Source organism: Qipengyuania gelatinilytica (genome assembly GCF_019711315.1).
GTDB lineage: Bacteria > Pseudomonadota > Alphaproteobacteria > Sphingomonadales > Sphingomonadaceae > Qipengyuania > Qipengyuania gelatinilytica.
In genome coordinates this window covers 395762-452347 of the sequence record NZ_CP081294.1, presented here as the reverse complement: position 1 = coordinate 452347, position 56586 = coordinate 395762, and the positions used below count along the sequence as shown (strand labels likewise).

The 56586-nt window shown below is 62.3% G+C and carries 53 protein-coding genes and 1 tRNA gene (2 of these 54 only partly in view); 26 read left to right on the top strand and 28 right to left on the bottom strand.

The genetic code is table 11. The annotated features are described in order from the left end of the window. The 5 genes from K3136_RS02220 to alaS form a co-directional block, all read left to right on the top strand. Positions 1–683 carry the end of a DUF4139 domain-containing protein gene (locus K3136_RS02220; RefSeq protein ID WP_221431304.1) on the top strand. It extends 817 nt beyond the left edge of the window, so only the last 683 of its 1500 coding nucleotides appear in the window; its start codon lies beyond the left edge, outside the window; its stop codon occupies positions 681–683. A gap of 16 nt (positions 684–699) precedes the next feature. Beyond that, positions 700–2373, top strand: coding sequence for a DUF4139 domain-containing protein (locus K3136_RS02215; protein ID WP_221431303.1), 1674 nt, complete (start codon positions 700–702; stop codon positions 2371–2373). A 113-nt stretch (positions 2374–2486) separates the two neighbouring features. Next, the gene (gene recA / locus K3136_RS02210; RefSeq protein WP_221431302.1) at positions 2487–3548 is read left to right on the top strand and encodes a recombinase RecA; all 1062 of its coding nucleotides are present in this window, start codon (positions 2487–2489) and stop codon (positions 3546–3548) included. 221 nt (positions 3549–3769) lie between these two features. Continuing rightward, a complete protein-coding gene (locus K3136_RS02205) occupies positions 3770–4396 on the top strand; it encodes a glutathione S-transferase family protein (RefSeq protein WP_221431301.1) in 627 nt (208 codons plus the stop codon). Positions 4397–4468: 72 nt separating this feature from the next. Continuing rightward, entirely contained in the window at positions 4469–7132 is a 2664-nt protein-coding gene (alaS, locus tag K3136_RS02200; protein WP_221431300.1) for an alanine--tRNA ligase, read from the top strand. Between the two features lie 47 nt (positions 7133–7179). Here the strand turns inward: alaS and K3136_RS02195 are convergent, their stop codons facing one another. The 5 genes from K3136_RS02195 to K3136_RS02175 all read right to left on the bottom strand — a co-directional run bounded on the left by K3136_RS02195 (position 7180) and on the right by K3136_RS02175 (position 12756). Next, on the bottom strand, positions 7180–7359 hold the full coding sequence (locus tag K3136_RS02195) for a hypothetical protein (RefSeq protein WP_221431299.1): 180 nt from the start codon (positions 7357–7359) through the stop codon (positions 7180–7182). A gap of 45 nt (positions 7360–7404) precedes the next feature. After that, positions 7405–9165 carry a cation:proton antiporter domain-containing protein gene (locus K3136_RS02190; RefSeq protein WP_221431298.1) on the bottom strand — a complete coding sequence of 587 codons (1761 nt, stop codon included), beginning with the start codon at positions 9163–9165 and terminating at the stop codon, positions 7405–7407. A 50-nt stretch (positions 9166–9215) separates the two neighbouring features. Further along, positions 9216–10784, bottom strand: a complete 1569-nt coding sequence (locus tag K3136_RS02185) for a bifunctional GNAT family N-acetyltransferase/carbon-nitrogen hydrolase family protein (RefSeq protein WP_247711499.1) — start codon at positions 10782–10784, stop codon at positions 9216–9218. A gap of 89 nt (positions 10785–10873) precedes the next feature. Continuing rightward, positions 10874–11461: a hypothetical protein gene (locus tag K3136_RS02180; RefSeq protein WP_221431296.1), complete on the bottom strand. Its 588-nt coding sequence runs from the start codon at positions 11459–11461 to the stop codon at positions 10874–10876. Positions 11462–11535: 74 nt separating this feature from the next. After that, positions 11536–12756 carry an NADP-dependent isocitrate dehydrogenase gene (locus K3136_RS02175; RefSeq protein WP_221431295.1) on the bottom strand — a complete coding sequence of 407 codons (1221 nt, stop codon included), beginning with the start codon at positions 12754–12756 and terminating at the stop codon, positions 11536–11538. A 248-nt stretch (positions 12757–13004) separates the two neighbouring features. Here K3136_RS02175 and K3136_RS02170 point away from each other — a divergent pair, with 248 nt between their 5' ends. From K3136_RS02170 to K3136_RS02125, 10 genes are all read left to right on the top strand, one after another. Then, positions 13005–14372 carry an exopolysaccharide biosynthesis polyprenyl glycosylphosphotransferase gene (locus tag K3136_RS02170; RefSeq protein ID WP_247711402.1) on the top strand — a complete coding sequence of 456 codons (1368 nt, stop codon included), beginning with the start codon at positions 13005–13007 and terminating at the stop codon, positions 14370–14372. A 184-nt stretch (positions 14373–14556) separates the two neighbouring features. Beyond that, the gene (locus K3136_RS02165; RefSeq protein ID WP_221431294.1) at positions 14557–14838 is read left to right on the top strand and encodes a hypothetical protein; all 282 of its coding nucleotides are present in this window, start codon (positions 14557–14559) and stop codon (positions 14836–14838) included. Positions 14839–14974: 136 nt separating this feature from the next. After that, positions 14975–16267 (top strand): O-antigen ligase family protein, encoded by a 1293-nt coding sequence (locus K3136_RS02160; RefSeq protein ID WP_221431293.1) that lies wholly within the window; start codon positions 14975–14977, stop codon positions 16265–16267. Positions 16268–16272: 5 nt separating this feature from the next. After that, the gene (locus K3136_RS02155; protein ID WP_221431292.1) at positions 16273–16962 is read left to right on the top strand and encodes a polysaccharide biosynthesis/export family protein; all 690 of its coding nucleotides are present in this window, start codon (positions 16273–16275) and stop codon (positions 16960–16962) included. A gap of 3 nt (positions 16963–16965) precedes the next feature. Then, on the top strand, positions 16966–19209 hold the full coding sequence (locus tag K3136_RS02150; protein ID WP_221431291.1) for a GumC family protein: 2244 nt from the start codon (positions 16966–16968) through the stop codon (positions 19207–19209). Then, on the top strand, positions 19206–20363 hold the full coding sequence (locus K3136_RS02145) for a hypothetical protein (RefSeq protein WP_221431290.1): 1158 nt from the start codon (positions 19206–19208) through the stop codon (positions 20361–20363). Before K3136_RS02150 ends, K3136_RS02145 begins: the two co-directional genes overlap by 4 nt. Positions 20364–20472: 109 nt before the next feature. Continuing rightward, positions 20473–21750, top strand: a complete 1278-nt coding sequence (locus tag K3136_RS02140) for a hypothetical protein (protein ID WP_221431289.1) — start codon at positions 20473–20475, stop codon at positions 21748–21750. Positions 21751–21773: 23 nt separating this feature from the next. Then, positions 21774–22694, top strand: coding sequence for a sulfotransferase family protein (locus K3136_RS02135; protein WP_221431288.1), 921 nt, complete (start codon positions 21774–21776; stop codon positions 22692–22694). Beyond that, a complete protein-coding gene (locus K3136_RS02130) occupies positions 22694–24088 on the top strand; it encodes a lipopolysaccharide biosynthesis protein (RefSeq protein ID WP_221431287.1) in 1395 nt (464 codons plus the stop codon). Before K3136_RS02135 ends, K3136_RS02130 begins: the two co-directional genes overlap by 1 nt. Beyond that, entirely contained in the window at positions 24081–25019 is a 939-nt protein-coding gene (locus K3136_RS02125; RefSeq protein WP_221431286.1) for a sulfotransferase, read from the top strand. The genes K3136_RS02130 and K3136_RS02125 overlap by 8 nt, the downstream gene beginning before the upstream one ends. A 52-nt stretch (positions 25020–25071) precedes the next feature. On the opposite strand, the gene K3136_RS02120 is transcribed toward K3136_RS02125, so the two are convergent. Next, a tRNA-Val gene (locus tag K3136_RS02120) sits at positions 25072–25146 on the bottom strand. A gap of 87 nt (positions 25147–25233) precedes the next feature. After that, entirely contained in the window at positions 25234–25623 is a 390-nt protein-coding gene (gene cpdR, locus K3136_RS02115; RefSeq protein WP_221431285.1) for a cell cycle two-component system response regulator CpdR, read from the bottom strand. 151 nt (positions 25624–25774) lie between these two features. Here cpdR and K3136_RS02110 point away from each other — a divergent pair, with 151 nt between their 5' ends. Beyond that, entirely contained in the window at positions 25775–26671 is an 897-nt protein-coding gene (locus K3136_RS02110) for an N-formylglutamate amidohydrolase (protein WP_221431284.1), read from the top strand. Between the two features lie 262 nt (positions 26672–26933). Here the strand turns inward: K3136_RS02110 and K3136_RS02105 are convergent, their stop codons facing one another. Together K3136_RS02105 and K3136_RS02100 are read right to left on the bottom strand one after the other, a co-directional pair. Further along, entirely contained in the window at positions 26934–27716 is a 783-nt protein-coding gene (locus K3136_RS02105) for a SapC family protein (RefSeq protein WP_221431283.1), read from the bottom strand. An 83-nt stretch (positions 27717–27799) separates the two neighbouring features. After that, positions 27800–29248, bottom strand: coding sequence for an FAD-binding oxidoreductase (locus tag K3136_RS02100; RefSeq protein WP_221431282.1), 1449 nt, complete (start codon positions 29246–29248; stop codon positions 27800–27802). A gap of 210 nt (positions 29249–29458) precedes the next feature. Between K3136_RS02100 and K3136_RS02095 the strand changes: the two genes are divergently transcribed. The 4 genes from K3136_RS02095 to K3136_RS02080 all read left to right on the top strand — a co-directional run bounded on the left by K3136_RS02095 (position 29459) and on the right by K3136_RS02080 (position 32855). Then, complete coding sequence (locus K3136_RS02095; RefSeq protein WP_221431281.1) at positions 29459–29998, top strand: hypothetical protein; 540 nt, start codon at positions 29459–29461, stop codon at positions 29996–29998. A gap of 123 nt (positions 29999–30121) precedes the next feature. Further along, positions 30122–31480, top strand: coding sequence for a DEAD/DEAH box helicase (locus K3136_RS02090; RefSeq protein ID WP_221431280.1), 1359 nt, complete (start codon positions 30122–30124; stop codon positions 31478–31480). A gap of 41 nt (positions 31481–31521) precedes the next feature. Continuing rightward, positions 31522–32346 (top strand): sterol desaturase family protein, encoded by an 825-nt coding sequence (locus K3136_RS02085; protein ID WP_247711401.1) that lies wholly within the window; start codon positions 31522–31524, stop codon positions 32344–32346. A 2-nt stretch (positions 32347–32348) separates the two neighbouring features. After that, entirely contained in the window at positions 32349–32855 is a 507-nt protein-coding gene (locus K3136_RS02080; RefSeq protein ID WP_221431278.1) for a DUF4262 domain-containing protein, read from the top strand. 1 nt (position 32856) lies between these two features. On the opposite strand, the gene K3136_RS02075 is transcribed toward K3136_RS02080, so the two are convergent. Next, the gene (locus K3136_RS02075) at positions 32857–35169 is read right to left on the bottom strand and encodes an ATP-dependent helicase (protein WP_221431277.1); all 2313 of its coding nucleotides are present in this window, start codon (positions 35167–35169) and stop codon (positions 32857–32859) included. 117 nt (positions 35170–35286) lie between these two features. Here K3136_RS02075 and K3136_RS02070 point away from each other — a divergent pair, with 117 nt between their 5' ends. After that, entirely contained in the window at positions 35287–35901 is a 615-nt protein-coding gene (locus K3136_RS02070; RefSeq protein WP_221431276.1) for a hypothetical protein, read from the top strand. An 87-nt stretch (positions 35902–35988) separates the two neighbouring features. Here K3136_RS02070 and rsmD read toward each other — a convergent pair whose 3' ends face one another. Genes rsmD through K3136_RS02055 form a run of 3 tightly spaced genes read right to left on the bottom strand, consistent with a single transcriptional unit; the run spans position 35989 to position 38480 of the window. Beyond that, entirely contained in the window at positions 35989–36534 is a 546-nt protein-coding gene (gene rsmD / locus K3136_RS02065) for a 16S rRNA (guanine(966)-N(2))-methyltransferase RsmD (protein ID WP_221431275.1), read from the bottom strand. Then, on the bottom strand, positions 36531–37298 hold the full coding sequence (locus K3136_RS02060; protein WP_221431274.1) for a pseudouridine synthase: 768 nt from the start codon (positions 37296–37298) through the stop codon (positions 36531–36533). The genes rsmD and K3136_RS02060 overlap by 4 nt, the downstream gene beginning before the upstream one ends. Before the next feature lie 18 nt (positions 37299–37316). Beyond that, on the bottom strand, positions 37317–38480 hold the full coding sequence (locus K3136_RS02055) for an aromatic ring-hydroxylating oxygenase subunit alpha (RefSeq protein ID WP_221431273.1): 1164 nt from the start codon (positions 38478–38480) through the stop codon (positions 37317–37319). Between the two features lie 71 nt (positions 38481–38551). Between K3136_RS02055 and K3136_RS02050 the strand changes: the two genes are divergently transcribed. Continuing rightward, on the top strand, positions 38552–40282 hold the full coding sequence (locus K3136_RS02050) for an AmpG family muropeptide MFS transporter (RefSeq protein WP_221431272.1): 1731 nt from the start codon (positions 38552–38554) through the stop codon (positions 40280–40282). Here K3136_RS02050 and K3136_RS02045 read toward each other — a convergent pair whose 3' ends face one another. Genes K3136_RS02045 through trpB form a run of 5 tightly spaced genes read right to left on the bottom strand, consistent with a single transcriptional unit; the run spans position 40283 to position 44697 of the window. Then, positions 40283–41596: a bifunctional folylpolyglutamate synthase/dihydrofolate synthase gene (locus tag K3136_RS02045; RefSeq protein ID WP_221431271.1), complete on the bottom strand. Its 1314-nt coding sequence runs from the start codon at positions 41594–41596 to the stop codon at positions 40283–40285. Between the two features lie 8 nt (positions 41597–41604). Then, positions 41605–42453, bottom strand: a complete 849-nt coding sequence (gene accD, locus K3136_RS02040; protein ID WP_221431270.1) for an acetyl-CoA carboxylase, carboxyltransferase subunit beta — start codon at positions 42451–42453, stop codon at positions 41605–41607. Continuing rightward, positions 42450–43241: a tryptophan synthase subunit alpha gene (gene trpA / locus K3136_RS02035; RefSeq protein ID WP_221431269.1), complete on the bottom strand. Its 792-nt coding sequence runs from the start codon at positions 43239–43241 to the stop codon at positions 42450–42452. Before trpA ends, accD begins: the two co-directional genes overlap by 4 nt. Continuing rightward, positions 43238–43486: a hypothetical protein gene (locus tag K3136_RS02030; protein WP_221431268.1), complete on the bottom strand. Its 249-nt coding sequence runs from the start codon at positions 43484–43486 to the stop codon at positions 43238–43240. Before K3136_RS02030 ends, trpA begins: the two co-directional genes overlap by 4 nt. After that, entirely contained in the window at positions 43483–44697 is a 1215-nt protein-coding gene (gene trpB, locus K3136_RS02025) for a tryptophan synthase subunit beta (RefSeq protein ID WP_221431267.1), read from the bottom strand. Before trpB ends, K3136_RS02030 begins: the two co-directional genes overlap by 4 nt. Positions 44698–44788: 91 nt before the next feature. Between trpB and K3136_RS02020 the strand changes: the two genes are divergently transcribed. Beyond that, entirely contained in the window at positions 44789–45100 is a 312-nt protein-coding gene (locus tag K3136_RS02020; protein WP_221431266.1) for a chorismate mutase, read from the top strand. A gap of 16 nt (positions 45101–45116) precedes the next feature. Here the strand turns inward: K3136_RS02020 and K3136_RS02015 are convergent, their stop codons facing one another. The 6 genes from K3136_RS02015 to rpiB all read right to left on the bottom strand — a co-directional run bounded on the left by K3136_RS02015 (position 45117) and on the right by rpiB (position 48751). After that, positions 45117–45341, bottom strand: coding sequence for a hypothetical protein (locus K3136_RS02015; protein ID WP_247711400.1), 225 nt, complete (start codon positions 45339–45341; stop codon positions 45117–45119). 80 nt (positions 45342–45421) lie between these two features. Then, positions 45422–46153 (bottom strand): RNA methyltransferase, encoded by a 732-nt coding sequence (locus K3136_RS02010; protein WP_221431265.1) that lies wholly within the window; start codon positions 46151–46153, stop codon positions 45422–45424. Further along, on the bottom strand, positions 46140–46622 hold the full coding sequence (gene nrdR, locus K3136_RS02005) for a transcriptional regulator NrdR (RefSeq protein ID WP_221431264.1): 483 nt from the start codon (positions 46620–46622) through the stop codon (positions 46140–46142). The genes K3136_RS02010 and nrdR overlap by 14 nt, the downstream gene beginning before the upstream one ends. A 14-nt stretch (positions 46623–46636) precedes the next feature. Further along, on the bottom strand, positions 46637–46960 hold the full coding sequence (locus K3136_RS02000; RefSeq protein ID WP_221432349.1) for a hypothetical protein: 324 nt from the start codon (positions 46958–46960) through the stop codon (positions 46637–46639). A gap of 11 nt (positions 46961–46971) precedes the next feature. After that, the gene (glyA, locus tag K3136_RS01995) at positions 46972–48285 is read right to left on the bottom strand and encodes a serine hydroxymethyltransferase (protein ID WP_282099992.1); all 1314 of its coding nucleotides are present in this window, start codon (positions 48283–48285) and stop codon (positions 46972–46974) included. 4 nt (positions 48286–48289) lie between these two features. Further along, a complete protein-coding gene (gene rpiB / locus K3136_RS01990; protein WP_221431263.1) occupies positions 48290–48751 on the bottom strand; it encodes a ribose 5-phosphate isomerase B in 462 nt (153 codons plus the stop codon). 185 nt (positions 48752–48936) lie between these two features. Between rpiB and K3136_RS01985 the strand changes: the two genes are divergently transcribed. After that, the gene (locus K3136_RS01985; protein WP_221431262.1) at positions 48937–50109 is read left to right on the top strand and encodes a sensor domain-containing phosphodiesterase; all 1173 of its coding nucleotides are present in this window, start codon (positions 48937–48939) and stop codon (positions 50107–50109) included. Positions 50110–50183: 74 nt separating this feature from the next. Further along, positions 50184–50573: a hypothetical protein gene (locus K3136_RS01980; protein ID WP_221431261.1), complete on the top strand. Its 390-nt coding sequence runs from the start codon at positions 50184–50186 to the stop codon at positions 50571–50573. Between the two features lie 52 nt (positions 50574–50625). On the opposite strand, the gene rpoD is transcribed toward K3136_RS01980, so the two are convergent. From rpoD to K3136_RS01960, 4 genes are read right to left on the bottom strand one after another with little or no spacing between them, the layout of a single operon-like run. Continuing rightward, complete coding sequence (rpoD, locus tag K3136_RS01975) at positions 50626–52632, bottom strand: RNA polymerase sigma factor RpoD (RefSeq protein ID WP_221431260.1); 2007 nt, start codon at positions 52630–52632, stop codon at positions 50626–50628. Positions 52633–52641: 9 nt separating this feature from the next. Continuing rightward, positions 52642–54528 carry a DNA primase gene (dnaG, locus tag K3136_RS01970; RefSeq protein WP_221431259.1) on the bottom strand — a complete coding sequence of 629 codons (1887 nt, stop codon included), beginning with the start codon at positions 54526–54528 and terminating at the stop codon, positions 52642–52644. 32 nt (positions 54529–54560) lie between these two features. Then, the gene (locus K3136_RS01965; RefSeq protein ID WP_247711399.1) at positions 54561–55247 is read right to left on the bottom strand and encodes a hypothetical protein; all 687 of its coding nucleotides are present in this window, start codon (positions 55245–55247) and stop codon (positions 54561–54563) included. Then, positions 55244–55696, bottom strand: coding sequence for a GatB/YqeY domain-containing protein (locus tag K3136_RS01960; RefSeq protein ID WP_221431258.1), 453 nt, complete (start codon positions 55694–55696; stop codon positions 55244–55246). Before K3136_RS01960 ends, K3136_RS01965 begins: the two co-directional genes overlap by 4 nt. A gap of 163 nt (positions 55697–55859) precedes the next feature. Between K3136_RS01960 and carA the strand changes: the two genes are divergently transcribed. Beyond that, on the top strand, positions 55860–56586 hold the 5' portion of the coding sequence (carA, locus tag K3136_RS01955; protein WP_221431257.1) for a glutamine-hydrolyzing carbamoyl-phosphate synthase small subunit. 449 nt of this gene lie beyond the right edge of the window; the window shows 727 of its 1176 coding nt (coding positions 1–727); its start codon is at positions 55860–55862; its stop codon lies beyond the right edge, outside the window.

Sequence of the window (56586 nt, the reverse complement as noted above, 5' to 3'; positions counted from 1 at the left end):
ATCTCTACCCGATCGAGGAACGCACCACGGTCGCCAATGCGCAGACCAAGCAGGTCAGCTTCCTCGATGTGCAGGGCGTTCCGGCCCGCCGCCGCTACGAACGCCGTGTGGGTTGGCTGGTCCGCGACGAACAGCCCGTCGCGGCGAGCAGTGCGATCTCTTTCAACACCGCGCGCGACCAGGGGCTGGGCGATGCCCTGCCTGCAGGAACCGTGCGGTTCTACCAGCGCGACCGTCAGGGTACCCCGCAATTCATCGGCGAGGCCGGTATCGGCCACACGCCGATGGGCAGCGACCTGTTCCTGCGCACCGGCGATGCCTTCGACGTCTATGTCCAGGCCGAGGTCGAGAAGCGCGAGGAAATCGACAAGGACGAATGGGAAAAGACGAACCGGTATCGCGTTCTCGAGGACGGCGAGGTTGCCCGCGAAGTCGAGGTCGAGCGGAAGATCAAATATTACCGCACGACCATGCGGTACACCTTCTATAACGCGAAGAGCTCGCCGGTGAATGTCGAGTTCTACCAGGATGGTCTCTATCGCGGGTGGTGGTCGCGCGACTATCGCGTCGTCTCGGAGGACGTGACGGGCGAACAGCAGGGCCCCTCGACCCGCAAGTGGGACGTGCGCGTGCCTGCAGCGGACAAGCGCGTTGTCCGGGTGGTTTACGAAACGAAGTATTGATCGGGAGATCGCGGCAATGCGCATCCTCCCGGCCACTCTAGCCTTTCTCGCGGCGTTCCTTGCGGTGCCTGTGGCCGCGCAGGATGAGCGCGCCCGCGTGTTTGCCTCCGAGGCAAGTCACTATGCGGTGACCGTCTATCGCGACCCCAGCCGGTCCGTGGGCGCTGAGATGGACCAGGACAACCCGCGCGGATATGCGATGATCAGCGAAACGCGCACTGTCACGCTGCCGCGCGGTCGCTCGACCATCCTGTTCGAAGGCGTTTCGGAAGGCATGGTCGCGGTGAGCGCGATCGTCTCCGGCCTGCCGGGCGGGACGATCGAGAAGAACCGCAACGCCGACCTCCTCTCACCGGCCGCCCTCGTCGACCGGACGCTCGGCAACCGGGTCACCATTACGCGCTTCAATCCCGGTACGGGAAAATCGGAAAGCCGCGATGCGATCGTCAGGACCCGCGCCGACGGCGGGATCGTGCTGCAGACCGGCGACACCTTCGAGGCTGTGCGTTGCTCGGGCCTGCCCGAAAAACTCACCTTCGACGGCGTTCCGCCAGAGCTTTCGGCGCGTCCCATCTTCAACATCGACACCTATAGCGAGACCGGCGGAACCTACGAGATAGTGCTCACCTACCTCTCGTGGGGTTTCGACTGGGAAGCGAATTACGTCGCGCAACTGGGCAACGGGCGACGGGACGGGACATTCCCCATGGGGCTGACCAGCTGGCTCACCGTCCTCAACGACAACGGGCAGTCATTCCCCGATGCAGAGCTGATGGTGGTGGCCGGCAAGATCGCGATCCAGAGCGATTTCGAAGAACTGGCCAAAAGCCCTCGCGCGCGAGGGCTTAGGCTCAATTGCTATCCGATCGGCAGTACCGCGAGCGGCACTCCGGTCAGGAGCTACAACGCGCCGCCGCCTCCTCCACCCCCACCGGGCATGCCTCAGGGTTTCGACGATGAAGTGATCGTGGTCACCGGCTCGCGGATGCGGCGTGAATCCTTCGCCTCGATAAGTCCGCTCTCGGTCGTCTCTGAAGAATCGATGGCCCGCGAGGAGAATCTCGCCGATCTCAAGCTGTACCGCGTGCCGCGGCCGGTGACTGTGGCCTCGAAAGGCATGAAGCAGATCGCCTTCCTCTCGCGCGAGGCGATCCGGACCCGTTGGCTCTATTCCGCCTATTGCGATCCCTATGACCGGTTCTATCCCGGGGACGAAAAAGACGATCTGGAGGAAGCCGAAATTCGGCTCTTCACCGAGAACAAGGTCGACTTCGGGCTCGGTGCCTCGCTCCCGATGGGGAAGGTCAATGCGTTCGAGAGCACGACGCTCGGTCCGCAACTGGTCGCAGAGCTTGAACTGCGTGATTACCCGGTCGGGCAGGAGGTCGAGCTTCCACTCGGGCAGAGCGCGAAGGTCTTTTCCTACTGCGCCCATTTGGGCGACACATATCCGGACGATAACGGGAAGCGCTGGACCAGCATTCGCATGATAGTGTCGAACGCCAATGATGCGCCCGCACTTGTTCGTGTGAGCTTCGGCAACCCTGCCAGTTGGGAAGTCCGTCCGCAGGGGCAGGACGCTTACGTCAAGAACGGCGATCTCGTGGTAGACGTGGAAGTGCCGGCCAACAGCACTTATGACAAACGTTGGAGAGTCCGCCGCCCGAAGGCCTATTTCACAGACGAATAGGCCATCTGCAAAAAAATTTCGTTCCACTCTTGTTCTTGTGGAACAAACGCGGTACATGCCTTGGTAGTTGAAGAGTCGATAGCGGCTCTGGAAATGCAAAAGGGGAATGTGTCATGGCGGCTAGTCTGAAGCTTGTAGAAGGAAAGAAAGTGGACGCAGACCGTCAGAAGGCATTGGACGCCGCCCTCGCGCAGATCGATCGCGCATTCGGCAAGGGCTCGGCAATGAAGCTCGGCCAGAAGGAAGCGATGAATGTGGAGGCCATCTCCACCGGTTCGCTCGGCCTCGATATCGCACTCGGCATCGGCGGCCTTCCCAAGGGCCGCGTGATCGAAGTTTACGGCCCGGAAAGCTCAGGCAAGACCACGCTCGCGCTGCATGCCATTGCCGAAGCGCAAAAGGCTGGCGGCACCGCCGCATTCGTCGACGCTGAACATGCGCTCGATCCCGTCTATGCCAAGAAGCTGGGCGTGGACGTCGATGAGTTGATCGTCTCGCAGCCCGATACCGGCGAACAGGCGCTCGAAATTACCGACACGCTGGTGCGCTCCAACGCGATCGACATCCTCGTGGTCGACTCGGTTGCCGCCCTCGTGCCGCGCGCTGAAATCGAAGGCGAGATGGGCGACAGCCATGTCGGCCTCCAGGCGCGCCTCATGTCGCAGTCGCTGCGCAAGCTGACCGGCTCGATCAACCGTTCCAAGTGCATGGTGATCTTCATCAACCAGCTGCGCATGAAGATCGGCGTGATGTACGGTAACCCCGAAACCACCACCGGTGGTAACGCGCTCAAGTTCTACGCCTCGGTCCGCCTCGACATCCGTCGCACCGGCCAGATCAAGGATCGTGACGAGGTGATTGGCAACTCGACACGTGTGAAGGTGGTCAAGAACAAGGTCGCCCCTCCGTTCAAGCAGGTCGAATTCGATATCATGTATGGCGAAGGCATCTCCAAGATCGGCGAGATCCTCGATCTGGGCGTGAAGGCCGGCGTGGTCGAAAAGTCGGGCAGCTGGTTCAGCTACGACAGCGTCCGTATCGGCCAGGGCCGCGAGAATGCGAAGACCTTCCTCAAGGAAAACCCCGAAATGTGCGCCAAGTTGGAAGCTGCGATCCGCGGCAAAACCGACGAGGTCGCCGAAGAGATGATGACTGGTCCGGACGCGGAAGACTGATCACACCTCTTCAAGCGGGAGCGCGTACGGCACCATTCCCCCGCCGTTCGTCAAAGCCGGACTGTCCCCCGGCGCTCCCGGAAACACGGAAAGCCGGTGCGCGCGCACTCATCCAGAGCGCTGCACCGGCTTTTCGCGTGTTTGGGGCAGACGTGCAATAAAGCGGGTAGCGCGGCAGCGTTGCTGTCCCTAGGCAGGGCGCTCGAAATCAGGAGAGCACGATGACCATCACCGTCCACCATCTCAACAACAGCCGCTCGCAGCGCATACTCTGGCTGCTGGAGGAACTGGGCGCGGACTACGACATCGTCTCCTACCAGCGCGATGCAGAGACCAATCTCGCGCCGCCGGAACTCAAGAATGCCCATCCCCTCGGCAAGTCTCCGGTGATCGAGGACGACGGACGCCTCGTCGCCGAAAGCGGAGCGATCATCGAATATCTCTGCGCGCGCCACGGTGGGGAAGCCTGGCTTCCCGATCGGTCGAGTTCCGAATGGGTGGATCACCTCGAATGGATGCAGTTCGGGGAAAGCTCGTTCTTCGTACCCGTCATGCTTAAGATCATGGCGGGTCGCCTCGGCGATGCGGCAGCCCCGATGATGCCCCGCGTGGAAGAACAGTTTGCCGCGCATGTGGACTTCGCGGAACAGAATATCTCCGATGACCTGCACTTTGTCGGTTCGGACTGGAGCGCGGCGGATGTGATGATGAGTTTTCCCGCAGAAATTGCAGTCATGCAGGGCTATGCGGAGAAGGCGCCCAAGCTCGCCCGCTTCGTCGAAGCGATCCATGCCCGTCCGGCGTGGCAGCGTGCCCGTGAGCGCGGCGGACCCTACTTCATCTGGTAGGAGTGGATTTCGGCTCCATGTACGGGGCATTCGCGCTTGTCCCGCGCGCAGTGATTGCCTAACTGCGCTCCCATGACGTCGACCAACGAAATCCGCCGCTCCTTCCTCGATTTTTTCGCCGGAAAGGACCACGCCGAAGTCCCGAGTGCGCCGCTCGTGCCGTTCAGCGATCCCACGCTGATGTTCGTGAACGCTGGCATGGTCCCGTTCAAGAATGCCTTCACCGGCCTCGAGACCCCGCCCGCACCGCGCGCCACCAGTGCGCAAAAATGCGTGCGCGCAGGCGGCAAGCACAATGATCTCGACAATGTCGGCTATACCGCGCGGCATCACACATTCTTCGAGATGCTCGGCAATTTCAGCTTCGGCGATTATTTCAAGGAACAGGCGATCGACAATGCCTGGACCCTGCTGACCAAGGAATGGGGCCTCGATCCCGAGCGCCTGCTGGTTACCGTCTACCACACGGACGACGAAGCCTTCGACCTGTGGAAGAAGCGTACCGGCTTTGCCGATGACAAGATCATCCGCATCCCGACCAAGGACAATTTCTGGGCCATGGGCTCGGACGGTCCGTGCGGCCCGTGTTCGGAAATCTTTTACGATCATGGCGACCACATCTGGGGCGGCCCTCCGGGTTCGCCGGAAGAAGACGGCGACCGCTTCGTCGAGATCTGGAACCTCGTCTTCATGCAGTTCACGCAGGAAGCTGACGAGATCGTCGGCAACCTGCCCAAGCCCAGCATCGACACCGGCATGGGCATCGAGCGCGTCGCTGCAGTCATGCAGGGCGTCCACGACAATTACGATACCGACACCTTCAAGGCGCTGATCGGCGCCAGTGAATCGCTGACTGGCGTCAGGGCCGAAGGCGACCAGCAGGCCAGCCACCGCGTCATCGCCGACCATTTGCGCTCGACCAGCTTCCTGCTTGCCGACGGCGTTCTGCCCAGCAATGAAGGCCGCGGCTACGTCTTGCGCCGCATCATGCGCCGCGCCATGCGTCATGCGCACCTGCTCGGCGCGAGCGAGCCGCTGATGCATCGCCTCGTCCCCGAGCTTGTCAGCGAGATGGGCGCTGCCTACCCCGAACTCGTTCGCGGACAGGCGCTGATCCAGGAAGTGCTCGAGCGCGAGGAAACGCAGTTCCGCCGCACGCTCGACAAGGGCCTCAAGCTGCTCGACGAAGCCACCGGCGACATGGGCGAGGGCGGCACTCTGGACGGCGAGACCGCTTTCAAGCTCTACGACACCTATGGCTTCCCCTACGATCTCACCGAAGACGCGCTGCGCAACCGCGGCATTGGCGTCGACAAGGACGGCTTCGATGCGGCCATGGCGCAGCAGAAGGCCGCCGCACGCGCTGCGTGGAAGGGTTCGGGCGAAGCTGCCAGCGAGGAAGTCTGGTTCGATATAGCCGAGCGTGAAGGCTCCACCGAGTTCACCGGATACACCTCCGACACCGGCGAGGCAGAAGTCGTCGCGCTGGTGAAGGACGGCAAGGAAGTCGACAGCGCGTCGGAAGGCGACGATGTCATCGTCCTGACCAACCAGACGCCGTTCTATGGCGAAAGCGGCGGCCAGACCGGCGATGCCGGACGCATCTGGACCCCTGAAGGTCTCGAGATCGCAGTCTCGACCACGAACAAGCCGCTCGGCCGCCTGCACACGCATATCGCCAAGGTCGAGAAGGGCAGCATCAAGGTCGGCGATGCCGTGCATCTCGAAATCGACGCCGGACGTCGTGACCGCATCCGCGCCAACCATTCGGCGACGCATCTCGTCCACGCGGCACTGCGCAATCGGCTAGGCGAGCATGTGACCCAGAAGGGGTCGCTGGTGTCCGACGACCGCTTCCGCTTCGACTTCTCGCACCCCAAGCCGCTCGGCGATGACGACATCGCCGCCATCGAGGCTGAGGTGAACGAAGAAATCCGCGCCAACGAAAAGGTCGGCACGCGCCTGATGACGCCCGACGATGCGGTTGCCGCCGGCGCACTCGCGTTGTTCGGCGAGAAATACGGCGACGAGGTTCGCGTCCTGTCGATGGGCCGCAAGGGCGGCGAGGGCAAGAATTACTCAGTCGAACTTTGCGGCGGTACGCATGTCGAGGCGACCGGCGATATCGGCCTGTTCAAGATCGTCAGCGAAAGCGCGGTCAGTTCGGGCGTACGCCGCATCGAGGCGCTGACCGGTGAAGCGGCCCGCCGGTGGCTCCTCGCACGCGATGAAACCGTGCGCGCCATTGCCGGCGCTCTCAAGACTTCGCCAGACGAGGCTGCCGCACGCGTGTCGGCGCTGGTCGACGAGCGCAAGCGGCTCGAAAAGGAACTCGCCGAAGCCAAGCGCGCGCTTGCGCTGGGCGGCGGCGGATCAGGCGATGCTGGACCTGCCGATGAAGATATCGCCGGTGTGAAGTTCTCGGGCCAGGCAATCGACGGCCTTAGCCCCAAGGAACTGCGACCTCTGCTCGATGAAGCCAAGACCCGTATGGGTTCGGGCGTTGCAGCGATCTGCGCGGTGAACGATGGCAAGGCGGCGTTTGCCGTTGCCGTGACCGACGACCTGACCGGCCGCTTTAGCGCCGTCGAGCTGGTTCGCGCCGGTGTCGAAGCGCTGGGCGGCAAGGGCGGCGGTGGCCGCGCCGACATGGCGCAGGGCGGCGGGCCGGATGGCTCGAAAGCTGCCGAAGCACTCGATGCAGTGCGCGGCGCGCTGGCAAAAGAAAACGCCTGACCGGCGCTAACCGGTCAGGCGTCTTTCTCCTCTCCTGGAGAAATTTATCAGGCGCTGGGCGTCTTCTTGGTGACGGCGCTCGAGCCCTGCTCGATATCGTAGCCTTCGGTATCGCCGGGCTTGCCGCGCAGCTGGTCGGGTGCCTGGTCCTTCAGCGGATCGGCCACGTTCTGCGGCTTGAACTTTTCGTCGTTGGGGATGGGCTTCGTCGGGTCGATGTCGCTCATTTTATTCTCCTTTTGCCCTCTCAACGCATGGAGAGAGCGAAAGGTTCAACCGTCTGCCGTGCTTGAGCGTAGCTTCGGCTTGTAGTCGAGCGCGCCTTCCTTCTCGATCAGTTCGCGGAACTCGTCGCGCTTCTCGTGGATCGAAGCGATGACGGGTCCCATGGCAACACCGATATCGACAAGGACAGCCTCGCTCAGTTGCAGCGTGGCTTCGAGAGTTTCAGGGACTGCATGGCTGGCGCCGGCGCGGTACAATTCTGCCGCGTGGTTGATGTCGCGGGCGCGGGCAACGATCAGCAGGTCGGGATAGTCGGCGCGCAGCTTGGCGACGAGCCGCTGTGCGAGGATGGGTTCGTCCATCGTCAGAACGACTGCCAGCGCATCCTCGATGCCAAGACGATGCAGCGCATCGCCCCTGGCGGCGTCTCCGAAGACAGCGCGATAGCCCTTGCGCTTGGCGCCTTCGATGAGGTCGGCGTTGGAATCGAGAGCCACGTAGGGCTTTCCGTGCTCGTCAAGCATTTGCGCGATCAACCGCCCGACGCGCCCTGCGCCGATTATGATGACGCGGCGCTCGCCTTCGTCCTCCTCGGGCAATTCGGGTACCGGCTCCACGCGGCGCGCAACGACGCGGCCCAGACGCGCGAGGAGTGGCGTAATCGTCAGTCCGATAGCGGTCACGATCTGCCAGAATTGGGCCGTGCCAGGCTGGATCAGGAGGGCGGAGCTGGCGGCAGCAAGGACGATCAGGGTGGTTTCCGATGGGCTCGCCATCAGGATGCCTGTCTCTGCCGCAGTGCTGCGGCGCGCGCCCATCAGGCGGAGCAGCACGCCGGTCAGCAGCGCCTTGAACACCACCACGCCGACAACGGCGGTGGTGATCGAACCGATATGCTCCCAGATCGTGGCGAGATCGATGCTCATGCCGACGGTGATGAGGAAGATACCCAGCGCGAGGCCCTTGAACGGCTCCATGATGCTTTCGACTTCGCCGTGATATTCGGTCTCGGCGATCAGCAGGCCGGCGATCAGCGCGCCGACAATGGGCGAAAGGCCGACGGCTGCCGTGGCGAGGCTCGATCCGATCACCACCAGCAGCGAGGCGGCGAGGAAAAGTTCGGGGCTCTTGGTCCGCGCCGCCTGTGCGAAGAGGCGGGGAAGGGCGAAGCGTCCCGCGATCATCATCACGGCGATGACCAGCGCGCCCTGCCAGAGCGTGGTGAGCAGGCCTTCCCAGCCTTCCGACGCGGCATTGGGCGCCATGGCGCCCAGCACGAAGACGATGGGCACAATCATGATGTCTTCGAACAGGAGCATGGACAGCGCCGCTCGCCCGACCGGGCTCGTGCTGCCCGAAATTGGCAGGACGATGGCGGTCGAGGAGAAGGCGAGGGCGAAACCGAGCGCCAGCGCGCCGATCCAATACTGGCCCATCATCGACAGCACGACGGCAAGACAGAGCCCGCCGATCAGCAACTCTGCTGCGCCGAGCCCGAAAACCAGCCGCCGCAATTGCCACAGGCGTTTGAACGACAGCTCCAGCCCGATGGCGAACAGGAGGAGGATGATCCCGAACTCCGCAAACAGGTCGAGCGAGTCCGGGTCGGATATGGTTATATGTTCAAGCCATGGTCGCTCGAACACCATCTGGCCCAGGCCGTATGGCCCCACAAGGATACCGATCAGGATAAACCCGATGACCGGCGTGATGCGGAAACGCGTGAAGACCGGGATGACCAGTCCCGCTGCGCCAAGGATGACGAGCGCGTCGGAAAGTGCAGGTGATGCGAGTTCGCCCGATGCCATGGGTAAGCTCTAGCCAGCAGGTCCGGTTAAGTCACGAGACTTGACTGCGATTAGCCACCACCGGGACCGGTGGGGCCGAGCGGCTCGCGGCGCGGGCGGGGCTTGCCGGGGTGTTTGCCGTCCTCGTCCCATTCGATCCGGTAGAGATCGAAGCGCCGGTCGGCGAGGTTGCGCACCGTGCCTTCGGCGCGCGCCCACTGCAGGTCGGCAAGATTCACGTCGCTGATGGTGAGCGTTTCGACATTTTCGGTGGATTCGGCGGCGATCCCGTCGCGCGCGAAGGGGAAGTCGCAAGGCGTCAGGATGCAGCTTTGCGCATATTGGATGTCCATATTGCCGACATTGGGCAGGTTCCCGACATTGCCCGACAGGACGACGAAACACTGGTTCTCGATCGCGCGGGCTTGTCCACAATATCGCACGCGCAGATACCCTTGGCGGCTGTCGGTGCAGAAGGGTACAAAGATGATACGCGCGCCTTCGTCGGCGAGGCGGCGGCTGAGCTCGGGGAACTCGCTGTCGTAGCAGATCTGCACGCCGATCGGGCCGCAGTCGGTCTGGATCACCTCGACCTTGTCGCCGCCCTTGATATTCCACCAGTATCGCTCGTTCGGCGTGGGGTGGATCTTCTCCTGCGCATGGACCGACCCGTCGCGTAGGCAGACATAGGCGACGTTATGGATGTCGCCATCGTCCATCCGTGTCGGGTGGCTGCCAGCGATGATGTTGATGTTGTAGCGCATCGCCATCTCGGAGATGTCATCGCGCAGGCGAGGCGTATATTCGGACAGGCGCTCGATGGCCTCGACGGGCGAGAGTTCCTTCTCCTCGAAGCTCAGCAACATGAGTGTGAAGAGTTCGGGAAAGACTATGAAGTCCGATTCGTAATCGCTTGCAACATCTACGAAATATGTGACGTGGCGCATGAATTCGTCATAGTCGGCAACCTGCCGCGCCTGCAGCTGGCAGGTCGCCACGCGCACAGCCTCGACGCCGCGCGGGATGCGCTTCTTCACCGGTTGGTCGCGCTCCACATAGGGATTGCGCCAGACCATCATCACGGCGTTGGCCATGCTGGCCTTGTCCTCGGGCAGGTAGCCCTCGATGATCCGTTCGGGTTCGAAGCCATTCGCCAGCTGGAAGCGCAGCACAGGGTCGTGCAGCTTCCCCTCGACGACCTTTTCGAGATAGTCCTTCGGCCCTTCGACTTTGCGGCGCAGGCGGCGATAATTCGGCATGCGTCCGGCAAAGACGATACCGGTCAGGTCGTTCTCTTCGGCCAGCGCTCGGCGTTCTTCGTACAGCCGTCGCCCGATGCGCACGCCGCGCACCTTGGGGTCGACGCACATCTCGTAGCCATAGAGCCAGTCACCGGTCGGATCGTGGCGGCTGCCATAGCCGTTACCCGTGATCTCGTCCCAGTCGTGGTCCTGGAAGGCGAGCGCCTCGGCCAGCTGCATGGTAGCGCAATAGCCGACCACCTCGTCATCAAGCAGCGCGACGAAGCAGCCTTCCTTGAAATTGTTGATCTGCCCCCGGATCTCGCCGTGGGTATAGGCGGGCATGTCTCCATAAACCCGGCGCACGAGGTTCGCGATGCCGGGAATGTCCTTGATCATCGCATTGCGCACGTCGAGCCGCTTCTGGCCGTACTTCTCGCTACCCTTGCGGCGAGTAGTGCGCTTCTTTGGGTTCGTGCTGCTGGGCATCAATCTTCCGTGTTGAATAATTGGTCGACCGAACCGCCGTTCTGCGCGAGGATTTCAGCGACGCGGCGGCGGCCGTGAAAGTAAACCAATGCCGGGCTATCGGTTCCGCTACTTTTGAGAGCGGCTGCTTGTTCGTCCGATAGCGTGCTTTCGCCAGCAACATAGTCGCAATAGCCTTCGACCTTCCATTGCGGAAAGGCCATCGAACGCAGGATGCCGAACCTGCGGCGGATCAAACCGTGGGTGAACTCATGGGCAAGTACCGATCCCAAGGTGCGTTCTCCCCCGATAGAGGCGATTTTGCCGCTCTCGGGATCGGCCTTGTTGACCACAACCGCAGTGTTGAGCGGTCGCGTGATCGCAAGCGAACCGGAGGAACTGACCGCCAGCCAATGCCAGCGCCAGCCTCCATCGGTGATGAATATTGGCCGGGATTCGGAAGTAGAGGCAAGGGGTGTCGTCGACATACGGGCCTGCACCGATTGCACACTCTCTCGCACCATGGCTGCGTCGAGCGGTTTCTCCGAATGGATCGTGCCGATCTCCGTCTCAACCGAATGGGGGAAGGCCAGCAGCTGCGGCGCCATAACCGGCGATGCAAGAATAATGAGGGCGGCCCCGACCAGAGTCGAAGCCGCCCCTTTCATGGTCAGACGAGGTTTCAGCCCCAATTTGCCATTTCTGCTTCGAGGCCTTCGACGATGGCTTCGAAGAACTGTTCGGTGGTCATCCAGCTCTGGTCCGGACCGATCAGCAGCGCGAGGTCCTTGGTCATCTTGCCGCTTTCGACTGTCTTGATGCAGACCTGCTCGAGCGTCTCGGCGAACTTCACGACATCGGGCGTGCCGTCGAACTTGCCGCGATACATGAGGCCGCGCGTCCAGGCGAAGATGCTGGCGATCGGGTTGGTCGAGGTTGCCTTGCCCTGCTCGTGCTGGCGATAGTGGCGGGTGACGGTGCCGTGCGCTGCTTCCGCTTCGACGGTCTTGCCATCGGGCGTCATCAGGACCGAGGTCATCAGGCCAAGCGAGCCGAAGCCCTGCGCAACGATGTCCGACTGCACGTCGCCGTCGTAGTTCTTGCAGGCCCAGACGAACTTGCCGTTCCACTTGAGCGCTGCTGCGACCATGTCGTCGATCAGGCGGTGTTCGTAGGTGAGGCCGTGCTTCTCGAACTCGGCCTTGTATTCGGCGTCGAACACTTCCTGGAACAGGTCCTTGAAGCGGCCATCGTACTTCTTGAGGATGGTGTTCTTGGTCGACAGGTACACCGGCCACTTGCGGTCGAGGCCGTAAGCGAAGCTGGCGCGCGCGAAGTCGCGGATGCTGTCGTCGAGGTTGTACATCGCCATGGCGACGCCGGGGCTCTGGAATTCGAAGACGTCGAGATCGATGTTCTCGCCGTTCTCGCCTTCGAAAACGAGGCGCAGCTTGCCCGCGCCCGGGATCAGCGTGTCGGTGGCGCGGTACTGGTCACCGAAAGCGTGACGGCCAACCACGATGGGGTCGGTCCAGCCGGGCACGAGACGCGGCACGTTGTCGATCACGATCGGCTCGCGGAAGACCACGCCGCCAAGGATGTTGCGGATCGTGCCGTTGGGCGAGCGCCACATTTTCTTGAGGCTGAATTCCTCGACGCGCGCTTCGTCGGGCGTGATGGTGGCGCATTTCACGCCGACGCCGTGTTCCTTGATCGCGTTGGCCGCGTCGACCGTGATCTGGTCATCGGTCTCGTCGCGCTTCTCGATCGAGAGGTCATAATATTTGAGATCGACGTCGAGGTAAGGAAGGATCAGACGTTCGCGGATCCACTTCCAGATGATCTTCGTCATTTCGTCGCCGTCGAGTTCGACGACCGGGTTGGCTACCTTGATCTTGGCCATTTGTTTCCTGTCAGTTCGAATGGAGTTGGGGGCGCTTTAGCAGACAGGCGGATGAGAGCAAGGCGAGGGTTGCGACGGCCTGATCCGGCACCGAATCCCGAATAATTTCGGATGCGCGGACGCTCGGTCGATATTGCCAAGCGAGCACCGGCTCGACTATGCGGCCTCAGATGCCGTCGGATGAGCCGACGGTCGGACGTTTCTTCATAGATGGGTCGCAGCTCCTCTCCTTGAGAGCGCAATTGAGAATGTCGCTAGAACAATATCTCGAAAACAACCTGCGTCCTTCGATGGAGCACCAGCGCGTCCAGATGTACGCGCTGCTCTTCCTTTTGGACACGGGGATCCTGTTCGTCAGCTTCTGGGTCGCCGGTGCGATCTACGTCGGCGATATTCCGTCTGCCCGCGCAATCCAGGTCATGCAGTTCACCCTGCCGATCTTCCTGGTCATCGCGATCTACAACCGTGTCTATTCGATCCGCGCGCTGGAAGACTGGCGCTATGCGCTCGGCAGGCTGGCGATTTCGCTTGTCCTGTCGGCCATGCTGTTCCTCGTGATGACCTTCTACGTGCGCTCGGGCGGCGATTTCGCCCGAGTGACCTATTCGCTTGCGATCATCCTGTCCTTCGCTGTCATGGCAGGCTTGCGTGTCCTGTTGAGCTTCTACATCCGCAAGAACTATGGCGGGCGGGTCAGCAATGTGCTCGTCATCGAGGATGGCGGACCGGAAGTGGTTCTCAAGGGGACCGACCGGGTGACCGCCGATGCGGCCATGGTCGAAAAGGCACAGACCGATCCGGCCGCGCTCGACCTCCTGGGCCGAACCATGCGCAACATGGACCGCGTAATCGTGAGTTGCCCGGTCGAGCGCCGGGTATTCTGGGCAAAAATCATGCGGGCGGCCGGTGTCCACGGCGAAGTCCTCTCGGAAAGCCTGCAGGAGCTGGGTGCGATCGCGCTCGAACGCGAAGGCGGCTGGTCGTTCCTTGTGGTGTCGGCCGGTCCGCTCGGATTGAGAGCGCGGCTGACCAAGCGCGTTATCGATCTCGCCTTCACCATACCGGCGCTGGTCCTGCTCGGTCCGCTGATGCTCATCGTCGCGCTGCTGATCAAACTGGAAGATGGCGGGCCCGTATTCTTTGTCCAGCCGCGCATGGGGCAGGGCAATTGCATGTTCGACATGCTCAAGTTCCGCTCGATGAAGGTCGCCAAGCTGGATGCCGAAGGTGCGCGCTCCACGTCGCGCGAGGATGACCGCGTCACGCGCATCGGCAAGTTCATTCGCCGCACCAGCCTCGACGAACTGCCACAGCTGATCAATGTGCTGCGCTCGGAGATGAGCCTTGTCGGGCCCCGACCGCATGCCCTCGGCTCACTCGCCAATGAAAAGCTGTTCTGGGAAATCGACAGCGACTACTGGCAGCGGCATTCGCTTAAACCCGGTTTGACCGGCCTGGCCCAAATACGCGGCCATCGCGGGGCAACGGAAACCGAAAGTCATTTGACCGATCGACTTCAGGCCGATCTCGAATACATCAGGGACTGGTCCCCTTTAGGTGACTTGCGTATCATGTTGGCAACAGCCCGCGTTCTCGTGCATCCAAACGCATACTGAGGCGAAAATCCCACAATAATAATAATTTGCTTTTTTCTCGGAACCTTCACGAGAGGCGCATATTGGTGGATTGTGCGGGTGCGAAGTTTTGCACTTTACGGCGATTTAACCGGTTGCACTTAGTGGGATACGTTGCTAGCCCACAGATCGAATTCTCGTAAGAAGAACACTAGGAGACTACCTTATGAAGACCAGCCGCCTTCTCTCGGGCCTCGGTGCAGTCGCAATGGCGGTTGTTCCGGTTGCAGCTCAGGCCGGCACCCGTGCCGCCGACGCCGGAACCGTTTCGGTTCAGCCCGTCAAGATGTCGACCGTAAGCCGTTCGGCCCAGTCGGCTGACGAAGTTAGCGAAGCTGGTGGCGGCGCCACCATCATCGCTATCGTCGCAGCTATCGCAGTGATCATCGGTATCATCGCTGCAACTGGTGACGACGATGACGACCGTACCCCGGGTTCGGCTCTCTAAGTCCGCTCTTTAAGAGTTTTGACCCCGCCGGCCTTTTCGGGTCGGCGGGGTTTTTCATGTCTGCTACCCTGCGGGAACATCCATGCTCTCACGTAACCGATCACAAAAGCCGGTCTCGCCCATCGAATGGACGCGGATGATCGGATGGTCACTGATCGCCCTGATGGCGATCTCCCTGATGTTCGGTGGAGGAGGTGTCGGTCGCGGCCTTACCAACCTCCTCGTACAGCTCGTGGCGCTTGGCATCCTGTTGTTCACGCCCGGAGCGTTGCGGCATTTCGTAGCGACGGCGCCCAAGACCCTGCTGATACTTGTCGGGCTCACGCTGGCCTTGCCGCTCATCCAGTTGCTGCCGCTGCCTGCGGGCCTGTGGCAGTCGCTCCCTGGCCGCGACATGGCGGTGGAAAGCCGCGAACTCGTCGGTGCCGGGGATGACTGGTTCCCGATCACGCTCGATCGCGCCCGCACACTTACGGCAGTGCTGGCTCTGATTGGGCCGCTTGCCGTCCTTACCGCCGTCTTCGGCAGGAAGCTGGCGCAAGGTCGCCACATCCTGCTGCTACTGGTCGGCCTGGCCTTGGCGAACTTCCTGTTCGGCGCACTGCAGTTTGCGACCTCTTCCGATGCGCTCATCCTTTACGGCAGCCGCTCGGATGGCCGGTTCTACGGCTTCTTTGCCAACCACAACAGCAGCGGCCTCCTGATGGTCATCGGGCTTTGCGCGATGGTTGGTTTTTACGCCGACAAGCCGCGCAGGGCGACCCAGTCCGCCGCGATGGCCTTTGTCGCCATGCTCCTTGTCATCGGGGTCGTGCTGACCAACTCGCGGTCTTCCACGGCGCTTCTGCTCCTCCCGCTGGCCTGGATCGGCTGGCTCATCCTGAAGGAGCTGGCGAAGGTGGAAGCGCGCAAGCGCTGGACGATTATCGGTGCCGGCGTGCTTGGCATTGCCGCGGTCGGCGCCCTCGTCGCGACCAACGACCGTCTCGGCGCGACGTGGGAGCGTTATGGCGACCTTGAGGATTCGCGCCCCGATATCTGGGAAGACACTGCCAATGGCATCGATCGTTACTGGCCCGTCGGCAGCGGCATGGGCACCTTCGACGAGGTTTTCCAGGTCGAGGAATCGCTCGAGACGCTGGTGACCGGCCGCGCAGGCAGGGCGCATAACGAATATCTCGAAATCGTGCTCGAGGCGGGCATTGTCGGTGGCTTGCTGGTGATTGGCTGGGGGCTTTACCTCTTGTTCGCAACATGGCGCGGACTGCGTTCGGTTCATGCCCCGGTCACGCTGGCTGCGGCAATGGCGAGTGCCTGCATAGCGCTCCAGGCGCTACTCGATTTGCCGTTGCGGAATATGGCGCTCTTATGCGTTGCAGGATTGCTTGTCGCTCTGCTATCGGCCCCATTGTCGACAAAGAGGGACTAGGGTCATTGTCTAAGAAATTCGCGGGGCTTCTGCTCCCTGCCTGCCTTTTGCTATCCGGATGCTTCAGCCCGTCGGCCAATCTGCCGAAGGGTGATGAGGCCTATCGGATCGTGCCGCCGGCATCGGAGGAAAACGGTCTCGTCGAATATCGCATCGGCGTGCTCGACACCCTCTCGATCCGCGTTTTCCAGGAACCCGAGCTGACCTTCGACGAAATCTCGGTCAATTCGGCAGGGACGTTCAACTATCCCTTCGTTGGCGAAGTGGCGGCCGAGGGCAAGACCCCGATCGAACTCAGCCGAGAGCTCGAAGCAGGCCTCGGTAGCCGTTACATCCGCAACCCGCAGGTCGTGGTGGGCGTCGTCAGCTCCGCCGCTCAGCGTGTCACCGTCGATGGCATGGTCAATTCGCCGGGTGTCTACGAGATCGCCGGTACGTCCTCGCTTCTCGAGGCCATCGCGCGTGCGCAGGGTCTCCAGTTCACGGCTGTGGACGATGAAGTCATCGTTTTCCGTGAAATCGACGGCGAACGCTATGGTGCGGTTTTCAACCTGAAGCAGATCCGCGAAGGCCGTGCGCCCGATCCCGAAATTCTTGGCGGCGACCGTATCGTCGTCGGCTACTCGGCAGTCCGCGGAGCCTATCAGGACTTCCTGCGCGCAGCGCCGATCCTCAATCTTTTCACAAGGTTCTAACCATTGGCTAGCACTTACCCGGCATCCGGTGCGCAGGACGCTTCGCAGTTCGAAGGCGTAAAACCTGGACGCTATCCCGCTGAGACGGCGACCGATGGCGATGCCTTCATGGACATCGACCTGCGGCGCGTGTGGGCGGCCATCCGGCGCAACTTGCTGCCGATTGCTGCAATCCTCATCATCGCGGTCGGCCTCGGCGTGCTCGTGACCCTGCTGATGCGGCCCCAATACCAGGCGATTTCGCAGGTCCTGATCGAGCAGAAAGCAGATTCGATTATCGAGGACTCCGAAACACAGGCCGTCACGCCGTATCAGGAGACCGAGCGCTTCCTGCAGACGCAGGTCGACGTGATCGAGAGCCGCAGCCTCGCCGAACGCGTGGTGGAATCCGAAGACCTGTCGGAACGCGAAGAATTCTACGAGGCACAGGGCGTCGAAATGCCCCAGCTCGATACGCTCGAGGGCACCGGTTACTCCGGCCCCGAAGGCCTAGCGCGCTATCGCCGCGACACGGCGATCGCCATGGTGATGGACGGCCTCTGGGTAACGCTGCCCGTCGACAGCCGCCTCGTTTCGATCGGCTTCACCAGCGGCAATCCCCGCATTGCCGCGGAAATGTCCAATTCGATCGCGCAGAACTTCATAGAGAGCAATCTCGCGCGCAAGTTCGACAGTTCCGCCTATGCGCGTGAATTCCTCGCCCAGCAGCTGGAAGATGCGCGCCAGAAGCTCGAACAGAGCGAGAAGGACCTCAACACCTTCTCGCGCGCTGCCGGCCTGATCCGTGTAACGGGGCAGGGGCAGAACGCTGACCAGGAAACCACGCTTTCGGTTACCAACGATACGCTGCAGCAGCTGAATGAGGCAGCCAGCCTCGCCACGGCAGAGCGTATCGCCGCTGAGAACGTGTGGCAGAATGTCGCCAACCAGCCGATTTCCTCGATCCCGCAGGTCCTGCAGAACCCGGCTTACAGCAGCCTCGTTCGCGAGCTTTCGCTGGCGGAAGCCCGTCTGGCCGACGAACGCACCCGCCATCTCGACGATCACCCCAATGTGCAGGCGCTGCAGGCGCAGGTGGACCGGATCGAGCAGCAACTCGACCAGGTCGGCAACTCGATCAAGAATTCGATCCGACTAGGGTATGAGGCCGTCCGTGACCGTGAGAACGAAATTCAGGCGCAGGTTGCGCAGGTTCGCGATGCGGCGCTCGACGAGCAGGATCGCGGCGTCCAGTACAACGTGCTCAAGCGTGTGGCCGAGACCGATCGTGCGCTCTATAACACGCTGCTGACGCGCTATAACGAACTCAACGCCACCGCCGGTGCGACGTCGAACAATGTCTCGATGGTCGATACCGCGCAGGTGCCGCGCCAGCCGTCTTCGCCGAACCTCATCATCAACCTCGTGGTCGCGCTGCTCGGAGGCCTGATCGTGGCGGCGGGCGTCGTCTTCCTGCGCGAACAGTTCGACGATGTCCTGCGCACGCCGGAAGATGTCGAGAACAAGCTCGGCGTCTCGCTGCTCGGCCTGATCCCGATGATCCAGGGCGAGAATCCGGCAGAGGATCTCGAAGATCCCAAATCGCCGGTGAGCGAATCCTACCAGTCGCTCGTCACCAACCTGCGCTACAGCACCGCAGATGGCATTCCGCGCACGCTTACGATCACTTCGTCCAAGGCGGGTGAGGGCAAGACGACTACCGCGGGCAAGCTGGCGCTCGAATTCGCTGAACTGGGCCGTACCACGCTGCTGATCGATGCCGACCTTCGTCGTCCGACGCTGCATCGCAAGCTGGAGAACCGCAAGCAGGAGGGCTTTACGGCCCTGCTGGCAGGTGAGCGTACCAAGGAAGAGGTTATCCTCCCTTCGGGCCATCCCAAGCTCAGCTACATGACGGCTCTGCCGATGCCGCCCGATCCGGCCGCGCTGCTCAGCTCGACGAGGCTCGATGAACTGATCGCCGAACTGCTGACCCAGTACGAATGCGTGGTCTTCGACGCACCGCCGATGCTCGGCCTGTCCGACGCACCGACCCTGGCCGCGCACACCGATGCCGTGATCATGGTCATCGATGCCGATTCCGGTCATCGCGGCGCGGTGAAGGCCGCCCTGCGCAGGCTCGACATGGTCCGGGCCAACGTGCTCGGCGCGGTGCTCACCAAGTTCAACCCGCGCAATATCAGCGGTGAATACGCCTATTACGGCACCGACTATTACACCTACGAGCACGGTAGCGACGAAGAATGACACCGCGCGAGCCTGGAACCCTTGGCTGGATCCTGCGCGGCGCCCTGTTCCTTGCGATTGCGGCTGTTGCGGTCGTCTCGCAGATCGACCGCAGCGCGCGCGTAAGGCCCGCGCTGATCGCCTATGTGCCGGAAGGGTTCGGCGGTTTCGCAGACGAGAAAGCGGCGCGCCTGCTCTCCGTCACCGATCCCGAGAGCGCGATGGCGCGCGGTGAGGCTCTGTTGCGCCAGCGCCCGATCGAGGCAGCGAACCTCTCGGCCTACGCTCTCGCGGCTGTGGAAGCCGACGACGTTGCCCAGGCCGGACAGGCGCTGACGCTGGCCGCGCAGCGTGGCTGGCGCGATGCTTATACGCAGGTCACTGTCATCGGCAGCGCACTGACAAATCAGCAATGGGAAGTCGCAGCGCAGCGCGTCGATGCTCTTGCCCGCATGCGCCGCGAGGAAGAGGCGGTATTCGGCACGATCAGCCTGCTGATCAACGAGCCTGAAGGTCGCCGCGCTCTGGCAGAACGCATGGTGCAAAGCGGGCCGCTGGTGGCCTCGATTGCCGAATTCCTGCGTGCCAATCCGACATTCGGACCGGCGGTGGCGGAAACCTTCGTGATGACCGGCGGAATGGAAAGCTCGCTAGAATGCGAGGACTATGCGCGCGTGGTGCGAACGCTTCTGGGCAATTCTCAGGCCACCGAAGCGCTCGAAGTGTGGCCGCAACGCTGCCTCACCGATGAAGACCGCAGCACACAGTTCCTGTTTGCCGAGGGTGAACCGAGTCCCTTCGGTTGGACCTATCCCTCCGGAGCAGGCATTTCGATCCGGTCCGGAGATGCCGAGGGCACGCTCGATGTCCGCAATCGCGACCCGCTGCGCCGCCAATTCGCATTTCGCTTCCTCACATTGGAAGAAGGCACTCACAGGCTCTCCCTTCGCCGTGAGGACGAAGGCGGCACGAGGCGTCCGGGTTCGGGCCCGCGTGCGGAGGTCTCCGTCTTGCTGCGGTGCGATCGCAGTGCCGGCAATGCGGCGGGTGCACTCGTCGGCGAGCGTTATCGCGGACCTGTCGAGTTCACCGTTCCGGCCGATTGCCCTGCGCAGTATGTGGCGCTGACTGCGTCGCAGGGGCGGATCGAGGGACTGCGGATCGAGATCGACTGACGGGGCAGCGCGCCTTGCCTATGTTCAAGAGGGATGCGAGAACGACAGCGGCGGGCTGCGCAGGCGGCAACGTAGCGGGATTGGGCTCGGGAAAAATGCGAGTAGTTAGGTGAGAATTCCGAAATCGGCACCCTTCGCGCTGGTGATGGCGCTGCCTCGCACGGCACCGAGCTATGCGGGCTATGTCGCCACGCCGATCTTCATGATCAACTGGCTGGCTAAGCGCAGCTATACGCGGATGATCTTCCTGCTTGGCTTCCTCGCCGTGGGCGCCGTGGTCAACATCGCGATGGGGCTGAGTTTTTCCTTCACCTCATGGGCGCTGGAGCTGGCGCTGTTCCTGCCCTTCATGGCGGCGGTGCTGGGCTTCGTGCCCTCGCGCCATTTCAACGGGCGCAGCTTCATCAAGATACTTAACGTGCTGGTGCTCATCACCAGCCTGATCAGCTTGACCCAGCACGGTTTCCCGTTCCGCTTGCCTTACATTCACTTCCTCCCCGATTTCTACAACGGGGGCTACGGCAATGGCGGTGCGAAGATTGTCACCGTCATCGGCTTTTTCGGGGTCGCCGAGGCTTTGTCGCGCAAACGCGCGCTCAACGTTAGGGACAATGCCACGCTGATTATCTCGGGGCTCAACTTCCTGATGCCCAACTTCATCCTCGGCATCGTGGCGGGCGCTGCGGCACTGGTGATCTTCGTGCGCAAGAACCGCGCGGTGATGTTTGCCGGTGCCGCTGTGGCGATGGTGGTCGTGCCCTATCTCCAATATCGCGCCGAGGTGAAGAACGACGCGTTCCAGGAGTATTACGGGGCGAACCCCAAGCTCTATGCCTTCGTGGCGGTGGGCAAGCTCTATCTCGACGAGCCGCATACCGCTCTGGTCGGCGCGGGGGCGGGACAGTTCTCGAGCCAGCCGGCGATCTGGACCAGCCCGATCAACCGCTATGTGAGTACCCACAACCTGCCAAAGCTGCCGGGCATGTTCTCGGCCGACGTACACGAGCAGCATGTCGCGCCGATGCTCGTCCGCTTCAAGAACAACAAGTATGCAATCGAGTCGTCGGCGAATAAGCCGTACAGCGGGATCAGCCAGCTCTTCGCGGAACTCGGCATCCCCCTCACCGTGCTGCTGCTCTATTCCGCCTACCTGCTGTTCTGGCGAAGCGGGCAGGGCGATTTCGGCAGAGCAGCATTCCTGTTCCTGATTGCGATCAACTTGCTCGATCCGCAGATCGACTCTCCGTGGTTCGGGGTGATGATGTTTGCGACGTTGCAGGCGATCATGGCGGATCGCAGGGTCAGAGCGGCAAGGGTCGACGAGGCGAACAGGGAAAGCGGCGTTTTCCTGCCCGGGCCGCAGGCTGCGCGACCGGCGCGCGCATAACGGGCGCAAGGCTCGAACTCGCCATGACCGACAGTCGCTTCCCCGATTTCTACATCATCGGCGCTGCCAAGGCGGGGACTACGTCCCTTGTCGACATGCTGCGCCAGCACGAAGGCGTTTTCTTCCCGCATGAGAAGGAACCCCATCACTTCTTCCTGCGTGAAGACGAGCGCGACTGGACCATCCTCGACGGATCGAAGAAGCGCGCGCTTCGCGAGACGCTGCCCTATGGTGACGAAGCAGGCTATCTGAAACTCTACGGTAGTGCGCCTGAAGGGGCACTGCGCGGCGATGCGAGCACGAATTATCTCGTCAACGAGACCGTACCCGGCGCCATCGCGAAGGTCCGGCCCGATGCGAAGATCATCGTGGTTCTCCGCGAACCTGCGGGTCGGGCCTACTCCGCCTGGCTCCACGCCCGCTCGCGCGGTGAGGACGGCTGCGCGCAATTCGCAGATGCGCTGGACAAATGTGACAGGGGCGCTCGTGCCACCTCGTTCGCAACGAATTACGTGGCCGAGGGCGAATACGAAGGCCATCTCGCAAACTGGAAGGCGAGCTTCGGTGACCGGTTGCTGGTCCTCCTGTTCGAAGACCTGATCGCCGACCCGCAAGCGGCATTCGATCAAGTGCTCGGCCATCTCGGCCTGCCTCCTCAGGTGCTTGCAACAGAGCAAGCATCGCACAAGAACGCCAGCGTGGAGATTTCCAATCCCGTCGCCCGCGCATTCCGGATGACGGCCAAGCGCCTGCGCCGTGCCGCTCCCGGCCTCTTCGAGCTTCCGCTGTTCCGCAGGCCCTACGAATTCCTCCTCGCGCGCCTCGGGAAGAAACCGGAAAAGCTCGGCGCCGGCGAGCGCGAAAGGCTTCAGGCGCATTACGCAGCGCATATCGAGGCGACCGAAGACCTGATCGGCCGCGATCTTTCGGAATGGAAACGCTGATGTCGCGTGCCTCCGATCGGCGGAAACTCGTGATGGCCACGGCAGCCGTCGCCGGCAGCCGCGCGCTCGGCTTTCCCTTGGCCCTGCTTGTCAGCATGTGGCTTACGCGCGTGCTGCCGCGCGACGAATTTGCGTTCTTCGGCGTTCTCGCAACCTTCTCGATCCTGTTCAGCATGTTCGCACAGGCAGGGTTCCAGACCGGCGTCGTGCGCATGCTGGGCGAGGCCGAGGCTGGCGACAAGAGCCATCCCAAGCCCTCGATCGTCTACGCATCGGTTCTCGTCACACTGGTCTTCAGCCTGCTGCTCGCCGCCCTGTTCTATGTAGCGGGTAGGGGCGTGCTGCCGGACATCGGCGTAAAGGGCGACTGGCTGTTCCTGCTCGCCGCCGGACTGCTCGTGGCGCGTTCGGTGAACACCGTGACAGCGCAGGCCCTTCGCGGGATCGGGCGCGTCGGCATGTCGGCGAATTTCAGCGGGCAGGGGCCGCAAGGCGGTATCGTGCGCTGCGTGCTGATCCTCGCCGGATTCGCTCTGGCGACCCACTATTCAGACCTGACGCTGGAGAGCGCGATCTGGATCTCGATAGTGGCCTCGGTGCTCTGTACCCTGGGCGCGCTCGTGATGGTCCTGCGCCACACCGGGTTTGCGACCAGCCCGCGCGAGGTCATCGCGACAGCCGATGCCCGCAAGAAAGACAATTTCAACATGATGCTGAGCGAGGCGCTGGTCTACTGGACCTCCGCCTCTGCCGCCCTGGTTATCGGCGGCATGATCGTGGAGGCTGCGTTGATGGCGGGAATGGTAGCCGCCTTCCAGCTGCGCAACGTCATCACCAGCCCGCTGACTATCGTGGCAGGGGCGGTCCCCAACATCCTCATCCGGTTGCACCGTGAAGGTGACAGGGAAGAGCTGGAGAAAGTGCTGCGTTCGACCGCCTCTGCCGCCTTCGCGGTGTGCCTCGCGGCCTGCGGTTTCCTCGCCCTTATCGGGCCTTGGGGTTTCAGGCTGCTGTTCGGCGCCGACTATGGCGACGCCTATTACCACTTCGTCATCATGGCGGTGGGCATATCCTATTTCATCTATTGCGGCTTGTCGGGGCAGGCGCTGTTGCTGCTCGGCGATACGTCGGTCCAGCGCGCGGTAATGATCAAGGTCCTGGCCATCACGACCCCGCTGTACGTGGTGCTGGCCTATTGGGTTGGCCCCTATGGCCTGTCTATCGGCCTTGCTGTCTCGATGATCCTGCAACAGGCCCTTCTGGTCCGCGCAGTCCGCAAGAGCCTGGGCGTCGACACACGGGCCTATCTCGACCCGCGCGAATATCTGAAGGCTCCGGCCATGCTGAAATCCATAATGACCAACAAGGGCAAGAAAACCTCCAACGATGTCTGAGACAGCTGCAAAGCCTGCACGAACGGTTCTGGTAACGGGTGCTCCCCGCAGCGGTACAACGCCGGTCGGTGAATTGCTGAGCGGTTCGCCGGGAGCGATCGAGCTTTACGAGCCGATGAGCGACATCGTGGGCGACCGCGCCGTGCGCGACTGGTTTCCCGTTCCCGGCCAGGAGGACTTCGACCTCGCAACGGCCGACGACCTGATCGACCGCATTCTACGCAGGAGGGTGCGGAATACCTTCCGGCCGGAGAACATCCTCGGCAACCTCGGGCGCAACAAATACCTCAACAGGAGCCGCCGCACGGCAATCCTCGCGAGGTTGCAGCCGTGGAAGCGTACACAGGTCTGGAAGGACCCCATGGCCTTCTTTGTTGCGCCCAGGGTCGCCCGGACGACCGACGTGCCCGTCATCATCACCGTGCGCGATCCCCTGAGCCTTGCGTCGAGTTTCGAACGCATGTCCTGGCGTCCGCCGGTCGAAGGGCTGGTCTCACGCATGCGGTCTGTCGGAATGCCTGTCGATGCGCGCATAACGGGGCTCCTCGAAGGTGGGATCGATGCGGCCAAGGCAGGGGCTGTCGCGTGGAACCTGCTCTATTCGGTCCTGCTACGTGAGATGCGCGAAGGATTGCCCGCAACGGTCCTCGTGAATTCCGATCTCATGGTCGATCCGGAGGCGGTTCGTGCGCGGCTGATCGCGGTCACCGGTCTTGCGGTTCCCAAGCCCGCCGAGGCTGCCGAGGACAAGGCTGCCAGTGCTGAGCCGCTACCGGAAAAAGCGCATATCCAGAACCGCTCGCTCGAGAGCATTACGCAGTACTGGAAAAAGACCCTGAGCGAAGAGCAGGTCGCCTTCTGCCGCGACCTCAATGACGAGCTGTGGGCCGAACTCGAACCGGAAATCCGCCGCCAGCGCGAAGCCTGGTAACTTAGGCGTCAGGCAACAAAAAACCCGCCGGTGAGGGCGGGTTTTCGTTCGATGGTGGGCGTACCAAGGTTCGAACTTGGGACCCCTACGATGTCAACATAGTGCTCTACCACTGAGCTATACGCCCACGCTATCGAACAGGCCGTTTTGTGCGGCAGGCGCGCCCTTTAGCGAGGGCGCAGAGACCGCGCAAGAGGCAATCTCATGTAAATTGTCAGAGTTGGGCGCTGACCCGGTCTTCGAGTACGCGTTCGACCTCGAGGACGAGGTCGCGCAGGTGGAACGGCTTGGACAGGACCTTGGCGTTCGGCTGCTCGCGGCTTGCCTTCAGAGTGACCGCTGCGAAGCCCGTGATGAACATCACCTTCGTGGTCGGGCTGATCTCGTTGCAGCGCTGTGCCAGTTCGATGCCGTCCATTTCGGGCATGACGATATCCGACAGCAGCAGGTCGTAATGATCGTCTTCGAGCAGGGGCAGGGCGGACGTACCGCGATCGACTGCATCAACAGAATACCCGGCATTTGCCAGCGCGCGCTCGAGATAGGTGCGCATGGCCTCGTCGTCTTCGGCCAGCAGGATTCGTTTCTGATGCAGCTCACTCATGCGCATGTCCTTAGCTCAAATGGCTTAACAAATCTTCCGTCGCGTTCACTAATGTCCCTAATCGAGACCGGTTTCTTTGACTTGCCCCGACCGAGCGGCCAGCATCAAGCAAATTCTTGGCGGATTACCGTATGATTCGCTGCAACTCGGGATGGACGCGGCCACCATGGATGGACCGGGATTCACACTGGAAATCGCCAACCAGCCGGCCCTGCCGGTAATAATTGCAGCGCCGCATGGCGGGCGGGCCTATTCTGATGAGATCCTCGGCAATTTCCGTGATCCCGCTAGCCGCCTGAGGCTCGAAGACAGGCACGTCGACGGCCTTGCCCGCAGCATTGCCGAGGAAACGGGCGCGTCCCTGCTGCTGGCACATGCACCAAGGGCAGTGATCGACCTCAACCGTGCGCCAGACGATATCGATTGGACCATGGTCCGTGGTGCGAAAGCTGCGAAGGTGCGCCACTCGCTGGCAAATCGCAGGGCGCGCAGCGGGCTCGGACTGGTTCCTCGCCGCCTGCCCGGACTGGGCGAGATATGGAAGAGACCGCTCGAGCGCACCGATCTGGACGAACGGATCGAAACTATCCATCGCCCCTATCACCAGGCGCTTGGCAAGACGCTGGAACAGTTGCGCGACCATTGGGGGGCGGCGCTGCTTATCGACCTGCATTCCATGCCGCCGCTCCGCCGGAGGCATCCCGAAGAGGTGACGGCGGAATTCGTCATCGGAGACCGGTTCGGATCAAGCTGCGACAGCCGTCTGATTGCCTGCGCCCTCAACCATTTCGGGGAGGCGGAAAGGCCGGTGGCGCACAACCGGCCCTATTCGGGAGGATATGTCCTCGACCGGCATGGCGCGCCGCTGCGCGGGATCCATGCGATGCAGGTCGAGGTTTGCCGCGCTACCTATCTCGATGCACGCCTAGAAAGCGAAAGCGCGCGCCAGCCGGCGATTGCCAAGCTGTTGTCCGGATTGGTGAGGAAACTGGCTTCCGAAACCGCCGAACTCGGCAGCCGCGGGCAATTGCCGCAGGCTGCCGAATAGCCTTGCGAGCACCATGAAAAAACCACCCCGTGCCCATGAAAAAACCACCCCGTGCTAAGTCGCACGAGGTGGCCAAGGTTCAGGGAGGTTGGTGCACTCTCATGCACCATGCCGGCAGGCTATGAGGGGAGCGCTGCCGACACATTGAAGATGGGCATCGCGCAGCTGCGTTTCAAGCAAAGAAAAAGTGGCGGAATCGGCCTTCTCGGCGCGATTCCACCACTTTTCGTCGCTATCCCTGCCTAGGGGCAGGGACCTTGGATCAGGCGCTTGCCTGGGCGTTCGGCTGAGGAGCCTTACCCTGCTGTGCCTGGCGCGCGAAGATCGTGCGCATCAGTTCGAGCGAGTAGATGTGGGCGTGGACCAGCATCAGGATGCCGTTCTTGTGCCATTCGATGATCTTTTCGTCGCTCAGCTCGCGCAGCTTTTCCTGGTCGACCATCTTGAAGCCGCGGTAGATGAAGGGCTGCTCTTCGCCTTCGCGCTGGATGGCGACTTCGCCGTCCATGAGCAGGTTGTTGTCCTTGAGTTCGGTCAGGAAAGCCTGCGTACGCTGGGCGGCCTGTTCGAAGTGCTGGCAGAATTCCAGGACGCGCTTGGTGGCGTCGGTGGTGTTGCCTTCGTCGTCGAACAGACGCTCGCCTTCTTCGAATTCGCCCACGGCATCGGAGGTCGGGTCGAACATCAGCGAAAGATCGGTCGCGTCCTGCTGCAGCTTGGCGAGCATGAACGGATAGCGGCGGATGTAAGCCGGGATGTAAACGGCTTCGGTAACCTTGCCGGCATCATCGACGAAGGTGTTCACGCCTTCGTTGAGGCCCATGAGAGCCAGCGGAAGCGGGTTTTCGCCGCTCGAGAAGACGATCGGGAAGTGACGCTGCGACTGCACGAACTCGTCGACGGTCAGCGGAATGGCGTGGGCCTTCGAGAGCCACGGTGCGCTGTCGACCGAACGGGTGCGGAAATTTTTGTGGTCCTTGCTGTTCAGCGGCATCAGGTCGTTGAAAAACAGGGGCAGTTGAGGCTGCTTCGGCGCGCTCGCCATGAATACTCTCCGAAAAATCTTCTAGATTAGGATGGGATGAGGCGAAGGACCCTTGCGACCCCATCCGCCAGAAGCTGCGCGCTTTACGGATTTGTACCCGATTGCGCAAGCGGTAGGAGCTTGCCGGGATTGAGCAATCCCCGGGGGTCGAGCGCCTGTTTGACGCTGCGGAGGACCGCCAGCGCTGCCGGGTCTCCCAAACGGCCCAGTTCGTCGCGTTTCATCTGCCCGATTCCATGCTCTGCGCTGATCGATCCGCCCCACTCGGTGACAAGGTCATGCACGAAGCTGCTGATTTGCTTGCCTTCGCTGTCCTCCCAGCGTCCGGGAGTGACACCGGCAGGGGCGAGGACGTGGAAATGGACGTTGCCGTCGCCAAGGTGACCGAAGGCCAGGGCGCGGGTCTCGGGGAAGCGTTTCTCGACCTCGGGAATTGCCGCGGTGACGAAATCGGCCATGCGTTTCACCGGCACCGAAATGTCGTGTTGCATGGCGGGGCCGATCGCCCGCTCGGCCGGCGAGATCGAATCGCGAAGAAGCCAGAACGCCTCTGCCTGCGTCTCGTTGGCCGCGATGACGGCATCCTCGAGCAAGCCCAGGTCGAGCGCGCCCTCCAGCATGGTCTCGGCGAGAGAGGCCAGGTCTTCTCCACTAGGCTTTGTCGAAACGAGTTCGATCAGCGCGTTCCATGCGTGAGGCTGAGCAAGGGGGGCGCGTGCATCGGGCAGGTGGTCGAGTACTGCGGCAAGGCAGTGGTTGGGCAGGACCTCGAACCCCTCAAGCGCCTCTCCCGCCACGCGCTCGCAATGGACCAGCAATTCGCGCGCCTGCCGGATCGATGCGAGGCCCGCCCAGATCACGGTGCGACCCGAGATTTCAGGCAACAGGCGCAGCGTTGCACCCGTGACGATCCCCAGTATGCCTTCCGATCCGATCAGGAGTTGCTTCAGGTCGAAGCCGCGATTGTCCTTTTTGAGCGGGGTGAGCGTGTCGAGAACGCTGCCGTCGGCAAGGACGGCCTCAATGCCGAGGACTTGCGCACGCATGGTCCCGTGGCGCAGCACCTGCGTCCCGCCCGCATTGGTCGAGATCAACCCGCCGATTGTCGCCGAACCCTTGCCGCCCAGTGTCAGCGGGAAGCGCAACCGGTGCTTTTCGGCAGCCTCGTGAAGGTTCTGCAGAATGACGCCCGCCTCGCAGGTGACCTGCATAGCTTCGGGATCGAGGGAGGTTATCTTGTCCATCCGGCGCAGCGAGATGAGGACAGCGTCTCCGCTCTCATCAGGCGTGGCTCCGCCCGACATGCCACTGTTTCCTCCCTGCGGGACAATCGGCACACCGTGCTTCGCACAGAGCCTTACCAGTTCGGCTGTTTCGGCTGTGCTTGCGGGCGAGGCGAGGCCGATGGCACGTCCGGTATAGCGACCGCGCCAATCGGTCAGCCACGGATCGACAAGTTCTGGGTCCGTGGTGAAGCCCTTGGGGCCCAGCAGCCGGGCGGCAGCGTCGCAGAAGGCGGTGGTATCGCTCATGGATGCGCCCATGCCACACTCTGCCGGGCAAATGCCACCACTTGCCAAGAGCGCTCAAACAATTAAGCCGATATTCAACCGATGGGGGGCATGGGCGGCAAGCGAATGTCGTGCGGTCCCTCGCGCGGCCCGAAGGAGCTTTTCGCACCGGACATGCCAACACCTGCCGCCCTGATTGCGCCTTTGGCCCTCGTGCTGCCGTTCGGGCTCATGAATCTGGCTTCGCCGGAAGACGCCGGTGATGCGCCTGTGGCAGAGCAGGTGCGTGAGGGCGATCGTGCCCTTGATGGGAACACGGTATCGGCGCGCCGCGATGACTGGAACGCGATTGTGGACAGCATCATGCCGGGCCCGGCCCAGCAGGTCCGCATCGAGCGGCGCGTCATCCTGCGCATTTCGCCGGCAAGGCCGGCCGGACCTTCGCGACAGAACCTTACCGCGGAAGTTCCGCAGCAGGAGCGTCCGCGAACGCGCCTGGTCGAACGCAAGGCGGGTAACTGCATCGAAAGCGCGCGCATCGGCGGCGTGTCCGACCGCGGTGATCGCCTGCTGATCCTGATGCGTGACCGCAGCATGATGACGGCGCGGCTGGAAAAAGGCTGTTCGCCGAGGGATTTCTACCGCGGATTCTACGTCGAACGCAGCGACGACGGCAAAATTTGTGTGAACCGCGACCGGATCATGAGCCGCTCGGGCGCCAAATGCCAGATCGACCGATTCAGCCAATTGGTCGCAGAAGAGCTGGACTAAGGCGCTTTTCCTTGACTTGAAGCGCCAAATTGGCGAAGGGCGCACACGGTAAAGGCCGCGGCAATGCGGCCTTTTTCGTATTTCCAATTTAGCATTCCAAATCTGGGGGCACCCGAAAACCGCATGAGTTTTGCCGATCTCGGCCTATCCGAAGACCTGCTGAAAGCCGTCGAAGAAGCCGGCTATACCGAGCCGACTCCGATCCAGGCGCAGGCCATCCCGCCGATCCTGATGATGAAGGACATCATCGGTATTGCCCAGACGGGCACCGGCAAGACCGCCAGCTTCGTCCTTCCGATGATCGACGTGATGGCTTCGGGTCGTCGCCGCGCGCTGATGCCCCGCAGCCTCATTCTCGAGCCGACCCGCGAGCTTGCCGCACAGGTCGCGGAGAATTTCGAGAAATACGGCAAGAACCACGATCTCAAGATGGCACTGCTCATCGGCGGCGTTCAGATGGGTGACCAGGTCAAGGCGCTCAACGAAGGCGTCGATGTCCTGATCGCCACGCCCGGCCGCCTGATGGACCTGTTCGAGCGCGGCAAAATCCTACTCAACGGCTGCGAACTGCTCGTGATCGACGAAGCCGACCGCATGCTCGACATGGGATTTATCCCCGACATCGAGTTCATCTGCGACAAGCTTCCCGAAAACCGCCAGACGATGCTGTTTTCGGCCACCATGCCGCCGCCGATCGAAAAGCTCGCCAATAAATTCATGAGCAATCCCAAGCGGATCGAGACGACTCGCGCGGCGACGACGAACAAGGACATCACCGCGTTCAAGATCCCGGTCGAGACCCGCAAGAAGCGCGAAACGCTGCGCTGGCTGCTGCAGAACGACCACGTCGAAACCGCTATCATCTTCGCCAACCGCAAGACCACCGTTCGCGAGCTCAACAAGAGCCTCCAGCGCCACGGGTTTGCCAGCAGCGAAATCCACGGAGACATGGACCAGGCGAGCCGCATCAAGGAACTTGACCGGTTCAAGTCGGGCGATGTGAATATCCTGGTGGCATCCGACGTTGCAGCGCGCGGTCTCGACATCAAGGGTGTCAGCCACGTCTTCAATTTCGACACTCCCTGGCATCCGGACGATTACGTCCACCGTATCGGCCGGACGGGCCGTGCAGGGGCCAAGGGGCGCGCATTCACCTTCGTCTCGAAGGAAGATGCCGAGGCAATCCAGAACGTCGAGAAGCTGACCAAGAACGAGATCCCGGTCTTCGGGAAGAAGGACGTTCGCGTCGAGCTGGTCGAAAAGCCCGCCGAAGAAGCGGAAAGCAAGCCTCGCCGTTCGAAAAAGCGCGACGAGGACGAGCCGAAGAAATCGGACAAGCCCAAGCGCGAGAAGAAGGCTGAAGAGGCTCCGGCCGAAAAGCCCAAGCGTTCGCGCCGTCGCGACCACGAGGAAGACGCTCCGGTAGCCGCAGGCGAATGGAACGGCCCGAAGCCGGGTTTCCTCGACGTTTCGGCGACCTGATTTAACGCTTCCCTAACCATGCGCGTGCGAACGTGCGCGCCATGGAAATTTTCGCCGATCCTGCGCGTTCCACGCTGCTGACCCTGGCCGCAACGGGCCTTGTGTTCGGCCTGCTAGCGCTCGTGATGAAACGTGGCGGAATTGTCGCGGCCATCAAGCGCAGCCACAAAGAGTTCTCGACCAATCTGGGGCTGACGCTCTTCAACCTCGTCTTGCTCGCCCCGCTGTTCCTCGTGCCCGAAGGTGCGATCCGTAGTGCCATCGGTACGCCGCAGTTTCTTGCCGGTTTCTGGAATAGTGTGAACCAGCCAATCGCGCTGGTGGCTGCGATCCTGATTTTCGATTTCGTGGTCTATTGGCGGCACCGGCTGGAGCACACGCCGCTGCTCTGGGCGATCCACGCGACCCACCATGCCGACACGGCAATGCACTGGCTTACTGTCATGCGCAAACACCCCCTCAGCAAGCTGCTGAGCGTGTGCCTCGACGTCTGGCTGCTCCTGCTTCTCGGCCTGCCCGAATGGGCGGTCGGTGGCGCGGCCTTTATCCGGAGTTGGTGGGGGTTCTTCATCCACTGCGACGTGCCGTGGACGCTGGGCATCTTCGGACGCGTGCTGATCTCACCGGCGGCGCACCGGCTGCACCACATCCGTGACGAGGCGCTGATGGGCAGCAATTACGGAAACACGGTAACGCTGTGGGACAAGCTCTTCGGGACGTATGTCGATCCCGCGCCCCATATCGATTGCGATACCGGCATTGCGGAGGGAACGCGCGGCTTCGTGGGCGAATTGCTGCGCCCGTTCGAGCGGCGTTATTGGCAGCGACCCAAGCAGGCTGACCAGACAACGGAAGCAGTGGGCTAGGTATGTTCCAGCGTTTGAAGGATTGGTACTTCGAAAGCCAATTGGCCGCGCACCGTGACAAGACCGCGAGAGCTATCGCGAAACACGGGTGGACGGCCACATATGTCGGTGATGAGAGATCTGATCAGGCAGAATTTGCCTACACCATCGGTTTTAGCGACTTCGGAGCACCTGAACTGATCGTTTTCGATCTCGACCCAGTCTTAATGAACTACGTGTTTTGGGAAGCCTTCGAGCGCGTAAAATCAGGCAGCGAACTTTTCGATGGGTTTGTCTTCCGTGAGCCCGATCCCGAAGCGAACGGTTTCGAATGCACCTTTCGGACGGCCCGTCATTCTGAAGTGTGGGACAGGTATGTCTTCGACGCGATTGCCTATTCGCGGTTCCGTGGCCGAGGGGATAGGCCCGACGTCATGCAGATCGTGTGGCCTAGCTCTCGCACCTTACTATACCCGTGGGACCTGGACTGCCCACCTGAGGTAACGCGCGCGCAACCCAAGCTTTACTAGGTCAGTCCTCAGACAGTTTGACGAAGCTGTCGAGCACGCGCTTGGTGCCGGCCTTCTCGAACTCGATTTCCAGCTTGTTGCCTTCCTGGTCCATCACGAAACCGTAACCGAACTTCTCGTGGAAGACGCGCGCGCCGATCGCGATGTCGGTGCGCGGTTTGGCGGCGAAGCTGGCCGCGCTTCGGCCGCTTTCCGCAATGCGCTTGGGCTTGGTGTCGTAGCCGGTCGAAAGGGCGCGCTGCCATCCGGGGCCGCGAGCGGTGCTGCGCTCGGGGCGGGCGCTGGAGACATGGGCGAAGGGGTCTTCGTTCTCGGACCAGTTGGCGCGCCACAGCGATGCGCCGCCGCTCATCGTGGTCTCGCTCTCGATATGCTCGTCGGGCAATTCCTCGATGAAACGGCTGGGAATGGAGCTGGTCCACTGGCCATAAATGCGCCGGTTCGCAGCGTGATAGATGGTGCAGCGACGCTTGGCGCGCGTGATCGCGACATAGGCAAGGCGGCGCTCTTCCTCGAGGCTGGCAAGTCCGCCTTCGTCGAGCGAGCGCTGGCTCGGGAACACGCCTTCTTCCCAACCGGGCAGGAAGACGTGGTTGAATTCAAGACCCTTGGCCGCGTGCATGGTCATGATGGTGACCTTCTCGCCATCGTCGCGCCGGTCGTTGTCCATCACGAGGCTGACATGCTCGAGAAAGTCGGTCAGCGTCTCATATTCCTCCATCGCGCGGGCAAGCTCGGTGAGGTTTTCGAGACGGCCTGCGCTCTCTGCGCTGCGGTCCTTCTGGAGCATTTCCTCGTAACCGCTTTCGGTGAGGACGGTGCGCAGCAGTTCGGAAGGCGTCACCTGTTCGGCCATCTCGCGCCAATGCACGAATTGTCCGAGCAAGCCGACGAGGGTGTTTCGCGCGCGTGCCGGCAGTTCGTCGCTATCGGCAAGGTCGAGCGATGCGGCGGCCAGCGGGGTCTGCGTCCTGCGCGCGTGGCGACGCATGGCTTCGAGCGTCTTGGCGCCGAGGCCGCGTTTGGGCTGGTTATAGATGCGCTCGAAAGCAAGGTCGTCGGCTGGCTGGGCGATGGTGCGCAAATAGGCGAGGGCATCGCGAATTTCGGCGCGCTCGTAGAAGCGGAAACCGCCGACGATGCGGTAATTGAGGCCGATCTGGATGAAGCGGTCTTCGAATTCGCGCGTCTGGTACTGCGCGCGCACGAGGATCGCGACTTCGTCGAGCGGGGCGCCTTCGCTTTCCAGCCGTTCGATAGCCTCGCCCACGCGGCGGGCCTCCTCCGGCCCATCCCAGACCCCGACGATGCGGACCTTCTCGCCTGCGGGCAATTCGGTCCAGAGCGTCTTGCCGAGCCGTTCGCTATTGGCGTTGATGAGGCCCGAGGCCGCTGCAAGGATCTGCGGGGTGGAGCGATAATTCTGCTCCAACTTGATGACCGCAGCGCCCGGAAAATCCTTTTCGAACTTGAGGATATTGGCGACTTCTGCGCCGCGCCACGAATAGATCGACTGGTCGTCATCCCCGACCACGCAGATGTTCTTGCGGGTCTGGGCGAGCAGGCGCAGCCAGAGGTACTGGACCTGGTTGGTGTCCTGATACTCGTCGACGAGGATATACTTGAAGCGCTGCTGGTACTGAGCGAGCACGTCGTGATGCTGACGGAAGATGTTCAGCATGTGTAGCAGCAGATCGCCGAAATCGCAGGCGTTCAGCGCCTTCAGGCGGTCCTGATACAGCTTGTAGAACTGTGCGCCCTTACCATTGGCGTAGGCTTCGTTCTCGACCGCATCGAGATCGCCCGGGTTGAGACCGCGGTTCTTCCAGCGGTCGATCAGTCCGGCCAGCTGGCGCGCAGGCCAGCGTTTCTCGTCGAGATCGTTTTCCTGGATCAGTTGCTTCAGCAGCCTGAGCTGATCGTCGGTATCGATGATCGTGTAGTTGCTCTGCAGCCCGACCAGTTCGGCGTGGCGCCGCAGCATCCGCGCTCCGATCGAATGGAAGGTGCCGAGCCAAGGCATTCCTTCGACCGCATCGCCGATATGCCGTCCGACACGCTCGCGCATTTCGCGGGCGGCCTTGTTGGTGAAGGTCACGCAGAGGATTTCGCTCGGCCACGCCCGGCGCATTGCGATGAGATGTGCAAGCCGCGCGGTAAGTGCCGCCGTCTTGCCGGTGCCCGCACCTGCGAGCATCAGCACCGGTCCTTCGGTGGTCAGCACAGCCTCGCGCTGCGGCGCATTCAATTGCGCCGCATAGGGCGGAATCTCGCCGTTTTCGGGCGATTGGGCGGGGGCGGGAAGGTCGGACATTGCTTCGGAACAGCTAGGGAACGCTGTGCTGCAACACAACCCCCCGCAATGCCCGACCGGAACTATCACGCGGGTAAAAGAGTAATATCGGCAATGAGCCTCTCAGGAGACATAACAATGAAGCACATCATTCTTGCTGGCGCCGCAGCGCTGGCCTTTACCGCCGTGCCGGCTGCCGCAGATGACCACATGGATGCGGAAGTCACCGTCTACCAACTCGGCGAAGACCAGGTCGTCATCTATGACAGCTGGCCCGAAGAACGCCGCGTCGTCTATGATGCATGGCCCTACGGCGTGCAGGAATATTACTGGACGCTCGAACCGGCACAGGCCGATGGCTGGTGGGTGCTGACCGATCCCCAGCGCGTGCGCATCTACGAGATGACGCCCGAGCAGCGCGCCACGGCGTGGCAGCAAATTAGCTCGCAGATGAGCGGCACCAACAATGCCAGCACCACTGGCATGACGGCCCGCACCGCGGCCGCCACGACTACGACGCCCGCACCGCGTTTCGTGAGCAACCCCGTGACCCAGACGCTGCCTAGCGGCTATCAGGAAGTAGCTGACACCAGCGACCTCCCCGTGTGCAAGCCCGATCAGCAGGAAGGCTGCATCAACAGCTGGGAAAAGAACAAGACCGGCACGCGTCCGCTCGAATACTGGCCGGGACGCCCGGCGAGCGAAATCGATCATCCGCTTCCGGCAACGCGCCCGGCAGACACCAACGACTGATTTAAATGTCCAGCCCAGCTGGTTCGCCAGCGCGGACGCTTGGAGGGGGCGGTTCCACCATGGTGGGACTGCCCCTTTTCCATGCGATCAATCCTTCAGCCGAAGCAGTGTCAGCTTGGCCTTGCCCACGACACGTTCGGCATCGATCTCGAGCGCTTTCAACTTGATGTCCTCTTTCCGGTGCGTCTCGAGCGCAATCCATGTCGCAGGACCAATCCATCCGAGCCGAGTCATCCGGTCGAGGGCAACCTGGCCGGCGCCGGTATCATAGGGCGGATCGAGCAGGATAAGGTCGTGTGGCGCCTTGGCCGGGCCGAGGCTCATGACCGAGCCTTGCTGGACCTGAGTGCGCGTTCGCGCATCGAGCGAGGCGATATTGGCCTTGATCGCCCTGACAGCCTCGGCATCCTGCTCAACAAAGAGGCATTGCGCCGCGCCACGCGAGAGGGCTTCCAGTCCCAGCGCGCCCGATCCGGCGAACAGATCCGTCACCGACAGGCCTTCAAAGCTGCCGAGGCGGCTGCTCAGCATGTTGAACAGGGTTTCGCGCGTGCGGTCGGCTGTTGGCCTGGTGCTGTCTCCTTTGGGTGCGATGAGCTTCCGTCCGCGCCAATCGCCAGCGATGATCCTCATTTGCGGCCACCGCGCGACAGGTCACGCTTGAACGCCTCGACATCGCCGCGCTTCAATTCGACGGCCTGCCCGCGGGGAAGGTCGCCGAGATGGAAGGGGCCATAGCCGATACGCAGCAGGCGGTTCACTTCGAGCCCGAGATGTTCGAGCACGCGGCGAACTTCGCGGTTCTTGCCTTCACGCAGGGTCATCTCGATCCAGCGATTGCGACCCGAACCGCGTTCGAGGTTCGCCTCGATCTGGCCGTAGCGCACACCGTCGATTTCGATACCTTCGATCAGCTGGTCGAGATCGGCCTGCGTGATGTCGCCGAATGCGCGCGCGCGATAGGTGCGCGGAACACCGGAGGAGGGCAGTTCCATCGCCCGTTTCATCTCGCCGTCATTGGTGAGCAGCAACAGGCCTTCGGTGTTAAAGTCGAGACGACCCACCGGCATGACGCGGCCCGCATTCTTGGGCAGTGCATTGCGCAGCGCCGCATAGATCGTAGGACGACCGGCGGGATCACGCTCTGCGGTGATCAGACCGGAAGGCTTGTGAAAGGCGAAGAGGCGCGTGTCTTCGATCTCGCCCACCGGCTTTCCATCGACGGTGACGCCGCGCAGGCTTTCCAGCTTCACAGCAGGCGTATCGAGCACCTTGCCGTCGAGCGACACGCGACCATCGGCGATCATGCGCTCGACCTCGCGGCGGCTGGCAACGCCCGCACGCGCGAGCAGCTTGGCGATACGGTCGCCGGCTTCGGGGAGTCTGTTGTCGGACATGGAAAGCGCGCTAGGCGCTCAATTGGCGGCGCGCAAGGCTTCCTCGACCGTCTCGTGATAGCGGCGAATACCGCCTTCCATCGAGCCGAGCGTCAGTTCGGGCACCGCGCCGGTCGCAAGGCCTTGCTGCCCGAGTTCCGCCGCGCGGAAATCCTCGCTGGCGAATACGCCGCCGTCGAGCAGTGCCCAGCTGCGTTCCCAATGGTCGCGGGCCTTGTTGGTGGCAGGGGCCTCCGGGATCAGCATGAAGTCTTCCACCAGCGTGCGATCATGCGCCTGGGGCATCATCACCATGAGGTTGATGTAGTCGGGGCTGGGGATGACCAGCGCTCCGGGCATGGTCTGGTAAGCGAAAGTCACCACACGGCGCATTTGCGTCATGTCGGTGAGATCGACGCCTTCCATTTCCTCCAGCCGCCCCACCGCGCTGCGGGCGTGCGGGCCGATCATGTCGCCGCTGGTCACACCGTCCTTGAAGAAGGGGCCGATGGTCTGCGCGTGGAGGCGAGTGACATGGTAGCTTTCGAGGAAGGCATCCATGATGAGCTTCCAGTTGCCGGCAACCTCGTGGGTCTTGCGGCGGAACAGGAAGTGTTCACCCATGCCCAGCGCGTCGAAATCCTCACCCAGCTTTTCGGCGAGTGTGAAATCGGCGGTCTCTTCCTTCGGGCAGAACCAGATGATGCCGCCGGTTTCTTTCGAGGGCAGCTCCACCAGGCCCATCGAACCCTTGTCGAGATCGGGGAACGTGTCGGGGCGGGGCAGGGCAAGGAGGCGCCCGTCCACCGAATATGTCCACGCATGGTACGGGCACACCAGCTTCTTTGTGCACTGGACCTCGTCACCCTCGACCAATCGCGTGCCGCGATGGCGGCAGACGTTCAGGAACACATGCGCCTGTCCCTGTGCATCGCGGGTAATCAGTAGCGGACGACCGGTGGCGTCGTGCGGAACGGCCATGCCGGGTTCGGGCAGCAACGCAGTTGGGCAGATGATCTGCGGAAGCCGGTCGAAAATCGCGCTCTTTTCGCGCGCGAAATATTCAGGGTCGGTATAGACATGCGCGGGCACGCTCGTCTGGCCGAGACCCTCGCGTTGCTTGTTCTGCGCAATATCCTGCGCGAGCGCCAGCATACCGTCGGTTGGCCGGCGTCCGTCGAGCAACGTGGATGGATTTGCCATCGCGCCTGTTCCTTTCACTCTCCGACCGTTAGTGTCGCAAAAAATTTCGATAATAGGAAGGACGCTAGGGAATGGCCGAAGCGGTTGCAGAAGAGAAGAAGTCGGCGTGGAAGGTCCTCGGGCTGGCGCTGACCAACCGCAAGACCGGCTTCATGCTGCTGTTCGGCTTTGCCAGCGGCCTGCCGTTCGCGCTCTTCCTCGGCACCCTGTTCGCATGGCTGACCGAAGCGGAGGTCGACTTGGAGACGATGGGCATCTTCAGCCTCATCGGCCTTGCCTATGCCTTCCAGTTCCTGTGGTCCCCGCTGATCGACAAGGTCAATATCCCACTCTTGCGCAAGCTCGGACGGCGCAAGCAATGGATCGTGCCCGCGCAGGTGCTCCTCGGCACCATCCTCGTCACGATGAGCTTGCTCGAACCCAAGAGCCAGCTCGGCTGGTTCAGCCTGCTTGCCGGGATCGGCGCCTTCGCCAGCGCGACTCAGGACATCGCTATCAACGCCTGGCGCATCGACGTCGCGGATGAGGAAGCGACAATCGACATCCTCTCGACCGTCTACCAGATGGGCTACCGGCTTTCCTCGCTCGTGGGCGGCGCGTTCGGCCTCATCATCGCCGCCCGCATCGGCTGGCCGGAAACATACATGCTGATGGGCGGTATCCTGCTGGCAGTCGGTTTTGTGGGCCTGTGGGCTCCGAATGCCTCGCAAAGCGATGCAGATGTCGCGACCGAAAGCGAGCTTCAGGTCCGTGCGCTGCGCAAGGCGGGGGAACTTGTCCCGTCGATCCGCAATCGTGCGCTGGCGCTTGTCGCCGTGCTGTGGGCAGTCGCGATCGGCATCGTGCTGACCTTCATGATCATGTCGATGACTAACGCGCCCGAAGATCGTCCCAACCCGACCGATTTCACGCTGAACATCGGCCCGTGGATCATCGTCGCCACGATCATCCTTCCCGCCCTGATTGCCGGCTGGCTCGCTTCTCAGAAGAAGCAGGGCAAGCACTTGCTTGCAGCTGACGAGGCACCGGCAACCGGCGGCGCCTATGCGCTGGACCACCTATATCGGGCACTAGTCCTCCCGCTGGTCGAATTCGTCGGCCGCCTGGGCTGGTCGCTGGTGCTGATCCTGGCAGTGGTCCTCACCTACCGCATCTGCGACGCGATCTGGGGAACGTTCGCCTATCCGTTTTACCTTGGCGAGCTCGAGTACACGAATGACGACGTGGCATTTGCCTCGAAGTTCTTCGGAGTGGGCGCGATTATCGCAGGGCTGGCATTGGGCGGCCTGATGCTGACGACGATCGGCCGCATGGCGACGCTGCTGATCGGCGGTATCCTGGCTGCGCTGACCAACCTTCTCTACGCCGACATGGCGCTAGGCGGAGCGAACATGCAGGCATTCAGCGATACCGTCGGATTTACTTACCTCATCACGCAAATCCCGGAGATCGGCGATCCCGAGCTGGCCAAGCTGACCATCACCATCGCCTTCGAAAACCTCGCCATCGGCATCGCCGGTGCAGCCTATATTGCTTGGCTGTCCTCGATCGTGTCGAAGAAGTTCAGCGCGGTTCAATATGCGCTGCTGTCCTCGCTGACGCTGCTGGTCGGCACGTTGGGACGCGGCGCGCTGGGCGAGATGATCGAGAACCAGGGCTATTACGACGTCTTCATCCTGACGACGTGGATCGGGCTCGCTGCCGCAGTGCTGGTGTGCTTCGAATGGTACCGCGAGAGCCGCGGTAAGGCGGCTGCGGGCATCGTCGCACCCGAGGCTGGGGAGCGCGTCCCGGCTGAGTGATCAGTCGGGGAGCTCGTCGTTGAGTCGCAGGACTTCGCCTGCGAGGTAGAGCGAGCCTGCGATGAGGATGGGTAATCCGTCATCGGGCAGCATAAGCAACGCTTCCTCGACATTGCCTGCAGCACGGGCATCGGGGCCAAATGCCTCGGTAGGGTGGTCATCGTGGTGCGGCACCGGCACGACAGTTAGTGTCTGCACGTAATCGCCGAGTGGTCCGATGAGGGCCTGCGGATCTTTTGCTTCCAGCATCCCCAACACGAGATGGAGTGGCTCGTTGAAATATTTGGCAATCGCCTTCCCGGCGCTCAAATTGTGCCCCCCGTCGAGCCAGAGGCGATCTTCGCCAACGAGTGCAGTTAGAGGGCCGGGACGAAGCAGTTGTAGCCGAGCCGGCCAGTGAGCCACACGAAGCCCGCGAATGAATGATTTTTCGGCGACGGGGAGGATATCCTGCGAGCGCAGCATTTCCTTGGCGAGCCACGCATTCCTGCGTTGGTGCGGGCCTAGCTGGGCCAGATTTCTGACCTGGTCACCCTGATCGGAGGTGAAGCCTTCGCCATCGATATTGAATGTCATCAGGTCGTCAATCGCATTGTCCGTCCTTTCAAGGAGCGGTGCGCCAATCGAAGCCGCAACCCTGCGGATCACATCGCGTGCTTCGGGGGGGTATTCATTGCCCATTGTCACCAAGGGCACACCTCGCTTCGCGATACCCGCCTTTTCAAACGCAATCCGCGCAATCGGCTCCTGTGGCACTCCGTCTTCTGGAGCCAGCAGGAATCGCTCGTGGTCGATCCCCAGCGCGGCAATCCCGCAAGCGGCGAGCACATCCGGCTCCAGCACATTGGTCGCATCGAAGCGTCCGCCCAGACCGACTTCCACGACGCAAGCATCGGCAGGCACGCGCGCGAACTCGGTGAAGGCGGCGGCGATGGTAACTTCGAAAAAGCTGGGGTTGAGGTCTTCACCAACATCCAAAACCTCGGCCAGCAGTTCGGCCAGTCTTTCGTCGGAGATCAACTCGCCTGCCACGCGGATACGCTCGTTGTAGCGCACCAGATGCGGGCTGGTGGTCATGTGGACCTTGTAGCCCTCCGCCTCCAGCATTGCGCGCAGGAAGGCGCAGGTGGAGCCCTTGCCGTTGGTCCCGGCAACATGAAACACGGGCGGCAGCTTGCGGTGCGGGTTACCCAGCCGGTCCAGCAGCGCGCGGATGGTGTCGAGACCTAGACGCCCGTCGGGCACATTCAACTGCGCCAGCCGGTCGAGCTGGGCCTGCACTGCGGCGTTTTCGGAGCGGGCGAAGTCCCGCATGGGAGGGTTCAGGCCGCTTCCGCAGGCGCGAGATAGTCGATGATCGTCGCCACCGTGTCGCGCAGGTCGTGGCGGTGGACCACCATGTCGACCATGCCGTGCTTGTGCAGGTACTCGGCGCGCTGGAAGCCGTCGGGCAGCTGTTCGCGGATGGTATCCTGGATCACGCGCTGTCCGGCAAAGCCGATGAGCGCGCCGGGCTCTGCAATGTGGACATCGCCCAGCATGGCGTAGCTTGCGGTAACGCCGCCCGTGGTCGGGTCGGTCAGCACGACGATATAGGGCAGGCCGGCCTCTTTCAGGCGGCGCGTCATCACGGTCGCCTTCGGCATCTGCATCAGGCTTAAGATGCCTTCCTGCATACGTGCGCCGCCAGCGGCGGTGACGACGATATAGGGTGCGCGCAAGGTCAGCGCGCGCTCGGCGCCCTGGCAGAAGGCGGTGCCGACGGCCATGCCCATGCTGCCGCCCATGAAGGTGAAGTCCTGCACGCCAACGACCGCGGGCTTGCCCTCGATGGTGCCTTCACCGACGAGGAAGGCGTCCTTGTGCGGGCTCTTGGCACGCGCCTGCTTGAGGCGGTCGGTGTATTTCTTCGAATCGCGGAACTTGAGCGGGTCTTCCTTTACCTCCGGCACGGGAAGCGTGGCGAAGCCTTCGTCGAGCAGCAGTGCAAGACGGCGATCGGCTCCGATGCGGCCATGATGGTCGCAGCGCGGGCAGACGTCGCCATTGTCGGCATATTCCTGCCCGAAGACCATTTGCTGGCAGCCGGGGCATTTGACCCACAGATCCTTGTCGGTGGTGCGCTTGGGCAGCCAGCTGATGTTGTTTCTTACGCGTGTAAACCAGTTCATGCGCCCGCCTTTGCCGCCGAATGCACTGCCTTGGCAAGGCTTGCCGTCAATTCGCGCAGCTTTTCCGGAGCGTTTTCGCCATGCTCGCCGACGAGTTCGACAAGCGCAGAGCCGACGACCACGCCATCGGCAACCTTGGCAATCGCACCCGCCTGCTCGGGCGTGCGGACGCCGAAACCGACCGCGATGGGCAGGTCGGTGGCCGCCTTGAAGCGCGCAACCGCTTCCTCGATGGAAGTCTGCGCGGCCTGCTGCTTGCCCGTGATCCCAGCGACCGAGACATAGTAAAGAAACCCGTCCGATCCTTCGAGCACCTTGGGCAGGCGCTTTGCATCGGTGGTGGGCGTGGCAAGGCGGATAGGAGCGATCCCGGCCTCGCGAAGCTGGGGTCCGAGCGCATCGTCTTCCTCAGGCGGAATATCGACACAGATTACGCCGTCAGCACCCGCTTCCTTCGCAGCAGAGGCGAACCAGTCCGGCCCGCGCCGAATCATCGGGTTGGCATAGCCCATTAGCACCAGCGGCACATCGGGATGCCGCTCACGGAACTTGCGCGCGATGCGCAGGACATCGGCCGTCGTCGTCCCCGCACCGAGCGAACGCAGGTTGGCGTTCTGGATCGCAGGGCCATCGGCCATGGGATCGGTGAAGGGCATCCCCAGCTCGATCACATCCGCGCCGCCCTCGACCAGCGCGTCGAGATTGGCCGCAGTGTCGCCATCGCCTGCCGTAACGAAGCAGACAAGCGCGGGGTGGGGCTTGGAGAAGGCGTTGGAGAGGCGGGTCATTGGGTAATGCTATTCCGGAAAGCTACGGCGAGAAAAATTAGTGCGAGAATGGGAAACGAGAAAGATATCAACTGCAGGATTTCACGAGGAATGTCGGCGGGGCAATTGTAGATCGGTGGGTCAGCGATTCCGATTCCAGCATCGCGGAACACATCAGCGCACTGCTCATCCAGAAAATAGGCGCCAACGGCAATCAGGCCGCATAGACCGGCAGCGATTGCTGGCTGTCGCCAATCAAGCTTCACATCTCCACTCCCAACCGCTCGGCCACGGTGAAGATGTCCTTGTCGCCGCGTCCGCACAGGTTGGCGAGGATCACGCTGTCCTTGGGCATTTCCTTCGCGCGCTTGGCCACCGCCGCGATGGCGTGGCTGGGTTCGAGCGCGGGAATGATACCCTCGGTGCGGCAGAGGAGCTGAAAGGCCTCCAGCGCCTCTTCGTCGGTGATGGCGGTATATTCGACGCGGCCCGTGTCTTTCAGCCAGGCGTGTTCGGGGCCGATACCGGGGTAGTCGAGGCCAGCGCTTATCGAGTGGCCCTCGGTGATCTGGCCGTCCTCGTCCTGCAGCAGATAGGTCTTGTTGCCGTGGAGCACACCGGGGAAACCGCCGAGCAGGCTGGCCGCATGTTCGTCTCCATCGAGGCCGTGTCCTGCCGCCTCGACACCGAGCATTTTCACGTCCGGATCGTCGAGGAAGGGGTGGAACAGGCCGAGCGCGTTCGAGCCGCCGCCGATGGCGGCCACCAGCAGGTCGGGCAGGCGGCCGATGCGGTCCTGCATCTGCACGCGTGCTTCCTTGCCGATGACGCTCTGGAAGTCGCGGACCAGCTCGGGGTAGGGATGGGGGCCGGCGGCGGTGCCGATGATGTAGAAGGTGTCGTGGACATTCGCGACCCAGTCGCGCAGCCCTTCGTTCATCGCGTCCTTCAGCGTTCCACGCCCGCTGGTAACGGGTACGACTTCCGCGCCCAGCAGCTTCATGCGGAAGACATTGGGCGACTGCCGCCGCACGTCCTCTGCGCCCATGTAGATGACGCAGGGCAGGCCGAAGCGCGCGCAGACGGTGGCGGTGGCAACACCGTGCTGGCCCGCGCCGGTTTCCGCGATGATGCGCGTCTTGCCCATGCGGATGGCGAGCAGGATCTGCCCGATGCAATTGTTGATCTTGTGCGCGCCCGTGTGGTTGAGTTCGTCGCGCTTGAACCAGACCTGCGCGCCGCCGAGCGCCTCGGTCAGCCGCTCTGCAAAATAGAGCGGGGACGGGCGACCCACGTAATGTTCGAGCAAATCGTCGAACTCAGCCTGGAATGCGGGATCGGCCTGCGCCGCGCGGTATTCGCGCTCGAGATCGAGGACCAGCGGCATCAGCGTTTCCGCTACATAGCGGCCGCCATAGTCGCCGAAATGTCCACGTTCGTCGGGCTGGTTCTTATAGGTGTTAGGAGTACTCGCCATGGGCACCCCATGCCGAGGTGCGGGCGTGAAGTCGAGAGTGGGTTTCGTTTGTCCTCGACAAGCCAGATTCAAACCGCCATTCGGCCTCGCCATGAGTGACGATTTCAAGATGCCCGAAGACTGCACCGACATGCGCGAAGTGCGCATAGGCGTCGACACTACCGATCGCGAGCTGATGGAGCTGCTCGACCGCCGCTTCGGCTACATGCGTGCCGCAGCCCGGATCAAGCAGGACCGCAATGTGGTTCGCGATGAGGCGCGCAAGGCCGAAGTGATCGAGAATGCGGTCGCAGATGCAGAAAAGCGCGACCTTCCGCATGGGAAAATCGCGCAAATCTGGGACCTTCTGGTCGAAACCTCGATCGCTTACGAACTGGTCGAGTGGGACCGTATCCGCAGCTGACCAGGCATAAGGGCGATCAGTTGCCCTGGTTGAAGTCGGTCCAGCCTTCCTTGGTCAGGCAGACCTTTTCCTTGCGGCGGCTGCTCATGTCCATGCGGATGTAGCGGCAGATCTTCTTGTCTTTCACTTCGGCAGGCTGCTGCGCTTCGGTCTTTTTCTCGTCCTTCTTTTCTTCGGGCTCGCTGGCGACTGCGGGCATGGAAAGGGCGGCAAGAGCAATTGCGGGCAAAGCGAAACGCATCGTAAATCCTCGTTTTGTCTGGGGAAAATCGTTCGCCCGCCTGCTAGCGAGCGTGCCATGAATGCGCGATGATTAATCGACTAACTGCGTTTGGGGCCACGCTGAAGCGAGGAAAGCACCCCGCGCAAAGTGCGCACCTCGAGGTGATTCCAGCCGGGCTTGGTCAAAACGCCGCGCAGCGTGCGGCGTGTGGCATCGGCGCGCGGTTCGGGAAGGAAATATCCCTTGGGTTCGAGCATCCCTTCCAGATGCGCGATCAGGCCTTCCAGCTCATCCTGCGGGGCGGGGGGCAGGAGGTCTTCCTGCGTGGGCTGGACCAGATCCTCGTGCTTTGACCATTCATAGGCACACAGGATCACCGCCTGCGCGAGATTGAGCGAACCGAACTCGGGATTGATCGGCACGGTCAGGATCGCGCGGGCAAGCGCAACATCCTCGGTTTCCAGACCAGAGCGCTCGGGACCGAACAGGATGGCGCTGCGACCCTCGGCGCCCGCCATTTCGCGGCTCGCTTCTTCAGGTGTGTAGACCGGCTTTGTCACACCGCGCTTGCGCACCGTGGTCGCATACACATGCGCGCAATCGGCGACTGCCTCCGCCGTGGATTCGAAAACCTGTGCCTGCTCGAGCACGATGTCGGCACCGGCTGCGGCAGGCCCGGCATCGGGATTGGGCCAGCCATCGCGTGGGCTCACCATGCGCAGTTCGGTAAGGCCGAAATTGAGCATGGCCCGCGCGGCCTTGCCGATGTTCTCGCCCAGTTGCGGGCGTACCAGCACGACGATTGGTTTGCGGCTGTCAGCCTTGCTCATTGGCGGCTTCCTGCACCGTGCTCGCAAATTCCTCGAAGTCGCGGGCTTCGCTGAAGTCGCGATAGACGCTGGCGAAACGGATATAGGCGACGCTGTCGAGCTGGCGCAGGCCGTCCATCACCAGCTCGCCGATGCGCTTGGAGGGGATTTCGGCCTCTCCGGCAGTTTCGACCTGGCGCTGGATGCCGCTGACGAGCTGGTCGATCTGTTCCTGTGCCACGTCGCGCTTGCGGCAGGCGAGCGAGATCGACTGTTCGAGCTTCGAGCGATCGAACGCTTCGCGTCGCGCTTCCTTGCCGTCGGTGCCCGATTTGACGACAGTGACTTCGCGCAGCTGTACACGTTCGAAGGTGGTGAAGCGCGCACCGCATTTGGAACATTGGCGGCGACGGCGGATCGAGGTGGAATCCTCGGTCGGACGAGAGTCTTTTACCTGACTGTCGTCATGGGCACAGAATGGGCAACGCATCGGTTATCCGTAAATCAGGGGCGCAGGCGTTTGTAGAGCATGAAGCCAGCACCGGCGATAAGGCCGATGGGCCAGGTCACGATGGGCAGGACACCGCCTGCGATAGCGCCGACGGCTGCACCGGTGAGCACGGGCTTGGTCGAGGGATGATCGAGCCCTTCCTTTGCCATCGCCTTGATCTCGGCAGTCGCGTCCGGGACGAGATCGTGATCGCCATATGCAGGCTTCGACGGTTCATCATCGCGATTGCGGCCGAAGTCGTCGTTGCGACCGCCTGGCCGCTCGTCGTCGGACCGACGATAGCCCGTCGGTTCGCGGTCGTCTGGAATATTGCCCATGATTGCTCTCCTCAGCGTCCGGGATAGACCGGGAAAGCCTTGCACAGTTCGGCCACGCGGTCACGCACGCTTTGTTCGACCTGTCCATCGCCCTCGGGGCCGTTGCGCGACATGCCATCGACCACTTCGCAGATCAGCTTGCCGATGGTTTCGAACTCGGCCTCGCCGAAGCCGCGCGTCGTGCCCGCAGGCGAACCGAGGCGGATGCCGCTGGTCACGAAGGGGCTGCGGGTGTCGTAGGGAATGCCGTTCTTGTTGCAGGTCAGCCATGCACGGTCGAGACCGGCTTCGGCGGCCTTGCCGGTGACATCCTTCGGCGTGAGGTCGACGAGCATCGAGTGGTTGTCTGTCCCGCCCGATACCACGCGCAGGCCGTTCGCCTCGATACCGCGGGCCAGCGCGCGCGCATTGGCGACGACCTTGGCGGCATAGTCCTTGAAATCGGGCCGCAGCGCTTCGCGGAAGGCAACTGCCTTGGCGGCGATCACATGCATCAGCGGGCCGCCCTGCATGCCGGGGAAGACCGCCGTGTTGATCGGCTTGGTGAATTCTTCCTCGTTCCACAGGATGATGCCCGAACGCGGGCCGCGCAGGCTCTTGTGAGTGGTCGAGGTAACGACATGGGCGTGCGGGAAGGGCGAGGGGTGCGCACCGCCCGCGACGAGGCCGGAGATGTGGCTCATGTCGACCATGAGATACGCGCCGACTTCATCGGCAATCTGGCGGAAGGCTTCCCAGTCCCAGACGCGCGAATAGGCCGTGCCGCCGGCGATGATCAGCTTGGGCTTGTGTTCGAGCGCGGTGGCACGAACTTCGTCCATGTCGATCAGTTCGTCGTCCTTGCGCACGCCGTAGCTGACAGGGTTGAACCATTTGCCGCTCATGTTGACGGGCGAACCGTGGGTGAGGTGACCGCCCGAATTGAGGTCGAGACCCATGAAGGTGTCGCCCGGCTGCAGGAGCGCGAGGAAGACCGCCTGGTTCATCTGGCTGCCGGAATTGGGCTGGACGTTGGCGAAATTGCAGCCGAACAGTTTCTTGGCCCGCTCGATCGCGAGCGTTTCGACCACGTCGGCATAGTCGCAGCCGCCGTAATAGCGCTTGCCCGGATAGCCTTCCGCATACTTGTTCGTGAACACGCTGCCGGTCGCTTCGAGCACCGCGGTCGAGGCGATGTTCTCGCTCGCGATCAGCTCGATCTTGTCCTGCTGGCGGCCCAGTTCCTTGCGGACCGCTTCGTAGATCTCGGGATCGGCTTCGGCGAGGCTGTCGTGCCAGAAACGGTCCATCGGTGTGCGAGCGGTGTCTTTTGCCTGGGTAGCCATGGAATCAGATGTCCTTGGTGTATTCGTGCGCGAGTGAAGGGTTCGACAGTTTATTGACGCGGCGCTGGTGGCGACCGCCGGCGAATTCGGTTTCGAGGAAGGCGGTGACGCAGGCCTTGGCCATGTCGATGCCGGTCAGGCGCGCGCCCATAGCGATGCAGTTCGCGTCATTGTGTTCGCGGGCGAGGCTGGCCGAAAGCGGTTCCGAAACCAGCGCGCAGCGTACGGCGGGATTGCGGTTCATGCTGATCGAGATTCCGATGCCGCTGCCACACAGCGCAATGCCGCGTTCAGCCGTGCCATCGGCGACGACGCCGGCCAGCTTGTAGCCGAAGTCGGGATAATCGACGCTGTCGGTGGTCTCCGGCCCGAGGTCGGCGACCTCGTGACCCTGTTCGATAAGCCAGTCGCGCAGAGCTGCTTTGAGCTCGATGGCGGCATGGTCGGAAGCAAGGGCGATACGCATGCCGCGCACATAGGGCGTTGGGGCGATTCTCTCCACCCCGTTTGCCCGCTCGTGCACACGAATTCCGGCCAATCGTGTGCATGGTGTCCAATTCTTAAAGATTTCGAGGTTAACGCGGGGGTATGGATATGTCTGTGCAACCATCGCTTGCCCCCGCGATTGCCCCGGGAGTCGCCCGTCAACCCATGCGTGGAGGTGCGATCGACCGCATCCTGAATGCGGTACGCGTCCATCTGGGCACCGAGATCGCCTTCGCTTCGCGCTATATCGAGAATGGCCAGAAGGAACTTACGCATATCGATGCGGATTTCGAGTTGCCGATGGGGCCCGGGTTCCGCGATCCGAGAGAGAACAGCTATTGCTGGCACATCGCCGAAGGACGCCTGCCCGAACTGATCCAGGATCCGTCCGATTTTCCGTTCACGCAGGATATCGCGATCACGCATTTCCTGCCGGTCGGCTGCCATCTCAACACGCCGCTTCGCCTGTCGGACGGCACGCTTTACGGCAGCTTCTGCTGTCTCAGCCGTTCGCCGGACCGCACGATGACCGAACGCGATCTCGGCGTTCTCAAGGCTTTTGCCGCCCTGGCCGTCGAGCAGATTGAGTCGACACTGGACAGCGATTATCGCCATTCCCGGATCGATGCCCGCATCAACAAGCTGGTGGAAGAGAAGGGCATGCAGATCGTCCAGCAGCCGATCCATGCCATCAAGACGGGTAAGCCGGTTGGTGCCGAATGCCTCGCGCGCTTTCCCGATGCGATGATGCGCGGTCCCGACAAATGGTTCGACGAGGCGGCCGAGATAGGTCGCGGAGTGGAGCTGGAATTGCTGGCCGTCGAATGCGCGCTCGAGAGCATGCGGAAGGTGCCGAATGACTGTTACCTGTCGGTCAATGTGTCGCCCGAAGCGGTCATGTCGGGCGCCTTGGGGGCGATCCTCGACAAGGCAGGCGAAACCAACCTCGTCATCGAACTCACCGAGCATAACCAGGTCGAGGATTTCCCCGCTCTGAAGGCCGCTCTCGAGCCTATCCGCAAACGCGCGCGGATCGCCATCGACGACGTCGGCTCGGGTTATGCCGGAATGCGCCACCTCGTCGACCTAGCGCCGGACCTGCTCAAGCTCGACATGACGCTGACCCGCGACATCCACAAGGACGTAGCGCGCTGCGCTCTGGTCGGTGCGATGGTGAAATTCGCCGAGGCAATCGGTTCGAAGCTGATCGCCGAGGGCATCGAGTACGAGGAAGAGGCCGAGGTCCTTCGCAGGCTTGGCGTCGAGTACGGGCAGGGCTTCTTCTACGCAAAGCCCATGCCGGTCGAGGATGCGGCCAAATACCTAAAAAAGGGCTGAGAACTCCCATTGTTATCGGAGATGTGAAGGTGAAACGGTTCCAGTCCGCCGCCGCCCTTCTAGGAGCGATTACCATGCTTTCTGCCTGCGGTAGTGATCCGCATTCCTTCCAGCCGGGCGATTGGGAACTTCAAGCGTGGCTCGAAGGAGATACTCCGGGTGTCCGGGCAGGGGAGATGACCGATACCGTCACGATCCCGCAGGACCTCGCATCGGCCTCTCCGAAAGCGGTCTTCTTTTCCGAATTCTATCACGGCGCCAAGGCTGCGAACGTCACTTTCGAAGATGGCGAAATTTCGGGCCATCTCGATCAGGGGGCAGTGGCACCGTTCCCCGAACACTCGCAGGCCGTTTCGGGGTGGTACCGCAACGATAGCTTCGAAATGAAAATCGCCATGCCGCCCATTGGCGGAGTGCAAAGTTACCAGGTCGTGACCGGTAAGCTGGTGGACCCGGCGATCTGAGTCCCGAAAAAGAGGCCGGTCAGGAAGTGTCCCAACCGGCTCCAATTCATCGTTACTGATCCAGGAACGAGCGCATTTTGCGGCTGCGGCTCGGGTGCTTGAGCTTGCGCAGCGCCTTGGCCTCGATCTGGCGGATACGTTCGCGCGTCACCGAGAACTGCTGGCCGACTTCCTCCAGCGTGTGGTCGGTGTTCATGCCGATGCCGAAGCGCATGCGCAGCACGCGTTCTTCGCGCGGCGTGAGCGAGGCAAGGACGCGGGTGACCGTTTCCTTGAGGTTCGCCTGGATCGCAGCGTCGACCGGGATGATCGCGTTCTTGTCCTCGATGAAATCACCGAGATGCGAATCTTCCTCGTCGCCGATCGGCGTTTCGAGACTGATCGGTTCCTTGGCGATCTTCATCACCTTGCGCACCTTCTCGAGCGGCATGGAGAGCTTCTCCGCCATCTCTTCGGGCGTCGGTTCGCGGCCCTGGTCGTGCAGGAACTGACGGCTGCAGCGGACCAGCTTGTTGATCGTCTCGATCATGTGGACCGGGATGCGGATCGTGCGCGCCTGGTCGGCGATCGAGCGGGTGATCGCCTGGCGGATCCACCAGGTCGCGTAGGTGCTGAACTTGTAGCCACGGCGGTATTCGAACTTGTCGACCGCCTTCATCAGGCCGATGTTGCCTTCCTGGATGAGGTCGAGGAACTGCAGGCCGCGGTTGGTGTACTTCTTCGCGATGGAGATCACGAGGCGCAGGTTCGCCTCGACCATTTCCTTCTTGGCGATACGCGCTTCACGCTCGCCCTTCTGGACCATGTTCACGATGCGGCGAAATTCTTCGAGCGCCATGCCGGTGGCGCTGGCGATGTCGCTGATTTCCGTGCGGATACGGTCGATTGCGTCGGCTTCCTTCTCGGCGAAGGCGGCCCATTTCTTGTCCTTCTTGACGCGGTCATCCATCCACGCATCGTCGAGCTCGTTGCCGATATAGGCATCGAGGAAGTCGACGCGCTTGACCTTGTGACGCTCCGCAAGGCGCAGCATCTGGCCGCCGAGCGCGGTCAGGCGGCGATTGAAGGCGTAGAGGTTGTCGACCAGGAATTCGATCTTGGTCGCATGGAACTGGACGCTTTCAACCTCGGCGGTGAGCTGGTCGGAAAGGGCTTCGTACTTCTTTTCCTTGGCTGCCGGGAAGGCTTCGCCGCGGCCGAGGGTCTCGACGCGTTCCTTCTGGAGCTTCTCGAACTTGCCGAACAGGTCCTTGATGCGGGCGAAGCGCTCGATAGCGTCGGGCTTGAGCGCAGCTTCCATCTGCGCCAGCGACATCGTGTTGTCTTCTTCTTCCTCGTCGTCCTTGGAAGAACCTTCTTCGCCGTCTTCGCCGTCTGACTCCTCGTCGTCGTCCTCGTCGTCATCGTCGCGGATGGTCGGGCCGGCGGTTTCTTCCGAGATTTCGCCGTCGTCATCGTCGTCTTCGGCATCGTCGGCCATCTTGTCCGCCGGCGGCTCTTTCGAGAGCATGGCATCGAGATCGAGGATCTCGCGCAGCTGCATCTCTTCGTTGTTGAGCGCTTCGGACCACTGGATGATCGCGTGGAAGGTGATCGGGCTCTGGCACAGGCCCATGATCATCATGTCGCGGCCGGCCTCGATACGCTTGGCGATGGCGATTTCGCCTTCGCGGCTGAGCAGTTCCACCGCGCCCATTTCGCGCAGGTACATGCGGACCGGATCGTCGGTACGCTCGCCCGTGGCGGCCTTCTTGGCAGCAGGCTTCTTGGCCGCGTCCTTTTCCTTGGCGGAAGGAGCGGGCGCGATTTCCTCGACCTCGTCCTCTGCCTCGGCTTCCTCGTCGTTCTCGACGATCTGGACGCCCATTTCGGACAGCGCCGACTGGATATCCTCGATCTGGTCGCTGCTCATCTCGCCTTGCGGCAAAGCGTCGTTGAGCTCGTCATAGGTGACGTAGCCCTTTTTCTTCGCCTTGGTGATCAGCTTCTTAATCGAAGCTTCGTTGAGATCGATCAGGGGGGCGTCGTCTTTGTCGCCCGACTTGGATTTGGTGGCCATAAACTGGGGTCAGTCCATATTTTCTGCGCTGTCGGAGACTTCGCTCCGCGCGGTATCTGATTCTCTAGCGGCCGGCGAAGCGGCCTTTCGGCTTGCCATCTGGCCGAGTCGCGCCTCGAATTCCAGCTTCCGCTTCAACAAACGCTGTTGATCGGCAAAAGCTCCTTCGGGGTCGGTTTCGAAACGCGCGGTCGCTTCTGAAAGCGCGGCTTCGAGCGCCGGCCTTTCGACCAGCAACGACACGGCTTCAGCCAGATCCTCGCGCGCATCAACCGGGTCTGTGCCTTTATCGAGAAAGGCGAAATAGGTGTTTGCCGGTGGGGCGGGTAGGCCTTCTGGGAGGGATATGGGCGATTCGGCGCGCGAATCAAGCGTTTCCGCAGCGGCAATCAACGAATCTATTGCAGGGCCGACTTTCGGGTCACGCGCGGCAAAGCGCGACAGGGCTTCCTCGTGGCGGACGATCTCGCCCGGAAAGCGCAGCAATCCGTGGATGACAGCCACCGCCAAGGCATCGCGCGAACCGCCAGACATGGCGTGCTTCAACCGGGCAGCGGTCTCGGGCGACAGGCGAGGGGGCGCGGCATTGAAGCCTCCCTTCTTCCATTCGCCGCGCGGTTTGAATTCGCGAGGCGGGAATGCGTAGGCAGAGAACCGCTCGAGCAGTTCCTTCTTGTAGAGCGCCCGAATGTCGGGGTGCTGGATCGTATCGACATGGGCCAGCAAGCGCTCCTTGAGGCCCGCCTTCTCTTCGGGCGAATTGAGCGGCAGGGCGTCGCGCTCGAAAGCCCAGAGCGTGTCGAGCAGGCTTGCGGGAGAGCCAAGCAGTTCCTCCATCGCCCCGACGCCCTTGTCGCGGATGAAGTCATCGGGATCCATTCCGGCCGGCATGCGCACGATCGACAGCGAGTGCCCGGGGCGCAGCATCGGCAGTACACGGCCAATCGCGCGCATGGCTGCACGTTGGCCGGCATTGTCGCCGTCGAAGCACAGGATGGGGCGCTCGACCTGCCGCCACAGCAGCTCGATCTGGTTTTCGGTGAGGGCGGTCCCAAGCGGGGCAACGGCTTCCGCGATACCCGCATTCGCGAGCGCGATGGCGTCCATATAGCCTTCGACCACGATGATCCGCCCGCTCTGGCGCGCGGCGGGTGCTGCGCGGTGCAAATTGTAGAGCGTGCGACCCTTGTCGAAGAGCGGCGTATCGGGGCTGTTGAGGTATTTCGGCCCGTAGGCGTCATCGTCGAGGATACGGCCACCGAAAGCGATGACCCTCCCGCGGGTGTCCTGGATCGGCAGCATGAGGCGGCCGCGGAACCTGTCGTAGGGATCCTTGTCCTCGACATCGATCCGCATCCCGGCCTCGATGAGCATGGCTTCGTCGAAATTCGACAGGGCCCGCTTGAGCGCCTGGCGATCGGACGGGGCAAAACCGAAACCGAATTCCTTGACGATCCCGGCCGAAAATCCGCGCCGCTTCAGGTAAGCCCGCGCGTCCGCACCCTCGGCAGAGCCCAGTTCGTCGACATACCATTGCTGGGCGGCTGCCGTCACATCGTGCAGGCTCGCGCGCTTTTCCGCACGTTCGGCAGCGCGCGGATCGGGGGCAGGGACCTCCATCCCGGCTTCCGCCGCGAGTTCCTTCACCGCATCCATGAAAGGCATGCCGCGCTGGTCGGTCAGCCAGCGAATTGCATCGCCATGCGCCTCGCAACCGAAGCAATGGTAGAACCCCTTCTCGTCATTGACGTAGAAGCTTGGTGTCTTCTCGTTGTGGAAGGGGCAGCAGGCCTTGAACTCACGCCCCGCCTTGGTGAGGCGCACAGTGCGGCCGATCACTGCGGACAGCGTGGTCCGCATGCGCAATTCGTCCAGCCATTGGGGTGAGAGGGCCATGCCGCGTCCCTACCGCGAGCCGCGCCAAACCGCTAGCTTGCGGGCGTCTCAGCTACCGGATTTTCCTCTGCGGGAAAGGGACCCAACGCGATGGCCTGATTGCCGTCGATTTCCAGCAGGTAGGCGTCCGCAGGACCTGCCGGGGGAAGCGTGGACTGCCACCAAAAGCTGATCGTCGTGCCCGGTTTCCAGCCGTCGCCTTCGACGACGCGCCAGATGATCCGCCCGTCATCGCTGGTGATCGAAATCGCATCTTCTCCGCCCAGAGCTTCCACCGCCTGCTCGGTCGAATAACCGACAGCGCGGGTGAAACCATGTGCCTGTTGCGTCATGCGGAAGAGGGTCGGCGGACTTTCGACGACCTCGGGGCCTTGCGCGGGCTGCTCGGCCTGCGTCCAATCGTCCGACAGGGTCACCTGGTGGACATAGGTGTAGACAGTGCCTTCCGGCATTTCTCCCGGCTCGCATTCGGTCACGTCGGCGGGGCAGGCGACAAAGCTGACCATCTTGCCGATTTCGCGGTTGCCGGCGCTGAGTATGGTCTCGACCTCGGGGCCCTGGGGGCCGACGATCCTGGCGCCCAGCGTTTCCATGTCGAGATCGGCAGCCGCCAGCGTGCGCGGCTGGGCCACCGAGGGTGTCGGCGTGGGGGTGGGTTCCGGTTCACCTTGCGAACATGCAGCAAGCGCGAGCGGGGCGATCAGCAGCAACTTCCTCACGATAGAGCTTCCTTCACCAGGCCGCTTGCCTTGGTCATGTCGAGGGTGGCGCCGTGGCGCGCTTTCAGCTCGCCCATGACCTTGCCCATGTCCTTCATGCTTTCCGCGCCCGTATCGGCCTTGATCTGGGCGATGGCTGCGCGGGTTTCTTCCTCGCTCATCTGCTGGGGGAGGAATTCCTCGATGACGACGAGTTCTGCCTTTTCCTTGTCGGCGAGTTCCTGGCGTCCGCCATCTTCGTACATGGCGATCGATTCCTTGCGCTGCTTGGCCATCTTCATCAGCACATCGGTGACGAGCTCGTCATCCCCGGGCTTCTTGTCGGCGGTGCGCAGTTCGATGTCGCGATCCTTGATCTTGGCGCCGATCAGGCGAAGCGCGGCCGTGCGCTCCTTGTCCTTCGCTTTCATGGCAGTGACGGTTTCGGACTGGATCTTATCGCGGAGCATCGGTTCTCTTTTTCGTTAAACTGTGGATGGTTCGCGTCTCATGTAATGGAAGGGCGCGGAAAGCCAAGAGTTCCACTCAATCGCGGGTTGACGGGAATCGCTGCGCACCCTAGCGGCTGGGACTTAGCACACATCGCTGGAAACCCCCTGACCCGGAGCGCCCATGGCCCTGTCCGCATTCTCGCACGCGCAACCTAAAGACGCGACGGGAGTCATCGTCCTCGCAGATGGCACCTGCATCTGGGGCAAAGGCTTCGGCGCCACCGGCAGCGCGGTGGGCGAGGTGTGCTTCAATACCGCCATGACCGGCTACCAGGAGGTGATGACCGATCCCTCCTATGACAGCCAGATCGTCACCTTCACCTTCCCGCATATCGGCAATGTCGGCGCGAACGAGGAAGACGTCGAAAGCCGCGGCCTTGGCGCGGTCGGCCTGATCGTGCGGCAGGACGTGACCCGCCATTCGAATTTCCGCGCCCGCGACGAGTTCGTCGAATGGTGCGCCAAGCACGGCAAGATCGGCCTTTCAGGCGTCGATACCCGCGCGCTTACCCGCCGTATCAGGGCGCAAGGCGCACCCAATGCCGTGATCGCGCACAACCCGCGCGGACAGTTCGACCTGAAGGCTCTGAAAAAGCAGGCCGCGGAATGGAGCGGGCTTGAAGGCCTCGACCTGGTTCCCGGCGTCACCCGCGACGACCGCGAGGACTGGAAGGGAGGCTACTGGCAGCTCGGCACAGGCTATGCAGAGGCCGACAATGCCAAGCCCCACGTTGTTGCCATCGACTATGGCGCAAAGGACAACATCTTCCGCAACCTCGTGAAGGCCGGTGCGAAGGTCACGGTCGTTCCGGCGCGCACCAGCCTCGAGGACATCCTCGCGCTGCAAC

Excerpts from the sequence above, each read along its gene's own strand:
- K3136_RS02045 (WP_221431271.1), bottom strand. The coding sequence starts at position 41,596 with ATGCGGGACTTCGCCCGCTCCGAAAACGCCGCAGTGCAGGCCCAGCTC.
- K3136_RS02070 (WP_221431276.1), top strand. The coding sequence starts at position 35,287 with ATGAAGCACATCATTCTTGCTGGCGCCGCAGCGCTGGCCTTTACCGCC.
- K3136_RS01960 (WP_221431258.1), bottom strand. The coding sequence starts at position 55,696 with ATGCTCCGCGATAAGATCCAGTCCGAAACCGTCACTGCCATGAAAGCG.
- K3136_RS02090 (WP_221431280.1), top strand. The coding sequence starts at position 30,122 with ATGAGTTTTGCCGATCTCGGCCTATCCGAAGACCTGCTGAAAGCCGTC.
- rsmD (WP_221431275.1), bottom strand. The coding sequence starts at position 36,534 with ATGAGGATCATCGCTGGCGATTGGCGCGGACGGAAGCTCATCGCACCC.
- K3136_RS02010 (WP_221431265.1), bottom strand. The coding sequence starts at position 46,153 with ATGAGCAAGGCTGACAGCCGCAAACCAATCGTCGTGCTGGTACGCCCG.
- recA (WP_221431302.1), top strand. The coding sequence starts at position 2,487 with ATGGCGGCTAGTCTGAAGCTTGTAGAAGGAAAGAAAGTGGACGCAGAC.
- K3136_RS02060 (WP_221431274.1), bottom strand. The coding sequence starts at position 37,298 with ATGTCCGACAACAGACTCCCCGAAGCCGGCGACCGTATCGCCAAGCTG.
- rpiB (WP_221431263.1), bottom strand. The coding sequence starts at position 48,751 with ATGCGTATCGCCCTTGCTTCCGACCATGCCGCCATCGAGCTCAAAGCA.
- K3136_RS02000 (WP_221432349.1), bottom strand. The coding sequence starts at position 46,960 with ATGGGCAATATTCCAGACGACCGCGAACCGACGGGCTATCGTCGGTCC.
- K3136_RS02110 (WP_221431284.1), top strand. The coding sequence starts at position 25,775 with ATGGACGCGGCCACCATGGATGGACCGGGATTCACACTGGAAATCGCC.
- alaS (WP_221431300.1), top strand. The coding sequence starts at position 4,469 with ATGACGTCGACCAACGAAATCCGCCGCTCCTTCCTCGATTTTTTCGCC.
- K3136_RS02080 (WP_221431278.1), top strand. The coding sequence starts at position 32,349 with ATGTTCCAGCGTTTGAAGGATTGGTACTTCGAAAGCCAATTGGCCGCG.
- K3136_RS02135 (WP_221431288.1), top strand. The coding sequence starts at position 21,774 with ATGACCGACAGTCGCTTCCCCGATTTCTACATCATCGGCGCTGCCAAG.
- K3136_RS02050 (WP_221431272.1), top strand. The coding sequence starts at position 38,552 with ATGGCCGAAGCGGTTGCAGAAGAGAAGAAGTCGGCGTGGAAGGTCCTC.
- K3136_RS02175 (WP_221431295.1), bottom strand. The coding sequence starts at position 12,756 with ATGGCCAAGATCAAGGTAGCCAACCCGGTCGTCGAACTCGACGGCGAC.
- K3136_RS02125 (WP_221431286.1), top strand. The coding sequence starts at position 24,081 with ATGTCTGAGACAGCTGCAAAGCCTGCACGAACGGTTCTGGTAACGGGT.
- nrdR (WP_221431264.1), bottom strand. The coding sequence starts at position 46,622 with ATGCGTTGCCCATTCTGTGCCCATGACGACAGTCAGGTAAAAGACTCT.
- K3136_RS02215 (WP_221431303.1), top strand. The coding sequence starts at position 700 with ATGCGCATCCTCCCGGCCACTCTAGCCTTTCTCGCGGCGTTCCTTGCG.
- K3136_RS02095 (WP_221431281.1), top strand. The coding sequence starts at position 29,459 with ATGAATCTGGCTTCGCCGGAAGACGCCGGTGATGCGCCTGTGGCAGAG.
- K3136_RS02190 (WP_221431298.1), bottom strand. The coding sequence starts at position 9,165 with ATGGCATCGGGCGAACTCGCATCACCTGCACTTTCCGACGCGCTCGTC.
- K3136_RS01980 (WP_221431261.1), top strand. The coding sequence starts at position 50,184 with ATGCTTTCTGCCTGCGGTAGTGATCCGCATTCCTTCCAGCCGGGCGAT.
- K3136_RS01985 (WP_221431262.1), top strand. The coding sequence starts at position 48,937 with ATGCGTGGAGGTGCGATCGACCGCATCCTGAATGCGGTACGCGTCCAT.
- K3136_RS02105 (WP_221431283.1), bottom strand. The coding sequence starts at position 27,716 with ATGGCGAGCGCGCCGAAGCAGCCTCAACTGCCCCTGTTTTTCAACGAC.
- glyA (WP_282099992.1), bottom strand. The coding sequence starts at position 48,285 with ATGGCTACCCAGGCAAAAGACACCGCTCGCACACCGATGGACCGTTTC.
- K3136_RS02100 (WP_221431282.1), bottom strand. The coding sequence starts at position 29,248 with ATGAGCGATACCACCGCCTTCTGCGACGCTGCCGCCCGGCTGCTGGGC.
- K3136_RS02170 (WP_247711402.1), top strand. The coding sequence starts at position 13,005 with ATGTCGCTAGAACAATATCTCGAAAACAACCTGCGTCCTTCGATGGAG.
- K3136_RS02015 (WP_247711400.1), bottom strand. The coding sequence starts at position 45,341 with ATGCGTTTCGCTTTGCCCGCAATTGCTCTTGCCGCCCTTTCCATGCCC.
- cpdR (WP_221431285.1), bottom strand. The coding sequence starts at position 25,623 with ATGAGTGAGCTGCATCAGAAACGAATCCTGCTGGCCGAAGACGACGAG.
- K3136_RS02205 (WP_221431301.1), top strand. The coding sequence starts at position 3,770 with ATGACCATCACCGTCCACCATCTCAACAACAGCCGCTCGCAGCGCATA.
- K3136_RS02145 (WP_221431290.1), top strand. The coding sequence starts at position 19,206 with ATGACACCGCGCGAGCCTGGAACCCTTGGCTGGATCCTGCGCGGCGCC.
- K3136_RS02075 (WP_221431277.1), bottom strand. The coding sequence starts at position 35,169 with ATGTCCGACCTTCCCGCCCCCGCCCAATCGCCCGAAAACGGCGAGATT.
- K3136_RS02165 (WP_221431294.1), top strand. The coding sequence starts at position 14,557 with ATGAAGACCAGCCGCCTTCTCTCGGGCCTCGGTGCAGTCGCAATGGCG.
- K3136_RS02180 (WP_221431296.1), bottom strand. The coding sequence starts at position 11,461 with ATGGCGCCGCAGCTGCTGGCCTTCCCCCATTCGGTTGAGACGGAGATC.
- K3136_RS02185 (WP_247711499.1), bottom strand. The coding sequence starts at position 10,784 with ATGATCAAGGACATTCCCGGCATCGCGAACCTCGTGCGCCGGGTTTAT.
- K3136_RS02160 (WP_221431293.1), top strand. The coding sequence starts at position 14,975 with ATGATCGGATGGTCACTGATCGCCCTGATGGCGATCTCCCTGATGTTC.
- rpoD (WP_221431260.1), bottom strand. The coding sequence starts at position 52,632 with ATGGCCACCAAATCCAAGTCGGGCGACAAAGACGACGCCCCCCTGATC.
- trpB (WP_221431267.1), bottom strand. The coding sequence starts at position 44,697 with ATGGCGAGTACTCCTAACACCTATAAGAACCAGCCCGACGAACGTGGA.
- K3136_RS02195 (WP_221431299.1), bottom strand. The coding sequence starts at position 7,359 with ATGAGCGACATCGACCCGACGAAGCCCATCCCCAACGACGAAAAGTTC.
- K3136_RS02130 (WP_221431287.1), top strand. The coding sequence starts at position 22,694 with ATGTCGCGTGCCTCCGATCGGCGGAAACTCGTGATGGCCACGGCAGCC.
- K3136_RS02055 (WP_221431273.1), bottom strand. The coding sequence starts at position 38,480 with ATGGCAAATCCATCCACGTTGCTCGACGGACGCCGGCCAACCGACGGT.
- dnaG (WP_221431259.1), bottom strand. The coding sequence starts at position 54,528 with ATGGCCCTCTCACCCCAATGGCTGGACGAATTGCGCATGCGGACCACG.
- trpA (WP_221431269.1), bottom strand. The coding sequence starts at position 43,241 with ATGACCCGCCTCTCCAACGCCTTCTCCAAGCCCCACCCCGCGCTTGTC.
- K3136_RS02020 (WP_221431266.1), top strand. The coding sequence starts at position 44,789 with ATGAGTGACGATTTCAAGATGCCCGAAGACTGCACCGACATGCGCGAA.
- accD (WP_221431270.1), bottom strand. The coding sequence starts at position 42,453 with ATGAACTGGTTTACACGCGTAAGAAACAACATCAGCTGGCTGCCCAAG.
- K3136_RS02085 (WP_247711401.1), top strand. The coding sequence starts at position 31,522 with ATGGAAATTTTCGCCGATCCTGCGCGTTCCACGCTGCTGACCCTGGCC.